This window comes from Rhizobium sp. BK212 (assembly GCF_014197475.1).
GTDB classification, from domain to species: Bacteria; Pseudomonadota; Alphaproteobacteria; order Rhizobiales; family Rhizobiaceae; genus Rhizobium; species Rhizobium anhuiense.
Genome location: NZ_JACIFS010000007.1, coordinates 228770 through 285700, shown reverse-complemented (window position 1 = coordinate 285700; position 56931 = coordinate 228770). Strand labels below are relative to the sequence as shown.

The 56931-nt window shown below is 61.8% G+C and carries 52 protein-coding genes (1 of these 52 running past the window's edge); 30 read left to right on the top strand and 22 right to left on the bottom strand.

Annotation, left to right across the window (positions count from 1 at the left end):
- Positions 1-10 precede the first annotated feature (10 nt).
- The 4 genes from FHT79_RS22660 to xylA all read left to right on the top strand — a co-directional run bounded on the left by FHT79_RS22660 (position 11) and on the right by xylA (position 5780).
- Positions 11-1609, top strand: coding sequence for a DHA2 family efflux MFS transporter permease subunit (locus tag FHT79_RS22660; protein ID WP_047616274.1), 1599 nt, complete (start codon positions 11-13; stop codon positions 1607-1609).
- 208 nt (positions 1610-1817) lie between these two features.
- Complete coding sequence (locus FHT79_RS22655) at positions 1818-2843, top strand: LacI family DNA-binding transcriptional regulator (RefSeq protein ID WP_183904150.1); 1026 nt, start codon at positions 1818-1820, stop codon at positions 2841-2843.
- Positions 2844-2864: 21 nt separating this feature from the next.
- The gene (xylB, locus tag FHT79_RS22650; protein ID WP_183904149.1) at positions 2865-4319 is read left to right on the top strand and encodes a xylulokinase; all 1455 of its coding nucleotides are present in this window, start codon (positions 2865-2867) and stop codon (positions 4317-4319) included.
- A 150-nt stretch (positions 4320-4469) separates the two neighbouring features.
- Positions 4470-5780, top strand: coding sequence for a xylose isomerase (gene xylA, locus FHT79_RS22645; RefSeq protein ID WP_183904148.1), 1311 nt, complete (start codon positions 4470-4472; stop codon positions 5778-5780).
- 63 nt (positions 5781-5843) lie between these two features.
- Here the strand turns inward: xylA and FHT79_RS22640 are convergent, their stop codons facing one another.
- The gene (locus FHT79_RS22640; RefSeq protein ID WP_183904147.1) at positions 5844-6875 is read right to left on the bottom strand and encodes a LacI family DNA-binding transcriptional regulator; all 1032 of its coding nucleotides are present in this window, start codon (positions 6873-6875) and stop codon (positions 5844-5846) included.
- Positions 6876-7045: 170 nt separating this feature from the next.
- Between FHT79_RS22640 and FHT79_RS22635 the strand changes: the two genes are divergently transcribed.
- The 5 genes from FHT79_RS22635 (at position 7046) to FHT79_RS22615 (ending at position 13358) form a co-directional block, all read left to right on the top strand.
- Positions 7046-8572, top strand: coding sequence for a sugar ABC transporter ATP-binding protein (locus FHT79_RS22635; protein WP_183904146.1), 1527 nt, complete (start codon positions 7046-7048; stop codon positions 8570-8572).
- 77 nt (positions 8573-8649) lie between these two features.
- A complete protein-coding gene (locus FHT79_RS22630; protein ID WP_047616285.1) occupies positions 8650-9654 on the top strand; it encodes an ABC transporter permease in 1005 nt (334 codons plus the stop codon).
- 69 nt (positions 9655-9723) lie between these two features.
- Entirely contained in the window at positions 9724-10671 is a 948-nt protein-coding gene (locus tag FHT79_RS22625; RefSeq protein WP_047616287.1) for a substrate-binding domain-containing protein, read from the top strand.
- Between the two features lie 250 nt (positions 10672-10921).
- The gene (locus FHT79_RS22620; protein WP_047616289.1) at positions 10922-11977 is read left to right on the top strand and encodes a sugar phosphate isomerase/epimerase; all 1056 of its coding nucleotides are present in this window, start codon (positions 10922-10924) and stop codon (positions 11975-11977) included.
- Positions 11978-12170: 193 nt separating this feature from the next.
- Positions 12171-13358, top strand: coding sequence for a Gfo/Idh/MocA family oxidoreductase (locus FHT79_RS22615; RefSeq protein ID WP_047616291.1), 1188 nt, complete (start codon positions 12171-12173; stop codon positions 13356-13358).
- A 75-nt stretch (positions 13359-13433) separates the two neighbouring features.
- Here the strand turns inward: FHT79_RS22615 and FHT79_RS22610 are convergent, their stop codons facing one another.
- Positions 13434-13838, bottom strand: a complete 405-nt coding sequence (locus tag FHT79_RS22610) for a DoxX family protein (RefSeq protein ID WP_047616294.1) — start codon at positions 13836-13838, stop codon at positions 13434-13436.
- A gap of 265 nt (positions 13839-14103) precedes the next feature.
- Between FHT79_RS22610 and FHT79_RS22605 the strand changes: the two genes are divergently transcribed.
- Together FHT79_RS22605 and FHT79_RS22600 are read left to right on the top strand one after the other, a co-directional pair.
- On the top strand, positions 14104-15477 hold the full coding sequence (locus tag FHT79_RS22605; protein WP_183904145.1) for a GH1 family beta-glucosidase: 1374 nt from the start codon (positions 14104-14106) through the stop codon (positions 15475-15477).
- 201 nt (positions 15478-15678) lie between these two features.
- On the top strand, positions 15679-17892 hold the full coding sequence (locus FHT79_RS22600) for an EAL domain-containing protein (protein WP_097595183.1): 2214 nt from the start codon (positions 15679-15681) through the stop codon (positions 17890-17892).
- A gap of 49 nt (positions 17893-17941) precedes the next feature.
- On the opposite strand, the gene FHT79_RS22595 is transcribed toward FHT79_RS22600, so the two are convergent.
- The 4 genes from FHT79_RS22595 to FHT79_RS22580 form a co-directional block, all read right to left on the bottom strand.
- A complete protein-coding gene (locus tag FHT79_RS22595; RefSeq protein WP_063475296.1) occupies positions 17942-18871 on the bottom strand; it encodes a rhodanese-related sulfurtransferase in 930 nt (309 codons plus the stop codon).
- A 72-nt stretch (positions 18872-18943) separates the two neighbouring features.
- Positions 18944-19420, bottom strand: a complete 477-nt coding sequence (locus FHT79_RS22590; protein ID WP_047616302.1) for a VOC family protein — start codon at positions 19418-19420, stop codon at positions 18944-18946.
- Between the two features lie 150 nt (positions 19421-19570).
- Positions 19571-20482, bottom strand: coding sequence for a CHAD domain-containing protein (locus FHT79_RS22585; protein ID WP_183904144.1), 912 nt, complete (start codon positions 20480-20482; stop codon positions 19571-19573).
- Complete coding sequence (locus FHT79_RS22580) at positions 20460-20948, bottom strand: CYTH domain-containing protein (protein ID WP_047616306.1); 489 nt, start codon at positions 20946-20948, stop codon at positions 20460-20462. Before FHT79_RS22580 ends, FHT79_RS22585 begins: the two co-directional genes overlap by 23 nt.
- Positions 20949-21102: 154 nt before the next feature.
- Between FHT79_RS22580 and FHT79_RS22575 the strand changes: the two genes are divergently transcribed.
- The 4 genes from FHT79_RS22575 to FHT79_RS22560 all read left to right on the top strand — a co-directional run bounded on the left by FHT79_RS22575 (position 21103) and on the right by FHT79_RS22560 (position 23535).
- Entirely contained in the window at positions 21103-21741 is a 639-nt protein-coding gene (locus FHT79_RS22575) for a 2-dehydro-3-deoxy-phosphogluconate aldolase (protein ID WP_047616308.1), read from the top strand.
- Positions 21742-21853: 112 nt separating this feature from the next.
- Positions 21854-22573 (top strand): tellurite resistance TerB family protein, encoded by a 720-nt coding sequence (locus FHT79_RS22570; RefSeq protein ID WP_047616310.1) that lies wholly within the window; start codon positions 21854-21856, stop codon positions 22571-22573.
- Between the two features lie 63 nt (positions 22574-22636).
- The gene (locus FHT79_RS22565; RefSeq protein ID WP_183904143.1) at positions 22637-23332 is read left to right on the top strand and encodes a GNAT family protein; all 696 of its coding nucleotides are present in this window, start codon (positions 22637-22639) and stop codon (positions 23330-23332) included.
- A complete protein-coding gene (locus FHT79_RS22560) occupies positions 23329-23535 on the top strand; it encodes a hypothetical protein (protein ID WP_047616314.1) in 207 nt (68 codons plus the stop codon). The genes FHT79_RS22565 and FHT79_RS22560 overlap by 4 nt, the downstream gene beginning before the upstream one ends.
- Positions 23536-23545: 10 nt before the next feature.
- On the opposite strand, the gene FHT79_RS22555 is transcribed toward FHT79_RS22560, so the two are convergent.
- The 3 genes from FHT79_RS22555 to FHT79_RS22545 all read right to left on the bottom strand — a co-directional run bounded on the left by FHT79_RS22555 (position 23546) and on the right by FHT79_RS22545 (position 26258).
- Positions 23546-24622 (bottom strand): nickel/cobalt transporter, encoded by a 1077-nt coding sequence (locus tag FHT79_RS22555; RefSeq protein WP_183904142.1) that lies wholly within the window; start codon positions 24620-24622, stop codon positions 23546-23548.
- Positions 24616-25257, bottom strand: coding sequence for a DUF1007 family protein (locus tag FHT79_RS22550; protein WP_183904141.1), 642 nt, complete (start codon positions 25255-25257; stop codon positions 24616-24618). Before FHT79_RS22550 ends, FHT79_RS22555 begins: the two co-directional genes overlap by 7 nt.
- A gap of 107 nt (positions 25258-25364) precedes the next feature.
- Positions 25365-26258 (bottom strand): LysR family transcriptional regulator, encoded by an 894-nt coding sequence (locus FHT79_RS22545; protein WP_183904140.1) that lies wholly within the window; start codon positions 26256-26258, stop codon positions 25365-25367.
- A gap of 529 nt (positions 26259-26787) precedes the next feature.
- Here FHT79_RS22545 and odc2 point away from each other — a divergent pair.
- The 4 genes from odc2 (at position 26788) to FHT79_RS22525 (ending at position 31144) form a co-directional block, all read left to right on the top strand.
- Positions 26788-27921 carry an ornithine/lysine decarboxylase gene (odc2, locus tag FHT79_RS22540; protein WP_016737287.1) on the top strand — a complete coding sequence of 378 codons (1134 nt, stop codon included), beginning with the start codon at positions 26788-26790 and terminating at the stop codon, positions 27919-27921.
- Between the two features lie 94 nt (positions 27922-28015).
- On the top strand, positions 28016-28606 hold the full coding sequence (locus tag FHT79_RS22535) for an N-acetyltransferase (protein ID WP_028757641.1): 591 nt from the start codon (positions 28016-28018) through the stop codon (positions 28604-28606).
- A 228-nt stretch (positions 28607-28834) separates the two neighbouring features.
- The gene (locus FHT79_RS22530; RefSeq protein WP_047616606.1) at positions 28835-29863 is read left to right on the top strand and encodes a serine hydrolase; all 1029 of its coding nucleotides are present in this window, start codon (positions 28835-28837) and stop codon (positions 29861-29863) included.
- A gap of 123 nt (positions 29864-29986) precedes the next feature.
- Positions 29987-31144: a GGDEF domain-containing protein gene (locus FHT79_RS22525; protein WP_183904139.1), complete on the top strand. Its 1158-nt coding sequence runs from the start codon at positions 29987-29989 to the stop codon at positions 31142-31144.
- A 31-nt stretch (positions 31145-31175) separates the two neighbouring features.
- Here the strand turns inward: FHT79_RS22525 and cysE are convergent, their stop codons facing one another.
- The 5 genes from cysE to FHT79_RS22500 form a co-directional block, all read right to left on the bottom strand.
- Entirely contained in the window at positions 31176-31994 is an 819-nt protein-coding gene (cysE, locus tag FHT79_RS22520; protein ID WP_063475300.1) for a serine O-acetyltransferase, read from the bottom strand.
- 89 nt (positions 31995-32083) lie between these two features.
- A complete protein-coding gene (locus FHT79_RS22515; protein WP_063475301.1) occupies positions 32084-32581 on the bottom strand; it encodes a GNAT family N-acetyltransferase in 498 nt (165 codons plus the stop codon).
- Positions 32582-32597: 16 nt separating this feature from the next.
- Positions 32598-33587 (bottom strand): WD40 repeat domain-containing protein, encoded by a 990-nt coding sequence (locus FHT79_RS22510; RefSeq protein ID WP_047616329.1) that lies wholly within the window; start codon positions 33585-33587, stop codon positions 32598-32600.
- Positions 33587-34681, bottom strand: coding sequence for a GTP-binding protein (locus FHT79_RS22505; protein WP_047616331.1), 1095 nt, complete (start codon positions 34679-34681; stop codon positions 33587-33589). The genes FHT79_RS22510 and FHT79_RS22505 overlap by 1 nt, the downstream gene beginning before the upstream one ends.
- 147 nt (positions 34682-34828) lie before the next feature.
- Positions 34829-35617 carry a creatininase family protein gene (locus FHT79_RS22500; protein ID WP_183904138.1) on the bottom strand — a complete coding sequence of 263 codons (789 nt, stop codon included), beginning with the start codon at positions 35615-35617 and terminating at the stop codon, positions 34829-34831.
- A gap of 85 nt (positions 35618-35702) precedes the next feature.
- Between FHT79_RS22500 and FHT79_RS22495 the strand changes: the two genes are divergently transcribed.
- The 3 genes from FHT79_RS22495 to FHT79_RS22485 all read left to right on the top strand — a co-directional run bounded on the left by FHT79_RS22495 (position 35703) and on the right by FHT79_RS22485 (position 38341).
- The gene (locus FHT79_RS22495) at positions 35703-36215 is read left to right on the top strand and encodes a MarR family transcriptional regulator (RefSeq protein ID WP_047616336.1); all 513 of its coding nucleotides are present in this window, start codon (positions 35703-35705) and stop codon (positions 36213-36215) included.
- Between the two features lie 117 nt (positions 36216-36332).
- The gene (locus tag FHT79_RS22490) at positions 36333-37355 is read left to right on the top strand and encodes a LacI family DNA-binding transcriptional regulator (protein WP_003590238.1); all 1023 of its coding nucleotides are present in this window, start codon (positions 36333-36335) and stop codon (positions 37353-37355) included.
- A gap of 29 nt (positions 37356-37384) precedes the next feature.
- Positions 37385-38341, top strand: coding sequence for a 2-hydroxyacid dehydrogenase (locus FHT79_RS22485; RefSeq protein ID WP_183904137.1), 957 nt, complete (start codon positions 37385-37387; stop codon positions 38339-38341).
- Positions 38342-38410: 69 nt separating this feature from the next.
- On the opposite strand, the gene FHT79_RS22480 is transcribed toward FHT79_RS22485, so the two are convergent.
- Positions 38411-39190 (bottom strand): gamma-glutamyl-gamma-aminobutyrate hydrolase family protein, encoded by a 780-nt coding sequence (locus FHT79_RS22480; RefSeq protein WP_097595175.1) that lies wholly within the window; start codon positions 39188-39190, stop codon positions 38411-38413.
- 292 nt (positions 39191-39482) lie between these two features.
- Between FHT79_RS22480 and FHT79_RS22475 the strand changes: the two genes are divergently transcribed.
- Positions 39483-40589, top strand: coding sequence for a TRAP transporter substrate-binding protein (locus FHT79_RS22475; RefSeq protein WP_018243590.1), 1107 nt, complete (start codon positions 39483-39485; stop codon positions 40587-40589).
- 85 nt (positions 40590-40674) lie between these two features.
- Here the strand turns inward: FHT79_RS22475 and FHT79_RS22470 are convergent, their stop codons facing one another.
- Together FHT79_RS22470 and FHT79_RS22465 are read right to left on the bottom strand one after the other, a co-directional pair.
- Positions 40675-42168 carry a TRAP transporter large permease subunit gene (locus tag FHT79_RS22470; protein ID WP_183904136.1) on the bottom strand — a complete coding sequence of 498 codons (1494 nt, stop codon included), beginning with the start codon at positions 42166-42168 and terminating at the stop codon, positions 40675-40677.
- Between the two features lie 21 nt (positions 42169-42189).
- Positions 42190-42729 (bottom strand): TRAP transporter small permease subunit, encoded by a 540-nt coding sequence (locus FHT79_RS22465; protein ID WP_063475307.1) that lies wholly within the window; start codon positions 42727-42729, stop codon positions 42190-42192.
- A 326-nt stretch (positions 42730-43055) separates the two neighbouring features.
- On the opposite strand from FHT79_RS22465, the gene FHT79_RS22460 reads away from it, so the two are divergent.
- The 6 genes from FHT79_RS22460 to FHT79_RS22435 all read left to right on the top strand — a co-directional run bounded on the left by FHT79_RS22460 (position 43056) and on the right by FHT79_RS22435 (position 49826).
- The gene (locus tag FHT79_RS22460) at positions 43056-45359 is read left to right on the top strand and encodes an EAL domain-containing protein (protein ID WP_183904135.1); all 2304 of its coding nucleotides are present in this window, start codon (positions 43056-43058) and stop codon (positions 45357-45359) included.
- 144 nt (positions 45360-45503) lie between these two features.
- Entirely contained in the window at positions 45504-46256 is a 753-nt protein-coding gene (locus FHT79_RS22455) for a hypothetical protein (protein ID WP_047616349.1), read from the top strand.
- Positions 46257-46499: 243 nt separating this feature from the next.
- Complete coding sequence (locus FHT79_RS22450) at positions 46500-46724, top strand: aa3-type cytochrome c oxidase subunit IV (RefSeq protein ID WP_047616350.1); 225 nt, start codon at positions 46500-46502, stop codon at positions 46722-46724.
- A gap of 153 nt (positions 46725-46877) precedes the next feature.
- On the top strand, positions 46878-48026 hold the full coding sequence (locus FHT79_RS22445; RefSeq protein ID WP_183904134.1) for a Re/Si-specific NAD(P)(+) transhydrogenase subunit alpha: 1149 nt from the start codon (positions 46878-46880) through the stop codon (positions 48024-48026).
- Positions 48026-48424: a proton-translocating transhydrogenase family protein gene (locus FHT79_RS22440; RefSeq protein ID WP_003542949.1), complete on the top strand. Its 399-nt coding sequence runs from the start codon at positions 48026-48028 to the stop codon at positions 48422-48424. The genes FHT79_RS22445 and FHT79_RS22440 overlap by 1 nt, the downstream gene beginning before the upstream one ends.
- A gap of 7 nt (positions 48425-48431) precedes the next feature.
- Positions 48432-49826, top strand: a complete 1395-nt coding sequence (locus tag FHT79_RS22435; RefSeq protein ID WP_097595173.1) for an NAD(P)(+) transhydrogenase (Re/Si-specific) subunit beta — start codon at positions 48432-48434, stop codon at positions 49824-49826.
- A 63-nt stretch (positions 49827-49889) separates the two neighbouring features.
- Here the strand turns inward: FHT79_RS22435 and FHT79_RS22430 are convergent, their stop codons facing one another.
- From FHT79_RS22430 to FHT79_RS22410, 5 genes are all read right to left on the bottom strand, one after another.
- Complete coding sequence (locus FHT79_RS22430) at positions 49890-50372, bottom strand: DUF992 domain-containing protein (RefSeq protein ID WP_183904133.1); 483 nt, start codon at positions 50370-50372, stop codon at positions 49890-49892.
- Between the two features lie 97 nt (positions 50373-50469).
- A complete protein-coding gene (locus tag FHT79_RS22425) occupies positions 50470-52122 on the bottom strand; it encodes a sensor histidine kinase (RefSeq protein WP_183904132.1) in 1653 nt (550 codons plus the stop codon).
- Positions 52123-52650: 528 nt separating this feature from the next.
- Positions 52651-53520: a tetratricopeptide repeat protein gene (locus FHT79_RS22420; RefSeq protein ID WP_183904131.1), complete on the bottom strand. Its 870-nt coding sequence runs from the start codon at positions 53518-53520 to the stop codon at positions 52651-52653.
- A 134-nt stretch (positions 53521-53654) separates the two neighbouring features.
- On the bottom strand, positions 53655-53867 hold the full coding sequence (gene rpsU / locus FHT79_RS22415; RefSeq protein WP_003585885.1) for a 30S ribosomal protein S21: 213 nt from the start codon (positions 53865-53867) through the stop codon (positions 53655-53657).
- Positions 53868-54044: 177 nt separating this feature from the next.
- Positions 54045-55646 (bottom strand): adenylate/guanylate cyclase domain-containing protein, encoded by a 1602-nt coding sequence (locus FHT79_RS22410; RefSeq protein ID WP_183904190.1) that lies wholly within the window; start codon positions 55644-55646, stop codon positions 54045-54047.
- A gap of 287 nt (positions 55647-55933) precedes the next feature.
- On the opposite strand from FHT79_RS22410, the gene FHT79_RS22405 reads away from it, so the two are divergent.
- Positions 55934-56931, top strand: partial view of an adenylate/guanylate cyclase domain-containing protein gene (locus FHT79_RS22405; protein WP_183904189.1) — the 5' portion only. The gene runs 1174 nt beyond the window's last position; the window shows 998 of its 2172 coding nt (coding positions 1-998); it begins with the start codon at positions 55934-55936; the stop codon falls past the right edge of the window.

Sequence of the window (56931 nt, the reverse complement as noted above, 5' to 3'; positions counted from 1 at the left end):
AGGTGATCTGATGGCCGGCAGCGCGACAGCAACGGCGGGGACGATGCCGGCGGCACCCGCCCATGCCGACGAGCGCATGGACCCGAAGAAGCTCATCGCCTTCTTTGCGATGGTGCTCGGCATGTTCATGTCGATCCTCGACATCCAGATCGTCTCGGCCTCGCTTGCGGAAATCCAGGCCGGCCTTTCGGCCGGCAGCGACGAGATCGGCTGGGTGCAGACGTCTTATCTGATCGCCGAAGTGATCATGATCCCGCTATCCGGCACGCTGGCGCGCATCATCTCGACGCGTTATCTCTTCGCGATCTCGGCTGCCGGCTTCACCATGGCGAGCGCGCTGGCGGCGACGGCGACGAATATCGACCAGATGATTGTCTACCGCGTCATTCAGGGCTTCATCGGCGGCGGCATGATCCCATCGGTCTTCGCGGCCGCCTTCACCATCTTCCCGCCGTCGAAGCGCAGCATCGTCTCGCCGATCATCGGCCTGATCGCGACTTTGGCGCCGACCATCGGCCCGACCGTCGGCGGCTACCTCAGCCACGCCTTCTCCTGGCACTGGCTGTTTCTCGTCAACATCGTGCCCGGCATCATCGTCACGATCGTCACCTGGAACTTCATCGATTTCGACAAACCGGAACTGTCGCTCTTCAAGAAGTTCGACTGGTGGGGTCTGATCTCGATGGGCGTCTTTCTCGGCGCGCTGGAATATGTGCTCGAAGAGGGCAATTCGAACGACTGGTTCAACGACAGCTCGATCACCATAGCGGCGGTCGCTTCCGGCGCTGCCGCGATCATCTTCTTCTATCGCGCCTTCACGGTGGAATTCCCCGTCGTCGACCTCAAGGCCTTTGCGAACCGGAATTTTTCCTTCGGCTCGGTCTTCTCCTTCGTCATGGGTATCGGCCTCTATGGCCTCACCTATATCTATCCGGTCTATCTCGGCCGCATCCGCGGCTATGATTCGCTGATGATCGGTGAGACGATGTTCGTCTCCGGGCTTGCGATGTTCTTCACCGCGCCGATCGCCGGCCGGCTGTCGACCAAGATGGACCTGCGCCTGATGATGGTGATCGGCTTCGTCAGCTTTGCCGCCGGCACCTTCATCATGATGCATCTGACGGCGGATTGGGATTTCTACGAACTCTTCATCCCGCAGATCCTGCGCGGCTTCGGGCTGATGATGTGCATGGTGCCGATCAACAACATCGCGCTCGGCACGATGCCGCCTTCGCGCATTCGCGGCGCGTCCGGCCTGTTCAACCTGACCAGAAACCTCGGCGGCGCCGTCGGCCTTGCCGTCATCAACACCGTGCTCACCAACCGGCAGGACGTGCACTACGAGCGGCTGCGGGAGAATATGGATTGGGGCAATCCGGCGGCGGTCGACCAGATGAACAACATGGCCGCCAATTTCAACACCTACGGCATGGATGGCGCCTCGGTCGCAGTCAAGCAGATGGTCGGCCTTGCCACCAAGCAGGCGATCATTCTCTCCTTCAGCGACGTATTCCTGATCCTGACCGCGCTTTTCCTGGCGATGATCCTCGGTGTCGCCATGATCAAGAAACCCGCGCCGCAAGGCGGGGGAGGCGGTGGCGGCCACTGACCTCCGGCCTGCCGCCCCTTGAAAAGGCCCTCTTCGGAGGGCCTTTTTGTTGCTGTTTTCCGGCCGTCGTGTCATCAGGCGAATGATCGCCGGTCGGATCGATCCGAATCGGGTAGGCCACGCCGGAAAACCACGCGGAAACCGGCCCGTTCGATTTTTTGATTTACGTACATCAAAATTGGCGCTAATGGTCTCGTCAGGAGGAATGATGAGACCAACCGTTCACGATATCGCCGCTGCCGCCGGTGTCAGTCTGGCGACTGTCGACCGGGTTCTCAACCAGCGGCCCGGTGTGCGCCACGTCACGCGGGAAAAGGTCGAGACCGCGATCCGCGAGCTCGGTTATGTCAGAGACGTCGCCGCCGCCAATCTTGCCAAAGGGCGCACCTATCCGCTGGTCTTCATCCTCCCGGCCAGCGACAACTCCTTCATGCACGGGCTCAATGCCGAGATCCGCCAGGCAGTCCTCCGATCGTCGGCCGAGCGCACCGATATCCGTACCATCGAGGTGCCGGCCTTCGATCCCGCAGCGCTTGTCTCGGTGCTCGAGGAGCTTTCCCGGGAAAAGCCCTGCGGCATCGCACTGGTTGCGACCGATGCGCCTGACGTGCGCGCCGTCGTCGACAGGCTGGTGCGCGAGCGTTTTCCCATCGTCACCTTGGTTTCCGATCTCACCGGCTCGCTGCGCCATCACTATGCCGGCGTCGACAATATCGCCGCCGGGCGCACGGCTGCTCGCCTGCTCGGCCGATTCCTCGGACCGAAAAAGGGCGAGATTGCCGTGCTTGCCGGCTCCATGCTGGTGCGCGACCATCGCGAGCGGCTGGAGGGCTTCACCGCCGTCATGGCCGAGGAATTTCCCGATCTGGCGATTCTGCCAGTCCTCGAAGGCCGCGACGACCCCGAGATCGCCCATATGCTCGTTGCCGACGCGCTTTCCAGGAATGCCGGCATCATCGGCGTCTACAGCCTTGGCGCGGGCAATCGCGGCCTCATCCGGGCGTTGAAGGAGAAGGCCGTCGATCGCGTGCTGACGGTGATTGCCCACGAACTGACCGCCCACACGCGTGCAGCCCTGATCGACAATACGATCGATGCGATCCTCAACCAGGACGCCGGCCACGAGGTACGCAGCGCGATTCGCGTGCTGAAAGCCAAGGCGGACGGGCTGGCCGTCATCGAGGCGCAGGAGCGCATCCGCCTCGACATATTCCTGAAAGACAATCTGCCGTAACGGCAAAGGGAGAAATACCACATGTATCTGGGTCTCGATCTCGGAACCTCCGGCGTCAAGGCGATGCTGATCGATGGTGATCAGAAGATCGTCGGCTCGGCCAATGGTTCGCTCGACGTCTCGCGTCCGCATTCCGGCTGGTCGGAGCAGGAGCCAGCCCACTGGGTGCGGGCCACCGAGGAGGCTGTCACCGGCCTCAAGGCGAAACATCCGAAAGAGTTCGCCGCGGTCAGGGGCATCGGCCTTTCCGGCCAGATGCACGGGGCGACGCTCATCGATGCCAGCGATAAGGTCCTGCGGCCCTGCATCCTCTGGAACGATACGCGCAGCTATGTAGAGGCCGCGGCGCTCGATGCCGATCCGCGTTTTCGCGCGCTGACCGGCAACATCGTCTTCCCGGGCTTCACGGCGCCGAAGCTTGCCTGGGTCCAGAAGCATGAGCCCGATGTCTTCGCCAAGATCGCCAAGGTGCTGTTGCCGAAGGACTATCTGCGTCTTTGGCTGACCGGCGAATATATTTCGGAAATGTCGGATTCGGCCGGCACGTCCTGGCTCGACACCGGCAAGCGCGCCTGGTCGTCGCAACTGCTCGCCGCCACCAACCTTTCCGAGGCGCAGATGCCGGCGCTTGTCGAAGGCACCGCGCAGGCCGGCAAGCTGCGGTCTGAACTGGCGGCGCAATGGGGTATTTCCGGCGATGTCGTCGTTGCCGGCGGCGCGGGCGACAATGCAGCCTCGGCCTGCGGCATGGGCACGGTCAGCGATGGCGCCGCTTTCGTCTCGCTGGGCACGTCGGGCGTGCTTTTTGCCGCCAACGGTTCCTATTTGCCGAAACCGGAAAGCGCCGTGCATGCCTTCTGCCACGCGCTGCCGAACACCTGGCACCAGATGGGCGTCATACTGTCGGCGACCGATGCGCTCAACTGGCATTCCGGCGTGACCGGCAAGTCGGCCGCCGATCTTACCGGCGAACTCGGGGAGACGCTGAAGGCGCCCACCGGCGTCACCTTCCTGCCCTATCTCTCCGGCGAGCGCACGCCCCACAACGATGCCGTCATCCGCGGCGCCTTCATCGGCCTCGAACATGAAAGCAGCCGTGTCGTGCTCACCCAGGCGGTGCTCGAAGGCGTCGCCTTCGCCATTCGCGACAATCTCGAAGCCCTGCGTTCGGCCGGCACCGGCATATCCCGGGTCATGGCAATCGGCGGCGGGTCGCGCTCGCGTTACTGGCTGGCCTCGATTGCGACCGCGCTCGGCGTTCCCGTCGACCTGCCGGCCGACGGCGATTTCGGCGCCGCCTTCGGTGCAGCCCGCCTCGGCCTGATCGCGGCAACGCGGGCAGATCCCATTGCCGTCTGCACGCCGCCGGTAACGGCCGGAACGATCGAGCCGGTGTCGGCGCTGAGCGGCGCTTACGAGGATGCCTACAAGCGCTATCGGGCGCTCTATCCGGCGATCAAGTCGCTGGCGCATTGAGATCGAGGCGCCCCCTCACCCTACCCTCATTCGAGGGAGCCGCGACGTTGCCACAAGTTTCTTCTCCCCGCCGGCAGGCGGATGAGGGGGCCTCTGGCATAGACTAACAATTCAGAACTTCGAAAAGATACGAACCCAAGGAGACCCAACATGAGCACCGGATTTTTCGGCGATATCCAGAAAGTGAAATACGAAGGCCCCGACAGCACCAATCCGCTGGCCTTCCGCTATTACCAGCCGGACGAGATCGTCATGGGCAAACGCATGGAAGACCATCTGCGCTTTGCGGTGGCCTATTGGCACACCTTCACATGGCCGGGCGGCGACCCCTTCGGCGGCCAGACCTTCCTGCGTCCCTGGTTCGAGGACACGATGAAGGCCGCCAAGCTCAAGGCCGACGTCGCCTTCGAATTCTTCTCGCTGCTCGGCTCGCCCTACTACTGCTTCCATGACGCCGACGTGCGTCCGGAGGGCAAGAATTTCGCCGAGAACACCAAAAACCTCAACGAGATCGTCGATTATTTCGCCGAGAAGCAGGCCGCAACCGGCACCAAGCTGCTCTGGGGCACGGCGAACCTCTTCTCTCACCGCCGTTACATGTCGGGTGCGGCGACCAATCCGGATCCAGATGTCTTCGCTTTCGCAGCCGCAACGGTCAAGACCTGCATCGATGCCACGCAGAAGCTCGGCGGCGAAAACTACGTGCTCTGGGGCGGCCGCGAAGGTTACGAGACGCTGCTCAACACCGATATCAAGCGCGAGCTCGACCAGCTCGGCCGCTTCCTCAACCTCGTCGTCGAATACAAGCACAAGATCGGCTACAAGGGCACGATCCTGATCGAGCCGAAGCCGCAGGAGCCGACCAAGCACCAGTACGACTATGACGTCGCGACCGTCTACGGCTTCCTCAAGAAGCACGGCCTCGAAAACGAGGTGAAGCTCAATATCGAGCAGGGCCACGCGATCCTTGCCGGCCACTCCTTCGAGCATGAGCTGGCGCTTGCCAATGCGCTCGGCATCTTCGGTTCGATCGACATGAACCGCAACGACTATCAGTCCGGCTGGGATACCGACCAGTTCCCGAACAATGTCCCCGAAATGGCGCTCGCTTACTACCATGTTCTCGCAGGCGGCGGCTTCAAGACCGGTGGCACCAACTTCGACTCGAAGCTTCGCCGTCAGTCGCTCGACCCGGCGGATCTACTGATCGGCCATATCGGCGGCATGGATTGCTGCGCCCGCGGTCTGAAGGCCGCTGCCAAGATGATCGAGGACAAGGCTCTGTCGCAGCCGCTTGCCGATCGTTATGCCGGCTGGGAATCCGCCGAGGCGCAGAAGCTCTTCCGCGGCGAGTATTCGCTGGATGAGATCAGCCATTATGTCGAAAGCAACGACGTCAACCCGCAGCCGAGATCCGGCAAGCAGGAGCTGCTGGAAAACGTCGTCAATCGTTACGTCTGACAAAGCGCGCCGGCGGTCATCGGCCGCCGGCGCAACCCTCTCCGGCCGGAACGCTATATGGATTTACCGTTTCAACCAGTTGCGCGACGGCGCCGAGACGGAGTTTCGAACCACCAGATCCGGCCTCAACAGGATTTCCGTTTCGGTCGGCCGGCCATCGGACAGCAATTCCAGCAGCAGCGCCATCGCCTGTTTGCCGATTGCCGTTCTCGGCTGTCGGATCGTGGTCAGCGGCGGGGATATGAAGACGGCCTGCGGCACGTCGTCGAAACCGGTCACCGAGAAATCCCGCGGAATGTCGTAGCCTCGCGCGCCGAGCCCGATCATGACGCCGATCGCCGTCTGGTCGTTGACGCACATGAAGGCTGTGGGAAGCGTGTCACGCATGAAAAGCTGTTCGACCGCATGCCGCCCGCTTTCGATCGTGCCGTCGCCTTCGAGCACGATCCTCAAGTCGGGCGGGATGCCGGCGGCGTCGAGACCGGCATCGTAACCCATGCGGCGCCTGGTATAGGCAAGCCGGGTGCGTGAATCGCCGATGAAGGCGATCTTGCGATGCCCTTCGGCCAGCAGCAGATCCACCGCTTTCCTGGCGCCCTCGGTATCGTCGACACCGACATAGGGAATGCCGCCGTTGAAGACGGGCTCGAAAACGCCGACGCTCGGCGGCAGCCGCGCGGTCATCGTCTGATGCCCGAAGGGCAGGATGCCGGTGAAGAGGATCAATCCGGCCGCCTGGTTGGAATTGAAGAATTTCAGATATTCGAGGCCGCGCTGAGCGTCGTTCTGCGTGTGGCCGATCAGGATGCCGTAGCCGTGCGCGCGCGCCTCGTTCTCCAGCCCGACGAGAATGTTGGAGAAATTGGGATCGCCGATATCGGGCGCCACGACCAGGATCATGTTGGAGCGGCCGAGCCTCAGGCTGCGCGCCATCGCATTGGTCGTATAACCGGTGATGGCGATCGCCTGGTTGACCTTGAGCCGTGTGGAGTTGGCGACCTTCTCGGGCATATGGATCGCCCGCGACACCGTCGCGATGGAGACCTCGGCGATCCGGGCGACGTCTTCGATGGTTGCGGGCGTGGAATTCGACACTGGGCTCTGCCTTGGGGCTGTCTTCGCCGAGACACTACACAGACTTGTCGAGAGGTCAAAGGCAGGCTTCAACTGATCTGTGTAAATCAACGATGTAAACCTTTACACGATGTATGTAAAGGTTTACATAGGGTCCAGAGCGGATGGAGAGCCGCTTTGGGGAGGATCAGATGACCGTGGAAGCCGCCGACACCGCACCCGTGGTGCTGTCCGCCAGGCGCATATGCAAATCCTTCAGTGGGGTGCAGGTCCTCTTCAGCGTGAACTTCGATCTTCGCTCCGGCGAAATCCATGCTCTCATGGGTGAAAACGGGGCCGGCAAATCCACGCTCGTCAAGGTATTGTCCGGTTTCGAACAGCCGAGTTCCGGCGAGATCCTGCTCGACGGCAAGCCCGTCGTGCTGCCGCCGAACGGCGCCGCCGAGGCGCTCGGCATCGTCATCATTCACCAGGAATTCAACCTCGCCGAACATCTGACCGTGACGGAGAGCCTCTTCCTCGGGCGGGAAGTTACGCGCTTCGGCATGCTCGATCGCAAATATATGCGTTCGGAGACCCGCAAGGTTCTCGACTTGCTCGGTTCGCATGTCGACGAGAACGCACTGATCAGCACGCTCTCCATCGCCGACAAGCAGATGGTCGAAATCGCCAAGGCGATCAGCCGCGATGCGCGGGTGGTGTTCATGGACGAGCCGACCGCGGTGCTGTCGCGGGAAGAGACCAGTATGCTCTTCAAGCAGGTTCGCAAGCTGCGCGACCAGGGCACGAGCTTCGTCTTCGTGTCCCACAAGCTCGACGAGGTGATGGAATTGACCGACCGCGTCACGGTGTTGCGCGACGGCCAATGGATCAAGACGTCGCCGACGTCCATTCTGGACGGGGAATCGATCGCCCAGCTGATGGTCGGCCGCGAACTTTCCAGCCTCTATCCCGCCAAGGTCGAGCCCGATGTCGACGAGGAGGTCGTTCTCAGCGTCGCTTCGGTGTCGACCGGCTATGTGAAGGATGCGAGTTTCGAAGTGCGCAAGGGCGAGATCATCGGTTTTTCCGGCATGATCGGCTCCGGCCGCACCGAACTGATGGAAGCGATCGCCGGGTTGCGGACCCGGCTCGAGGGCGAAGTGGTGATCAAGGGCGAAACAGTTCCCTCCGGCGACGTGCATGCCGCCAATCGCTGCGGGCTCGCCTATATGACCAAGGACCGCAAGTCGAAGGGCTTGCTGCTGCGCTCCGGCATGGTGACCAATCTGACGCTGCAATCGCTCGGAAGGCATGCGCGTCACGGCTATCTCAGCCCGGGCAGCGAGGCGGCCGCCATGGCAAAGGCCAAACGCCGCTTCGACATCAGGGTTCGCGACGGCAATATCGTCGCCGGGCGCATGTCGGGCGGGAACCAGCAGAAGCTGCTGCTGGCCAAGGTCATGGAGACCGATCCTGATATCATCATCATCGACGAGCCGACGCGCGGCATCGATGTCGGCACCAAGCAGCAAATCTATCATTTCATTTCGGCGCTCGCCCGGGACGGCCGGTCGATCATCGTCGTGTCGTCGGAGATGCCGGAGGTCATCGGTCTCTGCACCAGAGTGGCGGTGATGCGCGAAGGGCGTATCGTCGGCATGCTCGAAGGAGACGAGATTTCCGAGCAGGAGATCATGCGTTACGCCGCCGGGCTCAAGAAGAAGGCGGCCGCCTGAGGCTGAAGCAGGGCTTCGCCGATCAGGACGACAGATAAGATGCCCAGAAAATATGGGACGGGAGGTTGGTTTTGGAAATGAGTGTCAACGAGGAGACCAGGGAAATCCGGCGCCGATCCTGGCGGGATGTCGACCTGCGTGCGGTCGCGCCCTTTGTCGCCCTGGCCCTGCTCCTGATCGTCGGAGCCCTGGTCAATCCCAATTTCATCGGCATCACCAACCTTGCCAATGTCGCGACGCGTAGCGCCTTCATCGCCATCATCGCGGTTGGCGCGACCTTCGTGATATCAGCGGGCGACCTCGATCTGTCGGTGGGCTCCATGGTGGCCTTCGTCGCCAGCCTGATGATCCTGCTGATGAATTCGGGCGCCGTCGAAAACCCGGCTTTGATGCTGACGGTCGCGGTCGCCTTCACCATCGTCGCCGGCGCGCTCTGCGGCCTGGCAAACGGCCTGATCACCACAGTGGGCAAGATCGAGCCGTTCATCGCGACGCTCGGCACGATGGGCATCTATCGCGGCCTGACGACATGGCTGTCGCAGGGCGGCGCCATCACCCTTCGCTCCGCCGATATCCAGACGCTCTATCGTCCTGCCTATTTCGGCAATATCGCCGGCGTGCCGATACCGATCGTGGTGATCCTGGCGGTGACGGCGGTTGCGGCCTTCATCCTCTATCGCACCCGCTACGGGCGCCATGTCGTCGCAGTGGGATCGAACAGCGATGTCGCCCGCTATTCGGGCATCGCGGTCAACCGCGTCAGGACGATTGCTTTCGTCATCCAGGGACTGTGCGTCGCCATTGCCGTGCTGCTCTACGTTCCGCGTCTCGGCTCGACCTCGGCGACGACGGGCATCCTGTGGGAGCTGCAGGCGATCACCGCCGTCGTCGTCGGCGGCACGGCGCTCAAGGGCGGCGCGGGCAGGGTCTGGGGCACGATCTGCGGCGCCTTTATTCTCGAACTCGTCGGCAACATCATGCTGCTTTCGAATTTCATCAGCGAATATCTGATCGGCGCCATCCAGGGTGCGATCATCATCATCGCCATGTTCGTCCAGCGCTCGCTGGTGCGCAAATCATGAATTGACCGGGCTGACAGGGCGCCCGGTCCCGATATGGAAAAGTCCCTGAAATGAGTGGGAGGAAATAGCATGCGTAGATTGATGTTGGGTCTCGCGGTTGCGGCGGTGACGTTCGCCGGCGCCGCTCACGCCCAAGACAAGAAATTCACCATCGGCGTCTCCATTCCGGCGGCCGACCACGGCTGGACTTCGGGCGTGGTGTTCCATGCCGAGCGCGTCGCCAAGCTGCTGATGGCCGAACATCCCGGTCTCAACGTTATCGTCAAGACTTCGCCGGATGCCGCCAGCCAGGCGAACGCCGTGCAGGATCTCGATACGCAAGGCATCGACGCCCTCGTCATCCTGCCGTCGGATCCGGATCCGCTCGTCAACGCCATCAAGGAAGTCAAGGGCAAGGGCAAGTTCGTCGCCCTGGTCGACCGTGCACCGAGCAACAACGACAATTCCGTGCGCGACCTCTATGTCGCCGGCAACAACCCGGCTCTCGGCGAAGTCGCCGGCAAGTACATCAAGGACAACACGCCTGATGCCGAAGTGGTCATCATCCGCGGTCTGCCGATCCCAATCGACCAGCAGCGCCAGGACGGTTTCGACAAGGGCATTGCCGGCTCGAACGTCAAGGTTCTCGACCGCCAGTACGGCAACTGGAACCGCGACGATGCCTTCAAGGTCATGCAGGACTACCTGACGAAGTACCAGAAGATCGACGTCGTATGGTGCCAGGACGACGACATGGCCGTCGGCGTTCTGCAGGCGATCGAGCAGGCCAAGCGCACCGACATCAAATATGTTGTCGCCGGTGCCGGCTCCAAGGATATGGTCAAGAAGGTCATGGACGGGGATAAGCTGATCCCGGTCGACGTCCTCTATCCGCCGGCAATGGTCGGCACGGCGATGGAACTGACGGCGGCAGCCCTTTACGATCAGGTCCCGGTTCACGGCAGCTATATCCTCGACGCGACGCTCGTCACCAAGGACAATGCCAAGGACTTCTACTTCCCGGATTCGCCGTTCTGATCCATCGATTGGAGACATGCGCCCATTCGTAAGGATGGGCGCATTTTTAATGCTTCCACACAGTGTGCGGCCGAAAATGCTGCACGTACCTCTTGCCCGCCAAAGCCCATCATGATTAGCTCGCAGCCATATCGCATATGGCTTTGCGCCAAATCCGCTGGCAAGGGCGAGGAGGCGCCTTGCGCCCGTAAAATTGCGTGCTACAACACTTCAGAAACGTTTACGGTCGATGTTCAGGGAGGAATCTGACATGAAGACGATCAAGGGCCCGGGCCTTTTTCTTGGCCAGTTCGCGGGTGATGCCGCTCCTTTCAACTCCTGGGACGCCATCACCAAATGGGCGGCCGACATCGGCTATAAGGGCGTCCAGGTGCCGACCTGGGCCAGCCAGCTGATCGATCTGAAGAAGGCTGCGACGTCGAAGGATTATTGCGACGAATTCGCCGGCAAGGCGCGCGAAAACGGCATCGAGATCACCGAACTCTCCACCCATCTGCAGGGCCAGCTCGTTGCCGTTCATCCGGCCTATGACGAAGCCTTCGACGGGTTCGCGGCACCGGAGGTGCGCGGCAATCCGAAGGCGCGCCAGGAATGGGCTGTCGAGCAGGTCAAGATGGCGCTGACGGCATCCAAAAATCTCGGCCTCAAGGCGCATGCGACCTTCTCCGGCGCGCTTGCCTGGCCGTTCATCTATCCCTGGCCGCAGCGCCCTGCCGGTCTGGTCGAAACGGCCTTCGACGAACTCGCCCGCCGCTGGACGCCGATCCTCAACCATGCGGACGAAAACGGCATCGACGTCTGCTACGAGATCCATCCCGGTGAAGACCTGCATGACGGGATCACCTTCGAGATGTTCCTGGAGCGCGTCAAGAACCATCCGCGCGCCAACATGCTCTATGACCCCTCGCACTACATCCTGCAGTGCCTGGATTATCTCGACAACATCGACATCTACAAGGACCGCATCAAGATGTTCCACGTCAAGGATGCGGAGTTCAATCCGACCGGGCGCCAGGGCGTCTACGGCGGCTATCAGGGCTGGGTGGAACGCGCCGGCCGGTTCCGCTCGCTCGGCGACGGCCAGGTCGATTTCGGTGCGGTGTTCTCGAAGATGACCGCCAATAATTTCGACGGCTGGGCCGTGGTCGAATGGGAATGTGCGCTGAAGCATCCGGAAGACGGTGCCCGCGAAGGCGCCGAATTCGTGGCCGCCCATATCATCCGCGTCACCGAGAAAGCCTTCGACGATTTCGCCGGCAGCGGCACGGATCAGGCGGCGAACCGGCGGATGCTGGGGCTTTCCTAAAACAGGGCATCTGGTGGGTGCCCCTCACCCTAACCCTCTACCCGTAAACGGGGAGAGGGGAGTTGCCGCACCAGCCGTCGAGATGGGCGTAAACATCGCGGCATATCCCCTTCGCCCCGTTTACGGGGAGAAGGTGGCGGCAGCCGGATGAGGGGCATGCGTCCGCACCAAGTTTAAATTTCAGGAGGAATTAATGGCAATCGAAGCATCATCCGAACAGACACGCGAGCCGCGCATCCGGCTCGGCATGGTGGGCGGCGGCGCGGGCGCGTTTATCGGCGCCGTGCACCGTATCGCTGCGCGCATCGACGATCAGTACGATCTCATCGCCGGCGCGCTGTCGTCGACGCCCGAGAAGGCCGTGCAGTCCGGCCGCGACCTCGGCCTCGATCCGTCGCGGACCTATTCCAGCTATCGCGAGATGGCGATCCGCGAGGCGAAGCTGAAGAACGGCATCGAGGCGGTGGCGATCGTGACGCCGAACCATGTGCATTACGATGCGGCCAAGGAATTCCTGAGACGCGGCATCCATGTCATCTGCGATAAGCCGCTGACGTCAAACCTGGCCGATGCGAAGAAGCTGAAGAAGATCGCCGACGAGAGCGGTGCGCTGTTCGTGCTGACGCATAATTACACCGGCTATCCGATGGTCCGCCAGGCGCGCGAGATGATCGCGAACGGCGAACTCGGCGATATAAGAGTCGTCCAGGCCGAATATCCGCAGGACTGGCTGACGGAAGCGGTCGAGCAGACCGGCCAGAAACAGGCCGCCTGGCGCACCGATCCGGCGCAATCCGGCGTCGGTGGGTCCACAGGCGATATCGGCACGCATGCCTATAATCTTGCCGCCTTCATATCGGGCCTGGAACTCGACAGCCTTGCCGCCGATCTCGACAGCTTCGTCCCGGGCCGCCGGCTGGATGACAACGCCCATGTCTTGCTGCGCTTCAAGGCAAAAGGCTCGGAGAAGCCGGCCAAGGGCATGCTCTGGTGCAGCCAGGTGGCGCCCGGCCATGAAAACGGCCTGATGGTGCGCGTCTACGGCACCAAGGGCGGGCTGGAATGGACCCAGAAGGACCCGAACTATCTCTGGTACACGCCTTTCGGCGAGCCGAAGCGGCTGATCACCCGGGGCGGCGCCGGTTCGGGCGCGGCTGCCGGCCGTGTCTCGCGCGTGCCGTCAGGGCATCCGGAGGGGTATCTTGAAGCCTTTGCGACGATCTATACGGAAGCGGCGCATGCCATCAACGCCCGCAAGAAGGGCAAAGCTGTCGACAAGGCGGTGGTCTACCCGACGGTCGATGACGGCGTGAAGGGCGTGGCCTTCGTCGAGGCTTGCGTCGCATCTTCGAAGAAGAACGGCGCCTGGGTCAAGGTCTGAATTTAACGTTCCCAGTCACTCAATGAAAAACGCCGAGGCGGGCTCGAGTCGCCTCGGCGTTTTGTTTATTCTCGATCAGGCCGCAGCCGTGCGGCCACGCTTCAGCAGGTTGTCGACGCTGAAGGGTCCGGCGCCTGCCGCCACCAGATAAAGAAATACGAAGCAGAACAGGATTGCCGCGACGCCGCCGTTCTGCGCGGGATAGATGCCCTTCGACGCATGCCCGATGAAATAAGCGAAGGCCATCAGGCCCGAGAGCACGAAGGCGGCGATACGGGTCTGGAAGCCGACCAGCACCAGGAAGCCGAGGGTGAGTTCGAGAAGACCGGCAACCCAGGACAGCGAGCCGACGGGAGGCACGCTTGCCGCAACCGGAAAATGCAAAATCTTCTGCGTTCCGTAGCTGAAAAGCACAAGTGAGGAGATGATGCGCAGCAAGCTCAACAGATGCGGCTGCAGCAGATGGATCGAAGACAGCATCGGATTCCTTTCCTGTTTGTGATGTCTTGGCTGTGCAACGATCGCGGGCGCGCCGGCAAGTCACGACTTCTGACGTTCACGTTATGGGAGCAGTCCGCGCCGGAAAGTGCGGCAGGTCAGGGCGACCGAATACTGCAGTCGCCGCCGCTTCGCGGCCGTACTGTAACGTTGCAGTTTTTCTGCGTCCGGGCCTGTACTTTGCTTTTCGGCTTGGCTAAATCCGAACCCAAACGGTTCACCCACACGCCGAGAACGGGATTTACAGATGATCGATCCGAAAAAACTCGCAGACCGCTTTCCAGGCGATTTCACTTTCGGCGTTGCCACCGCCGCCTTCCAAATCGAAGGCGCCAGCAAGGCAGACGGCCGCAAGCCGTCCATCTGGGATGCCTTCTGCAATATGCCGGGTCGCGTCTATCATCGCCATAATGGCGACGTTGCCTGCGATCACTACAATCGCCTGGAGCAGGATCTCGATCTCATCAAGGATATGGGTGTCGAAGCCTACCGGTTCTCCATTGCCTGGCCGCGCATTATCCCCGACGGCACGGGTCCGGTGAACGAGGCCGGCCTCGATTTCTACGACCGGCTGGTCGACGGTTGCAAGGCGCGGGGGATCAAGACCTTTGCGACGCTCTACCACTGGGACCTGCCTCTGCTGCTCGCCGGCGACGGCGGCTGGACGGCGCGCTCGACCGCCTATGCCTATCACCGCTATGCCAAGACGGTGATGAACCGCCTTGGCGACCGCCTCGATGCCGTCGCGACCTTCAACGAACCCTGGTGCATCGTCTGGCTGAGCCACCTTTACGGCATCCATGCTCCGGGCGAGCGCAACATGCAGGCCGCCCTTCACGCCATGCACTACATGAACCTTGCCCATGGCCTCGGCGTCGAGGCGATCCGCTCGGAAGCCCCTGATGTGCCTGTCGGGCTCGTGCTCAACGCCGCCTCGATCATCCCTGGCTCCGACAGCCCGGCCGATCTTGCCGCCGGCGAGCGTGCGCATCAGTTCCACAACGGCGCCTTCTTCGATCCTGTCTTCAAGGGCGAATATCCGAAGGAATTCGTCGAAGCGCTCGGCGACCGCATGCCCGTCATCGAAGATGGCGACATGAAGCTCATCAGCCAGAAACTCGACTGGTGGGGCCTGAACTATTACAAGCCCGAGCGAGTCACTGATGATGCCGATCGCAAAGGCGATTTCCCCTGGACGGTGGAGGCGCCGCCGGCAAGCGACGTCAAGACCGATATTGGCTGGGAAATCTATGCACCGGGCCTGAAGCTCTCCGTCGAGGACCTCTACCGCCGCTACGAACTGCCGGAATGCTACATCACCGAGAACGGTGCCTGCGACAACACCGATGTCGTCGATGGCGAGGTCGATGACGCGATGCGCCTCGACTATGTCGGTGAGCACCTCGATGTCGTCGCCAACCTCATCAAGGACGGCTATCCCCTGCGCGGTTATTTCGCCTGGAGCCTGATGGACAATTTCGAATGGGCGGAAGGCTACCGCATGCGCTTCGGCCTCGTCCACGTCGATTACGAGACCCAGCAGCGCACGGTGAAGAAGAGCGGCAAATGGTATCGCGACCTTGCGGCTCAATTCCCGAAGGGCAATTACAAAGCGGGTTAGCGCCATTCCTCGCGCGGGCAGTTGATAAGGCGCCTCTTGAACTCGAACTACCGGCCGGCACGGCAAGCTGACACTGCCTGCCGTCAATGTCACGGCGGCCGGCGGCACGCATAAAAATAGATTGTCAGAAACGTACAACAGGCGGTTGCTTAAACGTTTTTGAACCCTTGACTGGCAAAGTCCAACGGTCAGGGAGTCGTAATGCAGACAGTCGGAAAGTCGCAAAGCAAGGGATCGGGAATAGGCCGCCACATCGCCGTCACCGGCGTGCTTTTCTCCTTCGCGGTCGTCGTCGCCGTCGTCACCATCATGGTGCTGACGGCGCTTGAACGTGTGGCCGAAAATGCCAATCTCCTCGATGACGAGCGCTCGCGCGAAACCACGATCGGCGCGGTGAAGACTTTCGAGGATCAGCTCGGCGCGACACTCGACGATTATGCCGCCTGGGACGACGCTGCCGTCAACGTCTACGCGCCTGACGGTATGGACTGGACGGTGAGCAATTACGGCGAGATGTCGCTCAACAGCTCGCTGTTCGACATGGCGATCGTCATCGATGACGCGAAGAAGGCGATCATCGCCTATCGCGACGGCAAACCGATGGAGGAGCCGCTCACGGATTTCTTCGCGCCGTCGCTCTGGACCCTGCTCGACACGGTGAAGGCGGCCGGCCCGGCAGATCGTCCTCAAGCGGTCGGTTTCATCACCACCAAGCGGGGCATTGCCGCTGTCGGCGTGGCATTGGTTCGGAAGAAGTCCGGTGCGCTTGACGTGCCCGCCGGCCAGCACCGCTATCTCGTTTTCGCCCGCCATCTCGATGACGACAGGGTGACCGCTCTCGGCCAGACCTATGTCATTGGCGGCCTGAGGCTGGCGCCACCCAGCTTTGCGGCCGACTATCGCGTCCCGATCGTCGATCCGACAGGGGCAACGCTCGGCAAGCTCGTCTGGACCTCGCGTTCACCCGGCGACATCGCCTATGCGCAGGTGCGGCCGATGGTCATCCAGGCGCTCGGCCTCGTCGGACTGTTTTTCGCGGTACTGCTGGTCATCGGCTTGCTTGCCGGCCGCCGCCTGAAGGCAGAGGAAGGCAGCGCCCGCGAGGAGGCGTTGCGCGACAGGCTGAGCGGCCTTTCCAATCGCGACGGGCTCGGGCTCGCCGTCGATCGTTTTGTCGTCGAAGCACGCCAGACCAGGCGCAACGTGCTGCTCCTCTATCTCGACCTCGATGGCTTCAAGGAAGTCAATGACAGCTATGGCCATGGCACCGGCGACCAGTTGATCCGTGCGGTCGCTGCCGGGCTCGAAGTGCTCATTCCACAGGATGCGGTTCTGGCGCGCATTGGCGGCGATGAATTTGCGATCGCCTTTCTCTCCGACAGCGAGAATGCCGCCGCCCTGCAGCTTGCCGAGCAGATCCTCGATTTTCTTGTCGAGCCATTGGAGATCGGGCGCCGCGTCGTCGTCGTCGGGGCCAGTATCGGCATCGCCATGTCACCCTTCGGTTCGATTGGCCGCGAGGAGCTGGTGCGCCGCTCCGATCTTGCCATGTACAAGGCGAAGGAGGCCGGCCGCGCGCGCATGACGCTCTACGATCCGTCGATGGATGCGGATCGAGAGCAGCGCAACGCGCTGGAACTCGATCTCCGGATCGCCATCGAAAGCGGTGACCTGACGCTCGCCTACCAGCCGCTGATCGATGCGACCACCCAGGCGATGACCGGCGTCGAAGCACTGGTGCGCTGGAATCGCCCGGGCCACGGTCCTGTTTCGCCCGAGCTGTTCATCCCGATCGCGGAGACCAGCGGCCTCATCGAATCGCTTGGCCTGTTCGTGCTGCGCAAGGCATGCGAGACGGCCAAGCAATGGCCGGAACTCAACGTTTCGGTCAACGTCTCGCCCGGCCAGTTCCGCAATCCCGCCTTCAGCGACTATGTGCGTTACGTGCTGAAGCAGACGGAGATCGAAGCCAGCCGCATCACGCTCGAGATTACCGAAGGCTACATGATCCAGAATCCGCAGCGGACCCGCCAGTCGATCGAACGGCTGAAGGGGCTGGGGGTCAAGGTGGCGCTTGACGATTTCGGCTCCGGATTCTCCTCGATCGGTTATCTCAGGCAGTTCGGCTTCGACCGCATCAAGATCGACCGCTCGCTGGTCATGGGCGTCAACGAGGATAAGCGCCAGCGCGAGATGCTGCAGGCGACGGTGGCGCTCGCCCGTTCGCTCGACATTCCGGTGACGGCCGAGGGTATCGAGACCGAGGAGCAGGCGATCGCCATGCGCCTTTTCGGCTGCGACTGCCTGCAGGGCTATTTGTTCGGAAAGCCTGTTACAGCAGACCTCATCACCAAGATGCTGAGCGAGCGACGGGCAGCGGAGCCGACAGGCCGGCGTCGTATCGGCGCAGCCTGACCGGCGGCCTGATCTTCAGAAAGCAAATTTGATTCACACAGAATCCGGCTCAGCTGCCGATATGCCGCTGGCCGCGCTTTTTGGCGAGGGCGATCTGGTGCTGCCGCTGACGGTAGCGCAGCCGGTCTTCTTCCGTGCGCTTGGGATAACAGTGGCTGCAGGAAACGCCTTCCTCGTAGAGCGGCGAGGTGATCTCCTCTGATGTGATCGGGTTACGGCAGGCATGGCACAACCTGTGTTCGCCTTCCGTCAGCCCGTGCTCGACGGAGACGCGCTCGTCGAAGACGAAGCAGGCGCCATCCCAGAGGCTTTCCTCCTGCGGCACTTCCTCCAGATATTTCAGGATGCCGCCCTTCAGATGATAGACCTCGTCAAAGCCCTCAGCCTTCATGAAGGCCGTGGCCTTCTCGCAGCGTATGCCGCCGGTGCAATACATGGCGACCTTCGGCTTGTTGTGCAGGCCGGGATTGTTGCGCACCCAATCCGGAAATTCACGGAAGGTCTTGGTCTTCGGGTCGAGCGCGCCGCGAAACGTGCCGATTGCCGTCTCATAATCGTTGCGGGTGTCGATGACGATCGTATCGGGATCGGAGATCAGCGCGTTCCAGTCCTTGGCGGCCACATAGGTGCCGACCACCTTGTTGGGGTCGATATCCTCGACGCCCATGGTGACGATTTCCTTCTTCAACTTCACCTTCATGCGCAGGAAGGGCATTTTCGAGGCGCGGCTTTCCTTGTGCTCCAGGCCCGAAAATTCCGCCTGGGCGCGCAGGAAGGAGAGCACGGCGCCAATCCCGGCATCCGGTCCGGCGATCGTGCCGTTGATGCCCTCATGCGCCAGAAGCAGCGTTCCCTTGACGCCGTTCTCCTCGCAAAGCGCCTGCAGCGGTGCCTGCAGGCTGGCAAAACGCGGCACGGAAACGAAATGGTAGAGGGCCGCCACGAGGAACGGGCTGGTGTGTGTGAGGCTGTCGGTCATAGGCCTGGAAATACAGAAAATCGGCGGGCCACGCAATTGCCTTCGCCAGAGGCGATTTCGACAGGTGGCGGACTACGCTCGCGCCTGCCATTCGGAAAACGGCCGCACGCCGAAACTCCGGTCGGGGATGGCGTCGAGAATGCTGATGAACTCGATCGAGTGCCCGTCCGGATCCTTGAAATAGATCGACAGCGCCGGCATCCAGCCGAGAACCACCGGTTCCGTTGCCGGTTCACCGTTAAAGCCGAGAGGCTCCACGCCCTTTGCCTTGAGCAAGGCGGGAGCCTGCAGCACACTATCGGCGGTCATGCGGAAGGCGATATGCAGCCGCATCTTCAAGGGTCCGGTTCCGGTTTCCCAAAGGCCCAGCATGCCGGTCTTCCGGTCGTCCACCCAGAGGAACGTGACTTTGCGCTCCTCGAACGATGCTGCGGGCTCTAGCCCGACGACATCGCGGTAGAAATCCGTAGAGGTCTTGAGATCGGCAACGGTCAGATGGGTCTCGTAGAGTCCGAGCACCTTCGGCATAGCGGCATTTTCGGCGGTCATTTTTTCCTCGCAGCGTCAGGTCTTTGCTTGTTCGACCACCGGAGGCTAGGACCTCAAGACTGGTTGAGGTCAATGGGTTTTCCTATGATATTTCAGATGCGCTGAGGCATTCGGAAATGCAGCGTTCGCAAGCACTGCCGGTGTCGCCACCTATCGATTCCCGGCGGCCAGCCAGAGAAGCTCGATGCGGTCGGCTTCCTCGTCGGGATCATCGGTGAAGACGATTTCGGCTTTGACAAGCGCCTGCCGCCGGTCTTCCTGTTGGCGGAAGATGATGGCGTCAAGCAGGTGTGCGAGATCGTCGTTGCGGGTGAAGAGCTGCGGTTCGGCCTCCACCAGTTCGGAGAGCACGGCGAGATCGTGTATATGGCCGAGATCTTCGACAAGTTCCGTGGCGGCATCGCGCTTGGCCTTCATCGCGCCCGGCCAGACGTCACGCAGAAGAGCATGGTAGAGCCGATAGTCGTAGGCGCGCTTGCGCAGATCGTGGAAATCGTCGGCCGATGCCTCGCCGTGGCAGGCAGCAAGCGCGGTCTTCGCCTTGCGCGCGGTGCGGCGCCAGCTCTTTGCCAGCATACGGGCATTCTTGCGGTGGCTGCCGTCGAAGGACACTTTATCCAGGGCTGCAATCGCCGCCGTCAGGACGGCAGAGGTTTCCGTCAGCCGCTGCTCCAGGCCGCTTTCGGCTTCGGTCATCCAGTCACGGCGTCCTTCGAGAACAGTGACGATGCGGCCGAGCGCCTCGCTTTCCTCGTCCCCCCGGGCTGATTGCTGGAGATATTGTGCGGTGCCGATGAGGGCGGCAGCGTCGCGGATCGCCGAAAGCGACACTGCGGCATCGCGCAGCCTCGTGTTTTCCTGGGCCTGGAAATCCGGCACCTTGCGACGAACGAGGCGGTAGAGCGAGCGCAGTCGTTTCAGGCTCTTGCGGAAGGAATGGATTGCCTCATCGGTGCCGTCCGGCCGTTCCTCGATAAGCGTAATGGCACGTTCCAGCTGCTGTGTCGCGACGCTGCGGAACGCGTCCGTGAAATCGGCGTCAGGCCGAATGCGATAGGCCATGCCTGTCGTGCTCATATTCTGTGGCAAGGGCCTGGTTGGAATAGCGGAAATCGCCGGTCACCTCGCGGCCAAGCCAGCTGGGTAGGGCCGGATTGTCGGTTTCCGCCGTCATCTCCACCTCGGCGATGACAAGCCCACGATGCTCGCCAGTAAAGACGTCGACCTCCCAGACGAAACCCTGATGTGGAACGCGGTAGCGCGTCTTCTCGATGACGATGCCGATCGCATTCTGCAGCAGCTCTTTGGCATCGGCGATCGGGATGTCGTATTCGAATTCGTCGCGGGTAATCGTGCTGCGGCCGATCTTGATCGTCAGCTTCGCTTTCCTGTCGTCGAGGATGCGCACCCGGACGGAACGGTCGTCCATCGAAGCAATGTAACCCTGCCGGAGAACAGACTTCGTCTCGACGGCGGAACGCCATCCATCGCTGCGTACAAGAAACTTCCGCTCGATCTCTTTCGCCATATCAGTGAACCTTTTGTGACGATTGCGGCACGGTAGACCAATTTCCACGCATTTCCTACCCATCTTGTCATATGGTCTGGTTTTATCTCGACAAGGGTCGGCGGGGGCGTTATTCGGGATCCGAATTCAATCGTTTCAAGGAAGTCGCACGACCATGGGCGAGAAAACAGAAAAGCTCCTTTCCATCCTGAAACTCCAGCCGGTCGTTCCGGTCTTGATCGTCGACGATGCCAAGTCGGCGGTATCGCTGGCCCGGGCGCTCGTCGCGGGCGGCCTGAAGGCGATCGAGATCACCATGCGCACGCCGGCGGCACTCGATGCCGTGCGCGCCGTCGCAGCCGAGGTCGAGGGCGCCGAAGTCGGCGCCGGCACGATCCTGAATGCCGCCCATTGGCAAGCCGCCGTCGAGGCCGGTTCGAAGTTCATCGTCAGCCCGGGTACGACACAGGAACTGCTCGATGCCGCTGCCGACTCCGATGTGCCGTTGCTTCCGGGGGCTGCGACCGCCAGCGAAGTGATGGCTTTGCGCGAAGAAGGCTACCAAGTGTTGAAATTCTTCCCGGCGGAGCAGGCCGGTGGCGCGGCCTTGCTGAAGGCGCTCTCTTCACCGCTCGCGGGCACGCTGTTTTGCCCGACCGGCGGCATTTCGCTGAAGAACGCCAATGATTATCTCTCGCTGCCGAACGTCATCTGCGTCGGCGGCTCCTGGGTAGCGCCGAAGGAACTGGTCGCGGCCGGCGACTGGGCTGGCATTACCAGGCTCGCGGCAGAAGCGGCGGCACTGAAGGCCTGAGTTTCGGTAGGGGTGGGGTCGGCCTTCGGGCATAATCCCCACTCCTCAATTTGTATTTCACCCGTCGCAAACCTATGTACCTCTCCAGCTTCAAACAGGGAGATGACGAGGAATGTTCGACGCAAAGAAGCTTCTCGACCAGTTCTTGGGTTCGCAGGTGCCGGGTCTCGGCGGTTCGGTCCGCGACAGGGCGGGCGACGCCGTTCAGACGGCTAAAAACAACCCGCTGGCGACAGGCGCGATTGCAGCCGCGCTTCTCGGCACCAAGACCGGCCGGGGTATTGCCGGCAATGCATTGGCGATCGGCGGTCTTGCCGCCATTGCCGGCCTCGGCTACCAGGCCTACAAGAATTACCAGGCGGGGCAGGCGCCCGCAGCCCCCTCGGATGCGCCCTCGGCCAACAATCCGGTTCTCTTGCCGCCGCCCGCCGAATCCGGTTTCGGACCGACGTCGCCTGCCGGCAGCAATGAATTCGTGCTGGTGCTGATCCGCGCGATGATCGCCGCCGCCAAGGCCGACGGCCATATCGACGATGCCGAACGCGCCCTCATCATGGACAAGGTCAAGGCCGCCGACGTCAGCGGTGAGGCCGCGGCCTTCATCGAGCACGAACTCGCTTCGCCGACGGATATCGATGCGCTGGTGGCGGCGGCGAGGACCGAAGAACAGCGCGTCGAACTTTACACCGCCTCGCGGCTCACCATCGAACCGGATTCGCGCGCCGAGCGCGGTTATCTCGATCTGCTCGCCGGCCGCCTCGGTCTTGCCGACCAGCTGGTCGACCATATCGAGGCGACGGTGTCCTCCGCCAAGGTGACCTTGTCACAGTGACAAGCAGGCCGGTTGCCTTTGTCGGGCGGCTGGCCTATCCACTCCTAGACAAGGGGAGTGAACATGCGCGATCTAACAAATTTCAACGGTTGTCCGGCGCCGACGCCGGTCACGCTCAAGGGTCGTTTCGTCACCGTCGAGCCCTATCGGCGCGCGGAACATCTCGAGGCGCTGTGGGACGGGCTCGGCGGTATGGGCATCAACCCGCTGCTTCTCTATTTCGCGCAGGACGATTTCTCCGGTATCGACGATTTCGCCAACTGGCTGGAAACCGTCTACACCAAGTCCGGCTGGCTCACCCATATCTTCCGTGACAATGCCACCGGCAAGATTGTCGGCATGGCGAATTACATGCGCGCCGACCCGGCAAACGGCGTCGTCGAGATCGGCGGAGTGGCGCACGGCGCCGAGATGAAGCGGTCGCCGCTTTCGACCGAGGCGCATTATCTGATGGCCAAGCACGTGTTCGAGGATCTCGGCTACCGCCGCTACGAATGGAAATGCGACAATAAGAACGAGGCGAGCAAGACGACGGCGGCGCGTTACGGCTTCAGCTTCGAAGGCGTCTTCCGCCAGCACATGATTTCCAAGCATCGCAACCGCGATACCGCCTGGTTCTCGATGATCGATGTCGAATGGCCGATGATCAACGATGCCTTCGAGGCCTGGCTTTCGCCTGAGAATTTCGACGCCGCCGGCAACCAGATCCGCCGCCTGCAGGATATCCGCGCCGATCTCGAAAAGGAAAGGCTCGTATGAGTCCGGAGAGCCGCTCGCAGGCGACAGCCGCCGGCATCATCCTGCTTGGTGCCGCCTTGGTCATCTATTTCCTGCCGACCATCGTGCTGTGGATCGGCAATTTCTCGCCGACACTGGCGATTGCCGTCGGCGTCTGCCTGATCATGGCGTTCTTCGCGGTGTTCTGGCTACGGGCGCGCTATCAGCGCGGCAGAGAGAAATAGGGCTACAGCTCTACCCCTGCAGCGAGGCCCCGAGCAGCAGGGCGCCCATCAGCATGACGAGCACGGCGCCGAGGATTTCGATGGCGTTGCCGACCCAGATCGAGGCGGTCGAGCCACGTCCGGAGAGGCGGACGGCCGCCCCCTTGGCCGTGACGGCAAGTGTGGCAAGCAGGGAAACGGTGATCGCCGTGCCGAGCGACATGGCGGCGACGGAAAGCACGCCGCCGAGATAGAGCCCGTTCAGCAGCGAGAAGGTCATGACCAGCAGTGCGCCCGAGCAGGGGCGCAGACCGACGGCAACGATCGCCGACCAGGCCTCGCGGGCGCTGAACCTGTCGCCGGCGAGCAGGGCCGGATCAGGCACATGGGCATTGCCGCAGGTCTCGCAGACCATGCCGGGAACGAAGGTATGGCCGGCGTCGATGGCCTGTGCCTTGCCGTTGAAGGCATAGGCCTGCCGCTCGGCCGCATTGTCCTTCCAGTCGAGCATCATGCTGACCGGGCCGGCGGACGTCGCCATCAGCCGGCGGCGCGGCATGTTGCCCACCATCGAGCGCAGTTTGCGAAACAGCAGCCAACCGCCGAAGAGGATGACCATGACGAAGCTTGCGATTTCCATCGCATGGGTCGCCGCCGTCAGCGTGATACCGGTGCCGCGCAGCACCAGCCAGGCGCCGCCGACCAGCGCCACCGCCACCACGCCCTGGACGAAGGCCGAGATGAAGGAAATCACGACGCCGCGCTTCAACTCGATCTCGTTGGCGATCATATAGGAGGAGATGACCGCCTTGCCGTGCCCAGGGCCTGCTGCATGGAAGACGCCGTAGGCGAAGGAGAGGCCGATCAGCGATGCCAACTGCCACGGGTCCTGGCGCATCGCCTTCAAGGCGCCTGTCAGCGCCCGGTAGAAAGCCTGCTGCTCATAGTTCACATAGAGCAAAAGCGGTGCGAGCGGCCCGCCGGTCGGCTGGAAGCTCGGCTCCGCCGTGCCGATACCGAGCGGCGATTGGGCATGGGCAAGGCTTGCCGCCGCCAGCAGCGCAAGGGCCGCAGCGGAAAAGGCGAGGGGCAGGCGTTTTATCAGCATGTGACCTCCAGCCGGGTGGCAAAGAGTTTGGACATGTTGGTGCCGGTGGGATCGTTGAAGAAGGCGTCCGTCAGCGACTGCTTGTTCTGCGAGATCACCTCGTCGGCATCCGGCCGCACCACCTGATGTTTACAGGCCTTGAAGCCGTCGCCGACCGTTGCCAGCTCGTTGTCTGTCGGGAAATCGATCGAAGTATAGAGCGTCGGGTCGTAGACGCCGAAGGTGAGCCTGCCCTTGAGTGGCATCTTCTCCACCGGCTTCACCGCAAAGAACATCAAGAGCTGGCCGTCCTTGTAGTCGACATGGATGATGTCGGGCTTCTGGACGGTGATGTTCTTCCCGTTGATCGTCAGGTTCATGTAGTAATCGTAATCGGCGAGCGATTGCTTCACCGTCTTTCCGACCTCGGCGAGCTCGTTCGGCTCCAGCTTCAGATCGGTGTTCTTGTCGAAATCCATGACGACGGAGGAGGAGAAGACCTCGTCGAAGCGCCAGACATTGCGCAGCTCCTCGACGCTGCCGTCCTTGCCGGCCACGACTTCGAGACGCGCCTCCACAAAGATGTGCGGATGGGCAAAGGCGGCGGCCGGCGCCAGCGAAAGAAGCGCGGCCATCAGTATCGTCGAATGTTTCATCTGTTCCGCTGCCCTGTTCGGTGACCCTGACTTCTTGCCAGAAATTGGGACGGAATTGGGACCGGGTTAGTGGTGGCTGGCGCGGACGGAATGTCGCATCGGCCCCATTATGGATGTTTCTTGAACCAGTTGTGCAGGTAGTCGACGAAGATCCTCACCTTGGCCGGCAGATAGCGCCGATGCGGATAGACGGCGTAGATGCCGCGGTCGGTCGGGAGGTAGTCGTTGAACAGCGTCACTAGTGCGCCGCTCTCGATCGGCTTGCGGGCGATGAAATCCGGGATGAGGGCGATGCCGATGCCGGCGAGTGCCGCGCGCAATGTCGCATGCGGGCTGTTGACCTCGATCGGTCCGCTGACGGCGACGGCGAACGAGGTGTTGTCGGGATTGTGGAAGCGGATGCTTGCCTGGGTGCGCGCATTGGTATCGACGATGAAGGGGACGTTGGAAATGTCGCTGGGGTGCTCGAGATCGGGATGGCGTTCGAGAAAATCCGGCGTGGCGCAGAGATGGACGCGGAAATCCGAGATCTTGCGGGCGATCATGCCGGAATCCTCGAGCTTGGTGACGCGGATCGCCACGTCGAAGCCTTCCTCGATCAGGTCGACGAACCGGTCGTCGGCGGCGATCTCCAGCGAAAGGTCCGGGTTCTCCTTGGCGAAATCGATCAGCGACTGGCCGACATCGGCATCGACGAAGGTGCGCGGCACCGAGATGCGAAGCCGCCCTTTGAGCTGTGCATTGTTTTCACGCACGAGATCGGCGAGGTTGTCGATCTCCTTCAGGATATCGGAGGCGGTGCGGTAGTAGGTATGGCCAGCCTCGGTCATTGAGAACTGCCGGGTGGTGCGGTTGAGCAGCAGGGCGCCGAGCTCATCCTCCAGTTCGCGCACATATTTGGAGAGCAGCGCCTTCGAGCGGCCGGTGCGCCGCGCCGCGGCGGAAAAGCCTTCGGCCTCGACAACATCGATGAAAGCCCGTATGCGTGTCAAGGTGTCCATGGCTGTTCCCGAAGCTGTTTCGGAATGTTGAACAAATTGGGCGATTTTGTTCAATTATTTTTTTGGCCCCAGATTAAAAAATCGCTTGATTATGAAGGCGAATATTCTTATTTCCCACTCAGCCCAAAGTCGCACGTGCCCATGGGTGTCCGCCGAACCCTCGAATTGGTGAGGAAATCGGTAAGGTACCTGGAATTAACCCCTCCAGTCGCTATTCCGGCCAACCGGAAAATGCGAGGACGCCTGAAGCAACGACGGTGCGGGCCTTTTTGTTCTCTCCCTGCTTTCCATCAGCGGGGGTTACTGAAGAGGCACACCATCATTGCCGGAAGTGCGGTTGGGATTCTCCCTCCAATCCATGGCAGACAAAGCCGAACTTACACCGCGTCCGCGGCGTTGGTTCACTATCCGCGCATCGAGCGCTTGCTATGGTTCCGGGGTCTCCACCGGCTGGTTCCAATGCGAGCTATCGTATGCCCTTTGTCCTCCGGTTCATGCCGGAGCTCTGGAATTGGAAGAGGGAATCGATATGACCACCCAGCGCATCCGCGACTTTCTCGCAACCCGACGTCCCGACGGTCCCTGCCTCGTGGTTGACCTCGACGTCGTTCGCGACAATTTCCACGCCTTCCGTCACGCCATGCCGGACAGCGCCATCTACTACGCCGTCAAGGCCAACCCGGCCCCGGAAGTGCTGAAGCTGCTTGCAGGCCTCGGCTCCAATTTCGATTGCGCATCCGTAGCCGAAATCGAAATGGCGCTCGAAGCCGGTGCGACCGCCGCCCGCATCTCCTACGGCAACACGATCAAGAAGGAACGTGACGTTGCCCGCGCGCATGCGCTCGGCGTCAGCCTCTTTGCGGTCGACAGCCACGAGGAAGTCGAGAAGATCTCGCGCGCCGCTCCCGGCGCCCGCGTCTTCTGCCGCGTGCTGACCGATGGCGAAGGCGCTGAATGGCCGCTGTCGCGCAAGTTCGGCTGCGTTCCGCAGATGGCCGTCGACGTTCTCGTCTACGCTCATCAGCTTGGCCTGCAGTCCTACGGCGTCTCGTTCCATGTCGGTTCCCAGATGACCAAGGTCGATGCCTGGGATTCGGCGCTCGCCGATGCCAAGCGTGTCTTCGTATCGCTTGCCAAGCAGGGCATCCACCTGCAGATGGTCAACATGGGCGGCGGCTTCCCGACCAAGTACCTGCGCGACGTTCCGTCCGCAGAAGCTTACGGCAAGTCGATCTACCAGGCGCTGCGCACGCATTTCGGCAACCAGATCCCGCAGACGATCATCGAGCCGGGCCGCGGCATGGTCGGCAATGCCGGTGTCATCAAGGCGGAAGTCGTTCTGATTTCGAAGAAGTCGGACAATGACGATGCCCGCTGGGTCTTCCTCGACATCGGCAAGTTCGGCGGTCTCGCCGAGACGATGGACGAAGCCATCCGCTATCCGATCCGCACGGAGCACGACGGCGACGAGATGGAGCCCTGCGTCATCGCCGGCCCGACCTGCGATTCGGCCGACGTGCTCTACGAGAAGAACCTCTATCCGCTGCCGATCTCCCTTTCGATCGGCGACGAGGTCCTGATCGAAGGCACCGGCGCCTATACGACGACCTATTCGGCGGTCGCTTTCAATGGTTTCGAACCGCTGAAGGCCTACGTCATCTGAGGTCGTTTCCGCCGGCCCCGTAACCAGCCGGGGCGGCAACTTCACAATTTTCCTTCATCGCCGCTGATAACGGTATTGGGTACGGGAGGCCAAGATGGCCGCTGTTCTTGATTCTGTCCGCGCATTCTTTGCGCCCACCACTTTCACCATCGACGCCGAGAATCCCTCGGATGTCGTTGCTCGCGAAAACCTGCTCGACCGCGTCATGGGCGCGGATCGCCGCAAGAAATCGTCGGAGAAGATCCGCCGCAACCGCGTCCCGGCCGAGGGTCTTGCGCTCGTCGCGCGTGACCGCGACGGCCGGATCATCGGTACGGTGCGGCTCTGGAACATCGAGGCCGGCGTCAATGACGAAGGTACGCCGATCAATGCGCTGCTGCTCGGGCCGCTTGCCGTTGCCTCGCAACATGGCGGCAAGGGCATCGGTGCGGCGCTGATGCGGGCTGCGATCCTTGAAGCGAAGAACCGCGGGCATGGCGCCGTCCTGCTCGTCGGCGATGCTGCCTATTACGAGCGTTTCGGCTTTTTTGCCGAAAAGGCTCGCCATCTTGTCATGCCGGGTCCGTTCGAACGCTCGCGCTTTCTTGCGCTCGAGCTCACGGAAGGCTGGCTTGACGGCGCGGCCGGCATGATCGTCCCCTCGGGGCGCATGCTGGCCAGCGCGCCGGTTCGCCGCGCGGCCTGAGCTGTGTCGATGGGTCGGTCGGGGTTGGACGTCCTTTCGCCGTCCGGCAATATCCGCGCCGCTTGACCATGGAGGCAGGCGGGCCTGTCGTGGTTGCGGCGCGGATTATTCTTTTGGGCGCGAGCCCAGCTGCGGTCACCTGGGTAAGCATCGCGCGCGGAAACACAATCGCGTGAAAAGTGCCGCAGTCACGCGAACATGGCGCGGCGATATCCTATCTTGCGCCAGATGATCCGTCTTCTCTCCCTTCTGCTTCTCTTCTGCATGCCGCTTGCAGCGGCGGAATCGGCGGTTGCCCAGAGCACGGCTTCCACCGCCGGTGGGATTGGGCCGCGTCTCGATCGAGTGGCGACCGATCCTGCGATGCGGCCTCTAAAGACGGTGATTGTTGCTCGCGATGGGCGTGTGCTTACCGAACGCGGATTTCATGGTCATTCGCCGGCGGAATCGACCAATATCAAATCCGCTTCGAAATCGATCATTTCGGCGCTGGTCGGTATCGCCATCGACAAAGGCCTGCTTTCGGGGCCGGATCAGAAGATCGCGCCGATCCTGAAGGTCGATCTCCCGCTAACGCCGGATCCGCGCCTCAACGACATCACCATCGGCAATCTTCTCTCCATGCAAGCCGGGCTCGATCGCATGTCGGGGGCGAACTACGGCCGCTGGGTTTCCTCGCGCAACTGGGTACGTTTTGCGCTCTCGCAGCCTTTCGTCGATCAGCCCGGTGGCGAGATGCTCTATTCCACCGCGTCCACGCATCTGCTCTCGGCCATTCTCACGAAGGTCAGCCGGCGGTCGACGCTGGCCTTGGCGCAGGAATGGCTCGGTCCGGTCGATGGTTTCCGCATCGGCGCATGGGAGCGCGATCCGCAGGGCATCTATCTCGGCGGCAATCAGATGGCGATGAGCGCCCGGTCCCTGCTTGCCTTCGGTGAACTCTATCGCAACGGCGGCAAGACTGCCGACGGCCGCCAGATCGTATCTGCCGACTGGATCTCCCAGTCGTGGCAGCCTCGCACCAACTCGCGCTTCTCCGGCGATGCATATGGCTATGGCTGGTTCACGCGGCAGATCGGCGGCGAAGAGGTGCATTTCGCCTGGGGTTACGGCGGGCAGATGCTCTACATCGTCCCGTCGCTCGATCTCACCGTCGTCATGACTTCGGAAGAGAGCGGTCCGTCTGCCCGAAACGGCTACCGGGATCTGTTGCATGGTCTGTTGGCTGATATCATCGGCACGGTGCGGGCCGCCTGACGGCAGCATCCCTTGAATTGTGCTGCAGCGGAAAAACCGCGATCGTTAAAGTCTTAGCGAAGCCTCCAATCAAACCGCAAAGCGCTTGCTGTAGCTTCCCCGCCAGAACTTCGGGAAAGCGCCATGTTGCTGGATCTCAGGACAATCTATTTCATTGTTGCCGTGAGTTGCTTCGTACTGGGCATTCTCCAGCTTGCAGCCTATGCGACCGGTCGCTTTGAGCGGTGGCCGCTCTGGTGGGGCTTGAGCAACCTTCTTGTCGGCATCGGGTCTTTCCTCGTCGCGTTGCGCAATCTCGTTCTCTATTCGGTCTCGATCGACGGCGGCAATATCGTCACCATCGCCGGCTACATGCTGATGTTCTTTGCCGTACGCGTGTTTTCGGGGCGAGCGCTCGACCAGCGTTCTTTCTGGTTGGCCATCTTGCTCGTCAGCGTGCCTGTCGTGCTCATCGTCAGCGATTCCTCGGCGGTATCGGCGAGGCTCCTCTACGTCTCGGTCATCTGCTGCCTCTGTGATCTTGCCGTCGCAAGGGAGGCAATCAGCATTGTCCGGCGCGAGAGGCTTTATTCGGCAGCCCTGCTTGTCGGCCTCTATGTCTGCACTGCCGCGATCTTTGCGGCTCGCAGCATTCTCGCGGCGACCGGCGAGATCGGCGGGCCGGATCCTTTCGGCGCCAATGTGGTCCATAGCTGGATGGCGGTATCGGCGGTCGCGTTCATCATGCTCCGCAGCATGGCGATGGTGCTGATGGCCGCCGAGCGCAGCCGAAATCAGCTGATGGAACTCGCTCACCACGATCCGCTGACCGGCGCGCTCAATCGCGGCGGCCTTGCGCAGCGTCTGCCCGCTCTCGGTTCTCAGCCGGCATCGCTGCTCATCATCGATATCGATCATTTCAAGCAGTTGAACGACCGGCATGGCCACGCCGCCGGCGACGATATCCTGCAGCTTTTCGCCCGTGTTGCGAGAGGCATCATGGGGTCCGGCGATCTGCTCGCCCGTCAAGGCGGGGATGAGTTCCTGGCGGTGCTGAAAAATATTTCCTGCGAAGATGCGGTGGCGATTGCCGAGCGCATCCGTCTCACCTTCGCCGCCGCCGTCATGCAGCGGCCGGATCTGGCGATCTTTCCGACGCTCAGCATCGGCGTTGCCGCGCGTCGGGAAAACGATGAAGATTTTGAACGGCTGATGCAGAAGGCGGATGAGGCGCTCTATCGTTCGAAGCGCGAAGGCCGCAACCGGGTCGAAGCCTTCGGAGAGAATCAGCAGGCCGCGTAGGATCGGGCGAATTCCCCATCTCAGAGCGACCCTAGATATTCTGATCCATCGTCTCGGCCGGGATTTCGTCGGCGCGGTGGACGCGCACGAGCGTTGCCGGCACGCCGGCGACCGTGCAATGGGTGGGCACCGGCTTCAGCACGACGCTGCCGGCGGCGACCTTGCTGAAGGCGCCGATTTCGATATTGCCGAGGATCTTGGCGCCGGCGCCGATCATCACGCCGTGGCGGATCTTCGGGTGGCGATCGCCGGTCTCCTTGCCGGTGCCGCCGAGCGTGACGTTCTGCAGGATCGACACTTCGTCCTCGATGACAGCCGTTTCGCCGATGACGATGCCCGAACCATGGTCGAGCATGATCGACGCGCCGATCGTTGCTGCCGGATGGATATCCGGGCCGAAAACCAGCGAAACCAGATTGGCGAGCCAGCTGGCGATCTCCGGCCGGCCGGCGATCCACAGCGCATGGGCGATGCGGTGCGTCTGCAGCGCATGAAAGCCCTTGAGATTGAGAAGTGCGTGCAGAAATGTCGTGCAGGCCGGATCGCGTTCGCGCACGGCGATGAGATCGGCCTCGACCTGCCGCATGATATCGTCGTTCAATGTGGATCGGATGAGATCGAAGATATCCCCCGTTTCCACCTGCGCCACCGAAAGCCGGGCGGCCAGCACGCGGGCGATGATATCCTCATTGCCGGCGGTGTCCGTCACCTGCGCGGCCAGCAGCCGCTGCAATATCGGTTCGCGTGCGGCAAGCTCGGCCGCTTCGGCGCGGATCACCGCCCAGACGGATGCGCCGCCCAAAGCCTGCGTCTGTTGCTCGGCCAAACCGAGGCCGGTTGATTTCGGCATTTCCGTTTCCTCTGTCAGCCAGGCGCCGGCGCAAGCGCTTGCTGCGTGGTTCATGTTTCGCCCGGGCAAGGCATTTGGCAAGCTTTATTCTAGTTGCTGGACGGTTGCAGGGCCGGTGTCAGCGTCGGACGCCGGCGCCAATGATAGAGCACATCCGGCTCTCTTTCCTCGTTATCGGCACCGTCGGTCTCCTCCTCGGCGGTAAAGCCGTGTTTCTCGTAGAAAGCGCGTGCACCGATATTGCGCCGGAACGTCCAGAGCCTGATCTCGTCCATCTCCTCCTTGGCGCGGCCGAGAAGCAGAGAGCCGATGCCCATGCCCTGAAAGCCGGGAAGGATGTAAAGCTGCTCTATCCAGTTGTCGCCATAGGCGATGACGCCGACCAGCCGGTTGGCCATGGCAGCACCTAAGATGGTGCAGTTCGGCAGCAGATGCATGCGCCAATACTGCTCTTCTTCGGCCGGCGTATGCAGGTCCGGCAGCCAGGGCAGCCGCTGCCACAAGGAGACACGTCTGATACCGGCGGCCGCCTGCATGTGGTCGGCCGCGAGCGCCACGATGTCCGGCTCGATCGAAATGTCATTCATCGCCGGCTATGTGGCCTCAAGCCGAAATATCGATGACGCCGCAATCGCCGGCTTCGGAGGCGAAGGCAAGCAGCTTGCCGTTTTTGCTCCAGCTCATCGCCGTGATCGCCCCCTTGCCGGGGCGGCGCAGCAGCGCCTCCTTGCTGTCGGCAATGCGCACGGCCAGGATCATGCCGTCGATGAAGCCGATGGCGAGGATGTCTTCGAGCGGATGGAATTTTACGGCGGTCGCCATGATGTTGGCGCGGGTGCCGAGTTCCAGCGGCGCCTTGCCCATCGGCCCGTCCTTGCCCTGGAAGGGCCAGACGATTGCCGCCGGCGCGCCCGAAGAGGCGAGCCATTTGCCCTTGACCGACCAGGAGAGCGATTTGACCTTGGCGGGGTAACCGGTCATGCGCATGTGGCGGGCCTCAGCGCCGGGCTTGATGTCGAGCTTCCAGCCGTGCAGCGCGTTTTCCTGCATCGAGGTGACGAGGAAATTACCATCCGGCGAGAAGGTGACGCCGGTATGCGCACCCTTCCATTCGAGATCGACCGGCTTGGCGTTCATGCCGATCCAATGCAGCGACACACCGTTGTAGCGCGCGGCCGCAATCCGCAGGCCTTTCGGCGCAAAGGCCAGGCCTTCGACCGTGCGCTCTTCGGGGAATTCCTTGGTCGTGCCGTCGGCAAGGCGGACGAGCGAACTCTTGCCGTAGGAATAGGCAACGGCACCCTGCGGGCCGGCTGCGACCTGCGAAATCCACTTGCGCGGCGCGGTGGCGATCTCGCTGACGCTACCGTCGGCGGCAATGCGCAGCACCTTACCGTCCTCGCCGCCCGAGATCAGACTCTCGCTATAGGGATCGCGGATGACGGTGAGCATGCCCTGATGGGCTTCGGACACCCTGTCGCCGCCGTCCAGCCGGTGGAATGTACCGTTTGCGGTTGCGAAGAAGGGAACATCACCTAAAAATTCGACGGCCAGAACGTGGCCGTCGAGATCAAGCGGTGCAACTGTCGGCATCAGGCGGCTGCCTCACAGGCCTTGAAGGAGGCTTCAAGCTTTGCGCGATCAAGATCGCGGCCGATGAAGACGAGACGGCTCTCGTGCTTCTCGCCTTCTTTCCACGGCCGCTGGTGATCCCCCTCGATGATCATGTGCACGCCCTGAACGACGTAGCGCTCAGGATCGTCCTTGAAGGCGATGATGCCCTTGAGACGCAGAATATTCGGTCCCTGTGTCTGGGTAATCTTCTGGATCCAGGGGAAGAAACGCTCCGGGTTCATCTGGCCGCCGCGCAGCGACACCGACTGCACGGTGATATCGTGGATCGCCGACATCGCACCATGATGATGATCGTGGTGATGGTCATGACCATGGTGATCATGATGATCGTGGTCATGATGGTGGTGGTCGTGATCACAATCGGGGCCGCAGACATGGTCGTCATGGCCGTGCTCCAGGAAATGCGGATCGTTTTCGAGCGCGCGCTCCAGGTTGAAGGCGCCCTGGTCGAGCACGCGGGCGAGATCGACGCCGGAGCGGCTGGTCTTGTAGACGCGGGCGGCCGGGTTGATGGCGCGGACGATGTCCTCGATCACATCAAGTTCTTCCGGGGTTACGAGGTCGCTCTTGTTGATGATGACGACGTCGGCGAAGGCGATCTGGTCTTCGGCTTCGCGGCTGTCCTTCAGGCGCAACGGCAGGTGCTTGGCGTCGACGAGGGCGACGACGGCGTCGAGCTCGGTCTTGGCGCGCACATCGTCATCCATGAAGAAGGTCTGGGCGACCGGGACCGGATCGGCAAGGCCCGTCGTCTCGACGATGATTCCGTCGAAGCGGCCGGGGCGGCGCATCAGGCCTTCGACGACGCGGATCAGGTCGCCGCGCACCGTGCAACAGACGCAGCCATTGTTCATCTCGTAGATTTCCTCGTCCGACTCGACGATCAGGTCGTTGTCGATGCCGATTTCGCCGAACTCGTTGACGATGACCGCATATTTCTTGCCGTGATTTTCGGACAGGATGCGGTTGAGCAAGGTCGTCTTGCCGGCGCCGAGATAACCGGTGAGCACGGTAACGGGAATAGGCTTCTGGGTGGAGATCGCGTCGGTCATGAGAACCTCTAGGATTAGGCGTGCGGCCGAGCGGCTGGGATCGGCTGCTTGAACGGTTGGTCTCATATAATGGCTTGGGCGTGGCAGTTCAAAGGGTTTTATAATGTTATAAGATCACATCGTCTGGCCGGTGCAGGTGACGCATCTTCACCGGAGTTGCGTGACGTCGAATGCATCGACATCTTCGAGCAATTCCGCCAGTCCCTTCACCGCGTGGGCAATCAGCGCCTCACCCTTTTCTGCCGTCGCGGCCGCGGCGTTTCCTGCTGCGCCTGCGGTATTGAGATCCGACATCTTCCAGCCGAAGGCGTGCGGCCCGTAGGCGCGCAGATGTTTGAAACGCGCGGCAAACTCCGTTTGGCGCGAGGAAAAGTCCGCCGCCTTCGCCATATCAACCTTGTCGGGATGAAGCGCCAGCATCACCGAGGTCTCGATATCGCCGCCATGGATGCCGATCGCCTTTTCCTCCGGCGCGACCACGCCGTCGGGCACGCCGAAGCGGGTCCAGCTCGTCGCCACCGCCAGCATGGCAAAGCGGATCCGCGCCTCGGTCGCGACGATTGATATCAAGGGCGAATTGCCGCCATGGGCGTTCAGCATCACGAATTTGCGGATGCCCTGCTTCGCCACGCCTTCAGCGATGCCGAGCCAGCGGTTCACCGCTTCGTCGAAAGCCAGCGACTTCGTTCCTTCGACATCCATATGCTCTATGGAATAGCCGACGGATTCGGCGGGCAGAAAGGTGACCGGCCGGCAGGCAGGCAAGGCCATCTTCAATCGTCCGGCGATACCTTCGGCAATCAGCGTGTCGGTTTCAAAGGGCAGGTGAGGGCCGTGCTGTTCATGGGCGCCGAGCGGCAGCACGGCGATCAGACGGCCTCCGTCCGGGGCAAAGGCCGGGTTGCTGTCCTCGAAGCGCGGCGAAGGCGTCATCATCCGGTCGTAGCCTCTTGTTTATGACGAGATCCTGGGCAATGTCATATCGCAGCGGCGCCGGGGCTTAAAGATCAAAGGGATGGCTATGGGAAAGAAGCACAAGGACGGCAAAAAGAACAAGTCCAAGAAGAAGGACCAGACCGAGTATACGCTCGTCGATCTCTCTCCGGCGCTCACCCAGGCGGCGCGTTCCATGCGTACGGTGCTGTCGCGCAACCTGCTTGAAAGCGGCCTCTATGCCGGCCAGGACGGCGTCATTCTCGCGCTTGCCGAGAGCGACGGCATGACGGCTGGCGGCCTTGCCCAGAAGCTCGGCGTCAAGGCGCCGACGATGACGCGCACGATCGGCCGCATGGAGGCGCAGGGCTTCCTCGAGCGCAAGCCCGATGCCGAGGATGCCCGCCTCACCAAGGTCTATCTCACTGAACTCGGCCGCGGCAGCGTGCAGGGGATCGAGATGGCGGCTTCGGCCTGCGACAAGCTGGCGACGCAGGAGTTTTCCGAAAAGGAAATCCGCAATCTCGTCCGCCTGCTGAAGGCGATCGATGCCAATCTGCAGGCCGAAGCCATTCATATCGAAGAACCGGACGAAGACTGAAATTTCCCTGAAAGACGAATTGCTTCCGCCGATTAAATCTTTTAATTAAACATTTTAAGGGCCGCGCCGTTTCCGGCGGGGTCTTGCCTGTCTTACGTGCTGCCTGGAGGAGGACACGTGGTCCAGAAAATCAAGCTTTCGACAATCGCCGAAACACTCGGCATTTCAACGGCGACCGTATCGCTTGCCTTACGCGACAGCCCGCTCGTCGCCGGCAATACCCGGGAGAAAATCAAGGAACAGGCGCGCGCCCTCGGCTATATCTACAATCGCCGCGCCGCCAGCCTCCGCACCTCGCGCTCCGGCATCATCGGCGTCGTCGTCCACGACATCATGAACCCCTTCTATGGGGAGATCCTGAAGGCGATCGAAAGTGAGCTCGACCGCAGCCGCCATACCTTCATCCTGTCCAACCATTACGACAATGTCGAGAAGCAGCGCACCTTCATCGAGACGCTCCTGCAGCTCGGCGGCGACGGCGTCATCATGTCGCCGGCGATCGGTACGCCGCCTGAGGACGTGCAACTGGCGGAAGAAAACGGCATGCCGGCGATCTTGGTCGCCCGCTCGATGGAAGGGCAGGACCTGCCGACCTATCGGGGTGACGACAGCTACGGCATCTCGCTTGCCACCAATCACCTGATCGGCCTCGGCCACCGCTCGATTGCCATGATCGGCGGCACGGACCAGACATCCACCGGCCGCGATCGTTACCAGGGTTATGTCAATGCGCTGCGCAAGGCCGGCATCGAGGTCGATCCGAACCTGCGCATTCCCGGCCCGCGTTCGAAGCAGGGCGGCTTCGAGGCCGCCGTACATTTCCTGTCGCTGCCGCAGAAGCCGACGGCGGCCGTCTGCTGGAACGATCTCGTGGCGATCGGTCTGATGAACGGCATTGCGCGCGCCGGCCTGGTGCCCGGACGCGATATTTCCGTCACCGGTTACGACGATCTCGAGGAGGCCTCGATCGCCACTCCGGCGCTGACGACTGTCTGGAACGGCCAGACCGAAGTCGGGCGCCTGGCCGCCCGGGCGCTGCTCGATCGCCTTGCCGGCAGCCACGAGCCTGACGGTATGCATCTGATCAAACCGGAAATGCGCATTCGCCAATCCACCAGTCCCCATCGGCCCCGCGCCTGAACCAAGACCGTCATCCAAGAGGAAAAGCCATGTCCCGCATTGCCATTCTCGTCCCTGGGAAGATACACGAGCGTGTTCTCGAAAGGCTGAAGGATCGTTTTGATATCATCGCCGTCGCACGCGAGGAAAGGCTTGCGCTTGAGGGCGAGACCGCCGACCGTATCCGCGGCGTCGCCGTTTCCGGCCCGTTTCCGGGCGCCTGGATGGACCAGTTGCCTGGAGTCGAGGTGGTCGCCAATTTCGGTGTCGGTTATGACGGCGTCGATGTGAAACATGCTGCCGAGAAAGGCATCGTCGTCACCAATACGCCTGATGTCCTGAACGACGAGGTCGCCGATACGGCGATCGGCCTGCTGCTGAATACGGTCCGCGAGTTGCCGCGGGCCGAAGCCTGGCTGCGGGCGGGCAACTGGAAGCCGGGCACTGCCTATCCGCTGTCGCGCTTCTCGCTCAAGGGCCGCCATGTCGGGCTTTATGGTCTTGGCCGCATCGGGCTCGAAATCGCCAAGCGGCTCGAGCCGTTCAAGGTGAAGATCAGTTATCACACGCGGTCGCGCCATGCCGATGTGGCCTACGATTATCACCTGACATTGAAGGGGCTGGCGGAAGCGGTGGATACGCTGATCGCGATCGTTCCGAAGACGCCGCAAACGCACAAGACGATCGATGCCGATATTCTGGCCGCACTCGGCCCGAACGGCATTCTCGTCAATGTCGGTCGCGGCTGGACGGTGGACGAGCAGGCGCTGAGTGCTGCCCTTGCTTCCGGCGCGCTCGGAGCGGCCGGCCTCGACGTTTTCTATGAAGAGCCGACCGTGCCGGCCGACTTGCTGGAGCCGGCCAATGCCGTGCTGCTGCCGCACGTCGCCTCCGCGTCGGTGCCGACGCGCAATGCGATGGCCGATCTCGTCGCTGACAATCTCATCGCCTGGTTCGAGAACGGTGCGGCGCTGACGCCGGTGCCGGAGACGCCGCAGAAGGCTTAGGCGTGTCGCATCGACTCTGCGGCCGGCTCAAGCGCGCTGTCTAACGCACGGCGCGTCGGCGCCGCAGCATCAGGCGATTGCCTGCGCGGGGATGGCTGGCAGCTTGCCGGCGGCATAGGCGCGGACGGCGTCGCCGAAAGCGGCGAACAGCTTGTTCGAAGGCTTGTCGGTTTCAGCCCAATATTCCGGATGCCATTGCACGCCGACGGCGAAGGCCTTGGCGTCGATGACGGAAACGGCTTCCACCGTGCCGTCCTCGGCGGTCGCTTCCACCTGCAGGCGCGGGGCGGTCCTGGCAATCGCCTGGCGATGCAGGGAATTCACGCGGACCTCGCCCGGGCCGAGAATGCCGGCGATGCAGGATCCTTCCTTGACATGGACGCTCTGGCGAACGGCGTACATGCCGTCCCGGTCGACGCCTTCCGGCCGGCGATGGTCCCAGATGCCGGGCTGCTCCTGGATCTCGCTTGCCAGCGAGCCGCCGAGGGCGACATTCAGCTCCTGGATGCCGCGGCAGATGGCGAGCATCGGGATGGCGCGGTCGATGGCGCGGCGGATGAGCGGCAGGCTGGTGGCGTCGCGGGCAGGGTCGAAAGGGCCGTCCTTGTCACTCGCCTCGGCGCCGTAGAGCGAGGGATGAACATTGCTGGCCGAGCCGGAAACCAGCAGGCCGTCGACGCGGTCGAGAATCGCGTCGGTATCGTAGCCTTCCTCGAAAGCGGGGATGATGAAGGCCATGACGCCCGCCGCATTCAATGCAGCACTGAGATATTGATGCTGCACGGCATGCCAGGTGGCGCCGTCGAAGCTACGGATATCGGCAGGAATGGCAACGATCGGTTTCGTCATATCAGCCCCGGTCAAAAATCTTATGCTGGTCATTTCTGCCGCCAGAACAGCCGTCAAGTCAACGTTTGGCTGTATCAGCCGGGCAAATTGCGGCGGAGGCGGTGCCGCCGCTGGCGTTTGCCGCTAAGCCGCTGATTCTGATGGGTACGTGTGCGCCGTCCTATTGCCATCTTGATGCCAAAGGCTAATAGACTAAAGCTTGAATCGCGGCCACTGCCATGCTTAGCTTTGCCCTCGCTGCGGGTAGGGGTGAAGACTGGCCGCGCAGTGCCATCTATATGGGAGGTTTTTGATGGATCGTCGTTCGTTTTTCAAGAAGGCGGGAACCGCCAGCGCCGGTGCGGTCGCCGCAACGGCATTGGCAGCGCCTGCGATCGCGCAGGAGAATCCGAAGATCGCGTGGCGCATGACATCGTCGTTTCCGAAGAGCTTGGATACGATCTATGGCGGAGCCGAGGATATCGCCAAGCATGTTGCTGCCGCCACCGACGGCAATTTCACGATCCAGCCCTTTGCGGCCGGTGAAATCGTGCCGGGCCTGCAGGCCGTCGATGCCGTCGCCGCCGGTACGGTCGAGGCAGCCCACACCACCTCCTATTATTTCGTCGGCAAGGACCCGACCTATGCCATCGGAACGGCCATTCCGTTCGGCCTGAACAGCCGCCTGACCAATGCCTGGTATTATGAAGGCAACGGCAACAAGCTGATGAACGAATTCTATGCCACACAGGGCATGTATGCGCTGCCGGCCGGCAATACCGGTGCGCAGATGGGCGGCTGGTTCCGCAAGGAAATCAATACGCTCGACGACCTCAAGGGCGTCAAGATGCGCATTGCCGGCCTTGCCGGCCGTGTCATGGAAAAGGTCGGCGTCATCCCGCAGCAGATCGCCGGCGGCGACATCTATCCGGCACTGGAAAAAGGCACGATCGATGCGGCCGAATTCGTCGGTCCCTATGACGACCTGAAGCTCGGCTTCCACAAGGTGGCGAAGTACTACTATTATCCGGGCTGGTGGGAAGGTGGCCCGACGGTGCACGGATTCTTCAATCTCGAAAAATGGAGCAGCCTGCCCAAGCATTATCAGGCAGCCCTGACCGATGCCTGCGCCTTCGCCAACACCAACATGCTGGCGAAGTACGACACGAAGAACCCGACGGCGCTGAAGCAGCTCGTTGCGGAAGGCGCGACGCTGCGCCCGTTCAGCCAGGAGATCATGGAAGCATGCTTCCAGGCTGCGACCGGAATCTACAGCGAAATCTCGGGCACCAACCAGTATTTCAAGAAGATCTACGACGATCAGACCGCCTTCAAGCGGGATGCCTATCTCTGGATGCAGCTTTCGGAATACACCTTCGACACGTTCATGATGATCCAGCAGCGGGCCGGGAAGCTTTAAGCTTTCCGCCGGCAAGCTCGGCAGTTGAGATGAACGCAATGGCAGAACCCCGGATTTCCGTCCGGGGTTTTGTTTTTCTGGGCTGCTATTTGGCGGGTGGCGGCGGTGCTCCGGGCAGGCCGTTCAGTGGCGGCAGGGTCAGGCCGGGGATCTGCGGTGAGCCGTTGCCGCCGCCGCCCAGCGGCGGCAGGCCGAGCTGGCCGCCGAAGCCCGGGACTTCGATCTTGATCGAGTTCGGATCGACCTTCGGGCCGCGATCCAGCCAATAGGTTACCGATTGCGGCCAGAAAATCACGATCGCCACCAGGATCAACTGCATGCCGACCCAGGGGAGTGCGCCCATGTAGATATCCGAGGTCTTGACGTCCTTGCTGGCGATCGAGCGCAGGTAAAAGAGCGCGAAGCCGAAGGGCGGGTGCATGAAGCTCGTCTGCATGTTGACGCAGATCAGCACGCCGAACCAGATCAGGTCGATGCCGAGACTGGAGGCGACGGGAGCGAGCATCGGGATGACGATGAAGGCGATCTCGAAGAAATCGAGGAAGAAGGCGAGCACGAAGATGAAGATGTTGACGAAGATCAGGAAGCCGACCGGGCCGCCTGGTATGCCCGACAGCATGTGCTCGATCCAGCGCGAGCCGTCCATGCCCTGGAACACAAGGCTGAAACAGGTGGAGCCGATGAGGATCATCACCACCATCGAGGTGATATGCGTGGTCGATGTCATCGCCTCGCGGATCAGCGGCCAGGTGAGGCGACGATTCATGGCGGCGAGCAGCATGGCGCCGACAACGCCGAGCGCGCCGGCTTCGGTCGGCGTCGCAAGGCCCATGAAGATCGTGCCGAGCACCAGGAAGATCAGCACGATCGAGGGCACCATGCCCATCAGGACCTTCACGAGCAGCGCCCAGTTGAAGTCGCCGCGCACCTCCTTCGGCAGCGGCGGCATCGACTTCGGCCGAATGATCGACATCACCAGGATGAAGAGCACGAAGATAGTCACCTGCAGGATCGAGGGACCGATCGCGCCGAGATACATGTCGCCGACCGACCTGCCGAGCTGGTCGGCGAGAACGACGAGCACGAGCGAGGGCGGGATCACCTGGGTGATCGTGCCCGAGGCGGCGATGACGCCGGTGGCAAGGCGGGGACTGTAGCCGTAGCGCAGCATGATCGGCAGCGAGATCACCCCCATGGTGATGACGGAGGCGGCCACCGTGCCAGTGATGGCGCCGAGCACGGCGCCGACGAGGATGACGGCATAGGCGAGGCCGCCGGGTATGCCACCGAAGAGCTTGCCGGTGCCTTCGAGCAGATCCTCGGCCAGCCCGCAGCGCTCCAGCACCGCGCCCATGAAGGTGAAGAAGGGGATGGCGAGCAGCAGGTCGTTGGAGACGATGCCGAAGAAGCGCAGCGGCAGAGCCTGCAGAAAGACCTCGCCGAAATGGCCGGTGACGATGCCGATAATGCCGAAGAACAGGCCGACGGCGGCGAGCGAAAAGGCGACCGGAAAGCCGTAGAGCATGAAGATGACCATGCCCAGGAACATGGCCGGCGGGATAATGCCGAAATCAAACAAATCCGTTTCTCCCAGCCCGCGCTACTGCAGCGGCTTTTCGTATTTCATATCGATGCTGATATGGCCGGTAAGGGCTGCGATCCGCTTGATCAGTTCGGAAATGCCCTGAAGTGAAAGCAACCCGAAACCGGCGACGAGGACCAGCTTGACGGGCCAGCGGATCAGCCCGCCGGCATTGCCCGATATTTCCCCCTGCTGGTAGGAAAGCGCGAAGAAGGGCCAGCAAATCCAGGTGAGGAAGATGCATGCGGGAAGGAGGAAGACGATAAGGCCGACAATGTCGATCCAGATCTTCGCCCTGTCGGAAACCGAGCCATAGATCAGATCGACGCGGACATGCTCATTGTTGCGCAGCGCATGCGAGGCGCCGAGCATGACGACGAAGGCGAAGAGATACCACTGGATCTCAAGCCAGCCGTTCGAACTGTAGTTGAAGGCATAGCGGACGATGGCGTTTCCGGCGCTGATCAGACAGCAGAACAGCACCATATATTCGGAAATTTTGCCCATGAACTGGCTGATCGAGTCGATCAGCCGACTGGCGGCCAGAAGTACCGACATTTTCTCCCCTTGTTCTTATCCTGCCGGTTTTCCGGCAGTTTTCCCTTTGCAACCGATGTAGACTACGGCCTTTGAAATTGGAAGGATAAATGGCTGGCCTTGGAGTATAGTCTTATCCGCGCCGGTCGTGCTTTAGGAGCGTCGAATATTTCGACAACCCAGGCGTGGATAAATTATTTCAATAAACTCGCGAGAAGGATGCATTATCTCGCGTAGGCTGTGCTGTTCATCCTCTGGTTTTAGAAAATTTGACCAAATGTTTGATTCCATTGAAATCAATTTTTAAAGGGTTGGGCTTAGAATTCCCGCGCACAGGGAAAGTGTGGATGAAGCCAGATAACCCGAACAGGGTCCCTATAGATGTGTATCTGTCGTTTGTGAGTTCCCTTTCCGGGAATCGCATGACGCTTCTTGCTGGCGTGATCGTGCATGTCGCCACGTGCCTTGCCGTTGCCGCCAAGACGCAGTTCTTCGTCTATATCCCGCTGGCGGCCGCCTTCCTTCTGGTCTTCTGCGTTCGCATGGTCATCTTCCGGCAGTTCGATTGCGTCGACAAGGAAAGCCTGTCGCGCGCCGGAATAGAGCGTTGGGAGCGGATCCTGGTTGCCGGTGCGGCCTGCACCACCGCCTTGCTTGGCATCGCCAGCGGCTATGCCATCTTCGTCGTGCACGATTCCTTTGCGGAGCTTGCCTGCATTGCCGTCACGATGGCGACGATGGTCTCCGTCGTCGGCCGCAATTACGGTTCACGCCTGGCGGTCGACCTTCAGACCTTCTCCTGCTGTCTGCCGATGATCGTCTGCAGCCTGTTGGCGCTGGATTTTTATCGCGGCCTGCTGTCGATCTTCCTCATTCCCTTCTGGCTGACGACGCGGGCGATGGCAAACGGCGTGCGCGAGTTCCTCTATGAGAATGTCATCGCGCGCCGGGAAATCACCATCATCGCCGACCGCTTCGATACGGCGCTCAACAACATGCCGCATGGCCTGGTCATGGTCGATGCCGAAAACCGTATCCAGGTCGTCAATCGCAAGGCCTGCGAGCTTCTGAAGATCGGTGCGCCGGAGCGGTTGAAGGATCGCGACCTCGGCGCCGTGCTGCGCTATGGCGCGCGCTACAGCTTCATGGACGCTTCGCAGCCGGAGCTGATCCTGCGTCAGCTCACCCAGGTTGCCGAAGGTAACCTGTCGCGCACGCTCATTCATTTCCCCGAGGGCCTGTCGCTCGAATTTTCCGCCAGCCGTAGGGCCGATGGCGGCGCCGTGCTAATCTTCGAGGACGTGTCGAGCCGGGTGAAGGCAGAGCAGAAGATCATGCACATGGTCCGCTTCGATGCGCTGACCGGCCTGCCGAACCGCGAATATTTCGGGCAGCTAGTGCAGGATTACCTCGGCAAACATCAGAGGAAGTCCGGGCCACTCGGCTTCATGGTCCTCGATATCGACGAGTTCAAACATGTCAACGACATGCGCGGCCACGTCACCGGCGACCATCTGCTCTGTGCCATCGCCGCCCGCATCAAGCAGGCCTCCGGCAACGCCATCCTCGGCCGGCTGATGGGAGACCAGTTCATCCTGTTCTTCCCGCATGCCAAGGAGCCGGCTTCGCTCGACATCGAGATTCGTCGCGTGCACGCCGCGATCCAGGGTCATTATGAGGTCGACGAGCTGACCTTCCTCGTTTCGCTCAGCGCCGGCTACGCGATCCTTGAAAGCACCGCTTTTGCGATGGATGAATGGAGCGTCAAGGCGGATCTGGCGCTGTTTGAAAGCAAATCGCGCTTCAGGGGCGGCATATCAGGCTTCGAGCGGGAGATGGACGGCCGTTATATCGAGCAGCAGAAGCTGAAGGCGGATCTGCGCGACGCAGTGTCGGCGCAGGCGCTGCATCTGGTCTTCCAGCCGATGTTCCGGGCCGACGGCTCGCGCATCGAATGCGCGGAGGCATTGGCGCGCTGGGTGCATCCGGAGAAGGGCTCCATCCCGCCCGACGTCTTCATCCGGCTCGCCGAAGATATGGGCATCATCTCCGACATCACCCGTTTCGTCCTGTTCAAGGCGTGCAGCGAATGCATGAACTGGCCGGACCATATCGCCGTCTCGGTCAACCTCTCGGCGCGGGATCTGCGCGATGCCGACATCCTTGCGGTGGTTGCCGATGCGCTTGCCCATTCCGGCCTCGATGCGGCGCGGCTGCATCTCGAAATCACCGAGAGCTGCCTGATCGACGAGCCGGCGGCGGTACGCGCCATCCTGGCGGAGCTCAGGGCTCGCGGCATCACCATTGCCATCGACGATTTCGGTACCGGCTTCTCCAGCCTCAGCTATCTCGACACGCTGCCGCTCGATATCGTCAAGATCGATCGCTCCTTCGTGCGTAACATCGTCGAGGATACCCGCCGGCTCAAGCTGTTGCGCGGCACCGTCCATCTCGCCCGCGAACTGGGCCTGAAGATCGTCATCGAGGGCGTCGAGACCGAGGAGCAGCTCGCACTGCTCAACAAGCACCGCAGTGCCGATCTTGTGCAGGGCTACGTTTTCTCGCAGCCTGTGCCTTCCCAAAATATCCCGCTGCTGCAGCAGGGCATCGGCCGCCGCGTCGTTCAACGCCGTCGCAACAAAGTCGCCTGAGCGCTCTTCATCGGCCGATTTTCTCCACTGAAAGTCACGCGCCGCGTTAACCTTAACAATTTAAAAACGGCCGAAATTATCGGATTTCCTTGCCTAAATTTCACTGGCGTATGATTAATGATCCGTTAACGAGCGGATCGAGAAATGTCAGAAACACTGTTCAAGCGTAGCGATTTCAGCACAAAGATTTTGGAAATTTTGGATCATGTCGAGTATCGCCGCGTCGAAAGCAGCGAAGACATGGAAGAGGTGGAACGGTTGCGCTACAAGGCCTACAAGGCCCATGACGTGCTGGCGCTCGCCCCGAAGGGGCTGCTTGACGATAGCGATTTCGACAGCCACGCCTATATTTTCGGACTGTATTATTATGGTGAGCTGGTCAGTACGATCCGGGTTCATTATGTGACACCCGAGCATCGCCTCAGCCAGTCCGGCGGCGCCTTCCCCGAGGCGATGGACGAGCTTCTGGATGCAGGACTGACCCTGATCGATCCGGCGCGTTTTGCGGCCGACCCCGAGCTCACCGCCGATCTGCCCTGGATCCCTTATCTGACGCTGAGGCCGACCATCGTGGCGGCAGCGTATTTCCGTGCGGACCGCGTTCTTCAGTTCGTTCGGCCGCCGCATGCGGCTTTTTACAAGCGGGTCTTCTACGCCGATACGGTCGTTCCCGGCCGGCTGGCCAAGAATTACGGGATCGACATGACGCTGATGGCGACGAATGTGATCGAGGTGGGGCGCAAGCTGTTGACGCGTTATCCCTTCTTCATCTCCAGCGCCAGCGAGCAGCGCATGATGTTTTCGCGCAATCCCAACGACACCTTGCCGCCGCTCACCATCATTCCGACGGCACGCTTCGTGCCGCAAGGCGAGCTCGGCACCGACCTGCCGCTGTGATTTGTCCTTGCCCCGACGGAGGGACGATGTCCGCGGGGCCGATGAATTGGGCGACGAATGCAGAGATATCAGCCGCTCTTCGGGCTCTTTCCGGGCCTCTGACATAGTGGTTGTCAGCCGCGCCTGCGGCATTCTCATGCATTGCGCTTTCGCCTGTCATTGTGTAATCCCTGCACGTAAGGACTTCCCTCGCAAGAGCGGGGGAATCAGGCAGCGCAGAGGCATTTCAGGGAGACGATATTTATGGCCGAACATCATACCGGACCGGTCGAGACCGGCGCGCCGATGGATTACAAGGAACATGAAAAGACCTACGACATGTTCATCGCCGGCGCGAAATACGGCTCGATGCTGCTCATCGTCCTCCTGCTTGCAATGACAGCCGGTTTCTTCGGCGGTGCCGGTCTTTTGGGCGGCCTCTTCGTCTTCATCATTCTTCTCGCCATCGGCATCGTCCTGCTCCGCTAATCGCGTAGATTCGGAGGGTCAGAGCGTCCTTTGTGCGTCCGAAAGGTGCACGGCGCTCTGAGGGAGGAGAGCTTCTCCGAAGCTTTGTGAACTAGGTGCTTGGCCCGCGCAGGCTAGCCTGTGGCGGTCCGGCTGACCCGGAGGAGGGGGCAGTTGGGCAATATTGTTTTTGTTGCGAGAGAAATTGAGGGCGAGGAGACGCGTGTCGCCGCCTCCGCCGAGACCGTGAAGAAAATGAAGAGTTTCGGCTTCGACGTTGTCGTCGAAGCCGGCGCCGGTGCGGCTTCCCGCATTCCGGACGGGGAGTTCGAGGCTGCTGGGGCCAGGATCGGCAGTTTTGCCGATGCGGCCTCCGCCGACGTGGTGCTGAAGGTGCGCCGTCCCAGCGGATCGGAAATCTCAGGCTATAAAAGCGGTGCTGTGGTCATCGCCATTATGGATCCCTACGGCAATGACGAAGCGATCGCGGCTCTGGCAAGTGCCGGGCTTTCGGCTTTCGCAATGGAGCTGATGCCGCGCATTACCCGCGCCCAGTCCATGGATGTGCTTTCGTCCCAAGCCAATCTCGCCGGCTACCAGGCCGTCATCGAGGCGGCTGGTGTCTATGACCGCGCCATGCCGATGATGATGACGGCGGCCGGCACCGTCCCTGCCGCCAAGGTCTTCGTCATGGGCGCCGGCGTCGCCGGTCTCCAGGCGATCGCGACCGCGCGTCGTCTCGGCGCGGCGGTCTCAGCCACCGACGTTCGCCCCGCTGCCAAGGAGCAGGTCGCTTCGCTCGGCGCCAAGTTCATCGCCGTCGAGGACGAGGAATTCAAGGCGGCGGAAACGGCTGGTGGCTACGCCAAGGAAATGTCCGCCGACTATCAGGCGAAACAGGCGGCTCTGGTAGCCGAACATATCGCCAAGCAGGATATCGTCATCACCACCGCGCTGATTCCCGGTCGTGCGGCGCCGCGGCTCGTTTCGCGCGCCATGCTTGCCGGGATGAAATCAGGGGCGGTCGCCGTCGACCTTGCGGTCGAGCGCGGCGGCAATATCGAGGGCGTCGTCGCCGGCGAGATCGCCGATGTCGAAGGCGTCAGGGTGATCGGTTTCGCCAATATGCCGGGCCGGGTTGCGGCCAGCGCCTCGGCGCTTTACGCCAAGAATCTCGTCACCTTCCTCGAGACCATGGTCAACAAGGAAACCAGCCGCGTCGTCGTCAATCTCGACGACGAGCTGGTCAAGGCGACGATGCTGACCTATGCCGGCGACGTGGTTCATCCCGCCTTCGGCGGCGCGAAGAAGGGAGACATCTGATGGCCAGTGAAGCAATGGACAGAGCGCTGGAGCAGCTCGACCAGGCGGTGACCGCCGTCATCACGGCGGCGGCCCAGGCACCGGAAGCGGCAAGTGCTGCGACCGGCGGGGCGATCGATCCTTTCGTCTTCCAGCTCGCCATCTTCGTATTGTCGATCTTCGTCGGCTATTACGTCGTGTGGTCGGTGACGCCGGCACTGCATACGCCGCTGATGGCCGTCACCAATGCGATCTCCTCCGTCATCGTCGTCGGCGCGCTTCTGGCGGTCGGCATCTCCACAAGCGGGCTTGCGACCGGCTTCGGTTTCGTCGCCCTCGTGCTCGTCTCGGTGAACATCTTCGGCGGCTTCCTCGTCACGCAGCGGATGCTTTCGATGTACCGCAAGAAGGACAGGTAAGGGACCGATGACCAATATCGCAGCCTTTCTCTACCTCGTCTCCGGCGTTCTCTTCATCCTGGCGCTGCGCGGCCTGTCGCATCCGGCCACCAGCCGCAAGGGCAATCTCTACGGCATGATCGGCATGGGGATCGCAATCCTGACGACGCTCGTGCTGGCCACGCCGAATTTTGGCGGCTTCGTGCTGATCGTCCTCGGCCTCGCCATCGGCGGCAGCGTCGGCGCCTATGTCGCCCGCACCATCGCCATGACCTCGATGCCGCAGCTCGTCGCCGGTTTCCATTCGCTGGTCGGCCTTGCGGCCGTACTGGTCGCGGCCTCCGCACTCTATACGCCTGCCTCCTTCGGCATCGGTGAGATCGGCCACATTCACACCGAGGCGCGTGTCGAAATGGCGCTCGGCGTGGCGATCGGAGCGCTGACCTTCACCGGCTCGATCATCGCCTTTCTGAAGCTCGACGGCCGCATGTCCGGCAAGCCGATCCTGCTGCCCTACCGGCATGTGATCAATGCCAGCCTGCTGGTGCTGATCGTGCTCTTCATCATCGGGCTTGCCGCCACCGAAAGCCATTTCGACTTCTGGGCCGTCGTGGCGCTGTCGCTGGCGCTCGGCGTTCTGCTGATCGTGCCGATCGGCGGGGCCGATATGCCCGTTGTCGTCTCGATGCTGAATTCCTACTCGGGCTGGGCTGCGGCCGGGATCGGCTTCACGCTCGGCAATCTGGCGCTGATCATCACCGGCGCGCTTGTCGGCTCCTCCGGCGCGATCCTCTCCTACATCATGTGCAAGGGCATGAACCGCTCCTTCGTCTCCGTCATCCTCGGCGGTTTCGGGGGTGAGACGGCCACCGGCGGGCCGGACACATCCGACAGGACGGTGAAGCTCGGCTCGGCCGAGGATGCAGCCTATCTGATGGCGAATGCTTCAAAGGTCATCATCGTGCCGGGATACGGCATGGCGGTCGCCCAGGCCCAGCATGCGCTGCGTGAACTCGCCGACAATCTGAAGAAGAACGGCGTCGAGGTGAAATATGCCATCCATCCGGTCGCAGGCCGCATGCCCGGCCACATGAACGTGCTGCTCGCCGAAGCCAACGTTCCTTATGACGAAGTCTTCGAGCTCGAGGACATCAATTCGGAATTCGCTCAGGCCGATGTCGCCTATGTCATCGGCGCCAATGACGTCACCAATCCGGCGGCGCGCGACGACAAGACCTCGCCGATCTACGGCATGCCGATCCTCGATGTCGACCGGGCAAAGACCTGCCTCTTCGTCAAGCGCTCGCTCGGCTCGGGCTATGCGGGTATCGACAATACGCTGTTCTACAAGGACGGCACGATGATGCTGCTCGGTGACGCGAAGAAGATGACCGAGGATATCAACAAGGCGATCGCGCATTGATCGACAAAGATGCAGCCGCCCTCGGGGCGGCTGTTCGATTTGCGGCAGATCTGGCTGCTTTCCTCAGGTCTCGCCCGGCACAAGCGTCATCTTCTCGACGCCGATCGCCAGATTCAGGCCTTCCTGGGCCTGGACGTTCAACGGCTGCAGCATGAAAGCCTTGTTGGTGCCACCGGCAATGACCTTGGCGCCGGCGCCCGCACCGATGCTCGCATCGGCGCCGATGCCGTAATATTCGCCGGCAAGGGCGAATTGCGGGATATCCGTGCCGGTCTTTGCCAGCACCTGCCAGATCATGACGCTCTTGCCGGTCTGGCCGATATCGAGCCCGAATTTCTCGATCTTTCCGGCATAGACCGCCTTGGCGCCGCCGGATGCCGGTGTGTAGGTGCAGATGAGGTTCTTCTGCGAGGTGACGATCAGACCCTGGCCGCCATCCGATCCGCAGACCAGACGGCCAAGCGTGATATAGTTTTCCGCGCCCGCCGGGCTCGCCCAGGCAGCGGCCGTCAGTGCCGCGGCTGCGATCATGATTTGCTTGAACATGGTCTTTCTCCTTTGGAACGACCTGTCCGAAACGGGTGGAAATAGCGATTGTTCCGGGCGCAGAAGTGACAGCGCGTCTGCGGAGACGCGCGGCGCTCTATTCCCGCTCCAGCGTGGCGCGTTGCGCCGTCAGCACCCACAGCAGACCTTCGGGGCGGAAATCGATCTCAACCGTGCCGCGGAAGGCGGCGGCGGCATGGGCTTTGATCACGGTCGTGCCGAAGCCCGAGCGTGATGGCTCGGTGACCGTCGGGCCGCCTTGTTCCTCCCAGGAGAAGCGGAGCAGCGCATCCGGCTTGTCTTCCTCCCTGATATCGCGCCATTCGAAGCGGACGCGGCCTTGCGGCACCGAGAGCGCGCCGTATTTCACCGAATTGGTGGCGAGTTCATGCAAAGCGAGGCCGAGATTCTGCACGGCATCCGGCTTCAGCACGAAGTCTTGCCCGCTGATGTCGATCTGCTCGCGCGATTGCGGGAAGGCCTGCAGATGAATGTCGACCACCCGTCGCAGCGACACCCCGCCCCATTGCTCGCTGGTCAGGAGCTCGATCGAACGCACCAACCCCTCGAGGCGGTCGGCGACGGCGGCGCGGAAGGTCTCGACGCTGTCGGACTGCTTGGCGAGCTGGCGCATCATTGCCTGGGCTAGCGTCAGAAGATTCTTGGTGCGGTGGACGAGCTCATGCATGACGAAACGCAGCCGATCCTCGGTCTGGCTGCGATCGAAAGAGGCATTCGAAAGAGCAATCGCCACCTGGTTCGCTTCGATGACGCTGGTCTCGACCGGCGAGACGATATGGCCTTCGCCCATGCGGTTCGCCATTTCGGCGATATCGCGGATGGTGGTGCGCACCTGCCTTGCGACGGCATAGGCGCCCAGCACGGCGACGAGCACCAGGGCGACGCCGCCGATGATGAGGAAACGCCAGGTGCTGAGGATCGAAGCCTGGGCGATCGGTCCCCAGATCACTGTCTTCCACGACCAACCGGGGATTTGGGCATAACCGAGGAGCATGTGCGGCAGGATCGTCTCGTCCCGAAAGACGCCACGCGGCGCGGTGAGTGCCGGCAGGATGCGCGGATCGAAGGCCGTGCCGGGTTCTAGATTGGCGGGGCCGGTGGCCGCGACGACATGGCCGCTGTCATCGATGACGGCGGCCGACCAGCCGGTTGCAAGACCCTCGGTGGTCACGAGCTTGCGCAGATCCTTGGCATCCTGGGTAATGATGAGGGCAGCAACGGGATCGTTCTTCCGCGGCAGGGTAACGTTATAGACCCAATCGCCGCTGGTCCGGCCGCGAAAGACGTCCGATGCTTCGATGCGACCGGAAGCCATGACCGCCTCGAGGGCAGGCATGTTCGCCATCTTGTCGAGCGGTGTGCCGAATGCCCGGCGTGTGTTCAGCAACTGCTGGCCGCTGCGATCGACGGCGATGACGAAAAGCGTATTGTCTCGAAGGGCCGTTTCGGTGCGTTGGTGGAAGGCGGCGAGATTGCCATTTTCCAGTTCTGGCGAGCTGGAAAGCAGCCGCAGCGTCGTTGCCATATCCTGAAGCTGGCGATCGATGATGCGCGAAAGGGCGAGCGCATCCTGGGCCGTCTCGCGCCTCAGCGCCGAGCGCTGGTTGTCTTCCAGCTGCAGCAGAAGCAGCGTCACAAAGGCGAAGATCGGCAGTGCGATCGCCACCGCCATGGCGACGAGGTAGGTGCCGATCGAGGCTTTGGGAAAGAACAGTGCGACGATCTTCATCTGCCGCGCCACATGACGTGGGCTACGGCATAATTCCTTAAATCGGATCGATCTACCTGTACAATTATGCAGCCATTCACAGGGTGACTGCATCCTTTACGCGTCTGAAAAGACGCGCGGCGCCGGAATGCGCGTGGCCCGCAACGGTTTTCGCTTGCGGCCAGGAAAGCAAAGATCCGCATCTCTCGCAAACCGCCCCCAACACGTGTTCGAACGCCCGATAGCGGGCTATCGAAGCAGGGCCATGTTAGGGGGAGCAAGAGCAGGTTGCAACATACTATGACACGCGATCGATGACGAAGGACGCTTTTTCCGGCGTCTCCTCTGAAGGCGGTGCGTGGCTGCTTTTGCGTCGGGATCGCTTCCGCCGCCCGGCGCGGCACGATATCACATCGATGATATCCGAAGCGATGCTGGCCGAACATTCGTTTGGATCATCAGGGCCTTGGCTGGCATTCCCATAGGCGGCGCGATCTACATGAGCTGTTGCGGGCCGCCCGATTGTTTCGGGCCACCCAATTCATGTCCTTAGCCGGCTGGGGCAACGCCGACACGGGCAAGGCCGTCGCGCGCCGGCTGGTATTTGGGATCGAGGCCGATGGCGTGGCGATAGGAGCGGGCGGCCTTCGCCTTGTCACCGCGACGTTCGTAGACGAGCGCCTGGTTGGCCCAGGATTCGGCGATGTTGCCGTTGAGCTCGATCGCGTGGTTGAAATCGGCGAAGGCGTTGTCGTCGTCGTTCAGCGCGAAATAGGAAATGCCGCGGCCATTATAAGGTTCGGGCGAATTCGGCGCGAGCGAGATCGCTTTCGAGAAATCGTCTATCGCCTTGTCCTGCTGATTGCGCTTCTGATAGATCAGGCCACGATTGTGATAGGCGCGGCCGTCGGTGGTGCCGAGCTGGATCGCCTTGTCGAAATCGTTGAATGCCTGATCGTCCTGGCCAGCCATGCGGTAGACATTGCCGCGGCCGATATAGGCGACGTCGTAGCTCGGATTGATCTGCAGGGCGGCATTGTAATCGCCAATCGCCTGAGCCTGCTGGCCCATGTTGCGATAGACAAGGGCGCGGTTGGCGTAGGCCTGGAAAAACCGCGGATTGATCTGCAGCGCCGTGTTGAAATCGTTCAACGCTTGGCGGAACTCGCCGGCGCGGCCATAGGCGGAGCCGCGGACGTTGTAACCTTCTGGATCTCTCGGATTGGCATTGATAACAGCCGTCAGCGAAGCGATGTTCTCTTCCGAACCTTGCGCCTTGTCGATGCGGATCACGGCATCCGAGGTGTTGGTCGTCTCGCAGCCGGCGAGGCCGAACATCGCCGCCAGCGCCAAGGCGGGCAGGAATGCGGTTTTCTGCAAGCGCAAAGCGCGGGACGGATTGAAGGTGTTGACAGCCATTCGGGCTCGCTTTCCCCATGCGGCATATCCGGTGCGCGGATATGCGATCCTCAGCGGCAAACTAAAAAGGCGGCGGCGAACCCATCGCCCCCGCCACAATGCATCTGAAAACGTCGAAAAAACGACGGCAACGCTCAGCGTGCGACCAGACCTTCGCGCTGGGCGCGCTTGCGGGCCAGCTTGCGAACGCGACGAACAGCCTCGGCCTTCTCGCGAGCACGCTTCTGCGACGGCTTCTCGTAGTAGTCGCGCATCTTCATTTCGCGGAAAATGCCTTCGCGCTGCATCTTCTTCTTGAGAGCGCGGAGAGCCTGATCAACATTGTTATCGCGGACAAGTACCTGCACGAGAATCACGTTCCTTTGGTTGGTTGATGCCGGAGGCGGCGCAGCGGCCAGAGGCAAAACAATAACGTTCGCGCGGCCGCAGCCTTGCGATTGGTGATGCGAAATAGCAGATCGGGTATGGGAAGTCCAGATGGATATGGGAGGCAGGTGGAAAAATCACGCTTGCCCGATATCCGCTCACGATCCGGCTGTTTCGGGCGCGGCTTCATCCAGCGCGGCGATGGCTTCCTTGAGAGCCGTCCTGACCCGGAGGCGGTCGGCCGGCTCCAGCCGGCTCATATCCAGATGCAGGTCAAGACCGGAGAGATGCTCGCTCAGGACACGGCTCTTGTGATCCGCGCCGAGCGTCAGCCCATCCACCGCATAGGGCACGATCTCGCGCTGGATGCCCTTCATCGTGATCGGCGGCAGGGGATGGGCGTCGACGATTTCGTTCACCAGCGCGTAGGTTTCATAGCTGATGACGATCTCGCCTCCCTGGGCGATCGATTGCAGCCGGGCCGCGAGATTGGCTTCCGCCCCGATAATCGTATAGTCCATACGGTCATTGCTGCCGAAATTGCCGACATTGCAATAGCCGCTGTTGATGCCCATGCGGACGACGAAGGGCTCTTCGGTGCCGTTTCTGCGCCATCTGTCCTTGAGTTCGCCGAGACGGCGCTGCATGTCGACGGCCATGCGCAGACAGGCTTTGGCGTCCTCCTCCGGTCCCTTGGTTTCGGGATCGCCGAAGAAGACCAGCATCGCGTCGCCGATGAACTTGTCCACCGTGCCGCCATGCTCCAGGGCAATATTCGACATTTCGGTCAGATATTCGTTGAGCATCTCCGTCAGCGCTTCCGGCTGCAGGCGCTCGGTCGTCGCCGTGAAATCCTTGATGTCGGAGAAGAAGATCGTCAGGCGCTTGCGCTCGGTATGCACGACCACGTCCTTCTGCCCGGAGAAGATGCTCTTGTAGATCTGCGGCGAGAGATAGCGCGATATCTTCAGGGAAACGCTGGCGAGAAACTCGTTCGCCGCTTCCAGATCCTGGTTGGCGCTATGGATCGCGCGCGCCTGCTGCCGCTGGAGCAGAATGAAGCTGATGCCGATGATGGCGACGAAAAGAAAATAGCAGAGCAGGTATTTGAAGGCGAAGACGTTGCTTGCATAAGGCTGCCGGATGATGACCTCCTGAATGCCGCGCACATCGCCCACCTTCCAATCGGTTTTCGGGCTTTCGGGATGGCTATTGTGGCAGGCAACACAGGCCTGGCCCATGACGACGGGGGTGATGAACCGCAAGGTATCGGTCAATCCGACGCGGGTGAGATCGTTCAGCGTCTGCTGCGGATTGGCGCGCAACGCGGCGAGCGATTTCTTTTCGAAGTCGTCGAGCTCGTGAGAGGCCCGGCTCTTGAACGGCAGGTCGGAGACGAAACGGTAGGTGATATTGGCCTGCTGTTCCTTGATGACGTCGCCGAGCTCCAGGGACAGTGTGGCCGGCAGCGGAATGGCGCCTGGTATATTCGCGTAGTTGTGAGAGACGATCGTGCCTTCGGTCGCGCCGCTGGCATGGGCGGCCAGTACGCGCCCCACGACATTGGCGGAATAATAGGAGCGGATGCTCGATATCAGCGAGCTCATGTCGCGCGCCTGACGCCGCAGGGTATTTCCGGAGAGATCGCTGATATCGAGCCAGACGGCCAGCGGCAATCCTGCGAGCATTGCCAGCACGACGACAATCAGCCAGTAGCCGCTGCGACGCGCGGCGGTTTCGGAAATCACGGCGACCTCCATCCCTCTCGAAAGCATCCGGTTTTTCGGTCGCTACAAGAACATTTCGCCGAGCGCCGGGCAAGGTCGAAGCCTTGTCATCCAGGCAAAAGCCCGACCAAAATTGGAGGTGTGTTTGCATTGAAGAGGCTTTCCGACGATCCGCCGGAAAACGAAAGATGGGAGGCCGAAAAGACCGCGCCCGGGACGCACGTGCGAATGGCGTTTGGACCGAAAGCGGCGTAGCCTGTCTGACGGCAGGTGCGGTCCGCTCTGCTCTGCCTGCCCTGGGAGGGACGCCCGGTGAGATGATGACGCGCGTGCAGCAAATCGGTGTCGTTATCGGCCTGGCGATCGTGGCTGCGCTGACGATCCTCCGGGCCGGCGATCCCGGGATTTTCAAGCTGATCCGCGGCGTGACGTTCGACGAGTATCAACGGCTGGTTCCCAGAACCTTCGAGTCGATGCCGGTCCGCGTGATCGACATCGACGAGGCATCGTTGCGCGAATTCGGCCAATGGCCATGGCCGCGGGACCGGATCGCCCTGCTGGTGGACCGGCTTTCGCAGATGGGGGCTGCGGCCATCGCCTTCGATATTCTGTTCGCCGAGCCGGACCGGCTGTCGCCGCGCAATGTTGTCCGCGAGGTCGCCGGCGTCGATCCTTCCTTTGCCGAGAAGCTGCCTGACAATGACGAGATATTCGCCAGCGCAATTGCCGAGAAACCCGTCGTCCTCGGCTTCGGCCTTTCCAACGAGGGCAATTACCGGCCGCCGGTCAAGGCAGGCTTTGCCTTCACCGGCGAAAGCCCCGTCTCGGCTCCGCCCTATCTCCGCGCCTCGACACCGCTCAGGCCGCAATTGGAGGCCAAGGCGGCGGGGCTGGGTCATATCAGCCTCAACCCCGGCAATCCCTCGCCGGTGGTGCGGGCGGTGCCGCTGTTTCTGACCGACGGCACGCAGCTCTATCCGAATCTGGCGATCGAGGCCCTGCGCGTGGCGCAGGGGGTGTCGACCTATGTGCTGTCGGGCGCGCCCGATCGCGCCGGCATCATGACATCGGCAAAGATCGGGGATTTCGTCGTGCCGCTGACGGCGGCGGGCGAACTCTGGCTCTATGTCAGTCCCGACCGGGCCGAGCGGTACATATCCGCCCGGCAGGTGCTCGCCGCCGAAGGGGCCGCTCCCGAGGTCGCGGCCGCCATCGACGGCAGCATCGTCTTCGTCGGCACGTCGGCGGCCGGCCTGCAGGACATTCGCGTCACCGCGCTCGGCGAGAACGTTCCCGGCGTTTCGCTGCATGCGCAGGC

Excerpts from the sequence above, each read along its gene's own strand:
- FHT79_RS22660 (WP_047616274.1), top strand. The coding sequence starts at position 11 with ATGGCCGGCAGCGCGACAGCAACGGCGGGGACGATGCCGGCGGCACCC.
- FHT79_RS22655 (WP_183904150.1), top strand. The coding sequence starts at position 1,818 with ATGAGACCAACCGTTCACGATATCGCCGCTGCCGCCGGTGTCAGTCTG.
- xylB (WP_183904149.1), top strand. The coding sequence starts at position 2,865 with ATGTATCTGGGTCTCGATCTCGGAACCTCCGGCGTCAAGGCGATGCTG.
- xylA (WP_183904148.1), top strand. The coding sequence starts at position 4,470 with ATGAGCACCGGATTTTTCGGCGATATCCAGAAAGTGAAATACGAAGGC.
- FHT79_RS22635 (WP_183904146.1), top strand. The coding sequence starts at position 7,046 with ATGACCGTGGAAGCCGCCGACACCGCACCCGTGGTGCTGTCCGCCAGG.
- FHT79_RS22630 (WP_047616285.1), top strand. The coding sequence starts at position 8,650 with ATGAGTGTCAACGAGGAGACCAGGGAAATCCGGCGCCGATCCTGGCGG.
- FHT79_RS22625 (WP_047616287.1), top strand. The coding sequence starts at position 9,724 with ATGCGTAGATTGATGTTGGGTCTCGCGGTTGCGGCGGTGACGTTCGCC.
- FHT79_RS22620 (WP_047616289.1), top strand. The coding sequence starts at position 10,922 with ATGAAGACGATCAAGGGCCCGGGCCTTTTTCTTGGCCAGTTCGCGGGT.
- FHT79_RS22615 (WP_047616291.1), top strand. The coding sequence starts at position 12,171 with ATGGCAATCGAAGCATCATCCGAACAGACACGCGAGCCGCGCATCCGG.
- FHT79_RS22610 (WP_047616294.1), bottom strand. The coding sequence starts at position 13,838 with ATGCTGTCTTCGATCCATCTGCTGCAGCCGCATCTGTTGAGCTTGCTG.
- FHT79_RS22605 (WP_183904145.1), top strand. The coding sequence starts at position 14,104 with ATGATCGATCCGAAAAAACTCGCAGACCGCTTTCCAGGCGATTTCACT.
- FHT79_RS22600 (WP_097595183.1), top strand. The coding sequence starts at position 15,679 with ATGCAGACAGTCGGAAAGTCGCAAAGCAAGGGATCGGGAATAGGCCGC.
- FHT79_RS22595 (WP_063475296.1), bottom strand. The coding sequence starts at position 18,871 with ATGACCGACAGCCTCACACACACCAGCCCGTTCCTCGTGGCGGCCCTC.
- FHT79_RS22590 (WP_047616302.1), bottom strand. The coding sequence starts at position 19,420 with ATGACCGCCGAAAATGCCGCTATGCCGAAGGTGCTCGGACTCTACGAG.
- FHT79_RS22585 (WP_183904144.1), bottom strand. The coding sequence starts at position 20,482 with ATGGCCTATCGCATTCGGCCTGACGCCGATTTCACGGACGCGTTCCGC.
- FHT79_RS22580 (WP_047616306.1), bottom strand. The coding sequence starts at position 20,948 with ATGGCGAAAGAGATCGAGCGGAAGTTTCTTGTACGCAGCGATGGATGG.
- FHT79_RS22575 (WP_047616308.1), top strand. The coding sequence starts at position 21,103 with ATGGGCGAGAAAACAGAAAAGCTCCTTTCCATCCTGAAACTCCAGCCG.
- FHT79_RS22570 (WP_047616310.1), top strand. The coding sequence starts at position 21,854 with ATGTTCGACGCAAAGAAGCTTCTCGACCAGTTCTTGGGTTCGCAGGTG.
- FHT79_RS22565 (WP_183904143.1), top strand. The coding sequence starts at position 22,637 with ATGCGCGATCTAACAAATTTCAACGGTTGTCCGGCGCCGACGCCGGTC.
- FHT79_RS22560 (WP_047616314.1), top strand. The coding sequence starts at position 23,329 with ATGAGTCCGGAGAGCCGCTCGCAGGCGACAGCCGCCGGCATCATCCTG.
- FHT79_RS22555 (WP_183904142.1), bottom strand. The coding sequence starts at position 24,622 with ATGCTGATAAAACGCCTGCCCCTCGCCTTTTCCGCTGCGGCCCTTGCG.
- FHT79_RS22550 (WP_183904141.1), bottom strand. The coding sequence starts at position 25,257 with ATGAAACATTCGACGATACTGATGGCCGCGCTTCTTTCGCTGGCGCCG.
- FHT79_RS22545 (WP_183904140.1), bottom strand. The coding sequence starts at position 26,258 with ATGGACACCTTGACACGCATACGGGCTTTCATCGATGTTGTCGAGGCC.
- odc2 (WP_016737287.1), top strand. The coding sequence starts at position 26,788 with ATGACCACCCAGCGCATCCGCGACTTTCTCGCAACCCGACGTCCCGAC.
- FHT79_RS22535 (WP_028757641.1), top strand. The coding sequence starts at position 28,016 with ATGGCCGCTGTTCTTGATTCTGTCCGCGCATTCTTTGCGCCCACCACT.
- FHT79_RS22530 (WP_047616606.1), top strand. The coding sequence starts at position 28,835 with ATGATCCGTCTTCTCTCCCTTCTGCTTCTCTTCTGCATGCCGCTTGCA.
- FHT79_RS22525 (WP_183904139.1), top strand. The coding sequence starts at position 29,987 with ATGTTGCTGGATCTCAGGACAATCTATTTCATTGTTGCCGTGAGTTGC.
- cysE (WP_063475300.1), bottom strand. The coding sequence starts at position 31,994 with ATGCCGAAATCAACCGGCCTCGGTTTGGCCGAGCAACAGACGCAGGCT.
- FHT79_RS22515 (WP_063475301.1), bottom strand. The coding sequence starts at position 32,581 with ATGAATGACATTTCGATCGAGCCGGACATCGTGGCGCTCGCGGCCGAC.
- FHT79_RS22510 (WP_047616329.1), bottom strand. The coding sequence starts at position 33,587 with ATGCCGACAGTTGCACCGCTTGATCTCGACGGCCACGTTCTGGCCGTC.
- FHT79_RS22505 (WP_047616331.1), bottom strand. The coding sequence starts at position 34,681 with ATGACCGACGCGATCTCCACCCAGAAGCCTATTCCCGTTACCGTGCTC.
- FHT79_RS22500 (WP_183904138.1), bottom strand. The coding sequence starts at position 35,617 with ATGATGACGCCTTCGCCGCGCTTCGAGGACAGCAACCCGGCCTTTGCC.
- FHT79_RS22495 (WP_047616336.1), top strand. The coding sequence starts at position 35,703 with ATGGGAAAGAAGCACAAGGACGGCAAAAAGAACAAGTCCAAGAAGAAG.
- FHT79_RS22485 (WP_183904137.1), top strand. The coding sequence starts at position 37,385 with ATGTCCCGCATTGCCATTCTCGTCCCTGGGAAGATACACGAGCGTGTT.
- FHT79_RS22480 (WP_097595175.1), bottom strand. The coding sequence starts at position 39,190 with ATGACGAAACCGATCGTTGCCATTCCTGCCGATATCCGTAGCTTCGAC.
- FHT79_RS22475 (WP_018243590.1), top strand. The coding sequence starts at position 39,483 with ATGGATCGTCGTTCGTTTTTCAAGAAGGCGGGAACCGCCAGCGCCGGT.
- FHT79_RS22465 (WP_063475307.1), bottom strand. The coding sequence starts at position 42,729 with ATGTCGGTACTTCTGGCCGCCAGTCGGCTGATCGACTCGATCAGCCAG.
- FHT79_RS22460 (WP_183904135.1), top strand. The coding sequence starts at position 43,056 with ATGAAGCCAGATAACCCGAACAGGGTCCCTATAGATGTGTATCTGTCG.
- FHT79_RS22455 (WP_047616349.1), top strand. The coding sequence starts at position 45,504 with ATGTCAGAAACACTGTTCAAGCGTAGCGATTTCAGCACAAAGATTTTG.
- FHT79_RS22450 (WP_047616350.1), top strand. The coding sequence starts at position 46,500 with ATGGCCGAACATCATACCGGACCGGTCGAGACCGGCGCGCCGATGGAT.
- FHT79_RS22440 (WP_003542949.1), top strand. The coding sequence starts at position 48,026 with ATGGCCAGTGAAGCAATGGACAGAGCGCTGGAGCAGCTCGACCAGGCG.
- FHT79_RS22435 (WP_097595173.1), top strand. The coding sequence starts at position 48,432 with ATGACCAATATCGCAGCCTTTCTCTACCTCGTCTCCGGCGTTCTCTTC.
- FHT79_RS22430 (WP_183904133.1), bottom strand. The coding sequence starts at position 50,372 with ATGTTCAAGCAAATCATGATCGCAGCCGCGGCACTGACGGCCGCTGCC.
- FHT79_RS22425 (WP_183904132.1), bottom strand. The coding sequence starts at position 52,122 with ATGAAGATCGTCGCACTGTTCTTTCCCAAAGCCTCGATCGGCACCTAC.
- FHT79_RS22420 (WP_183904131.1), bottom strand. The coding sequence starts at position 53,520 with ATGGCTGTCAACACCTTCAATCCGTCCCGCGCTTTGCGCTTGCAGAAA.
- FHT79_RS22410 (WP_183904190.1), bottom strand. The coding sequence starts at position 55,646 with ATGGAGGTCGCCGTGATTTCCGAAACCGCCGCGCGTCGCAGCGGCTAC.